Annotated in this window: 58 protein-coding genes and 1 pseudogene (1 of these 59 running past the window's edge); 25 read left to right on the top strand and 34 right to left on the bottom strand. The window is 66.0% G+C overall.

Annotated elements, in window-relative coordinates; genetic code table 11:
* Both GGQ64_RS06350 and GGQ64_RS06345 read right to left on the bottom strand, forming a co-directional pair.
* Positions 1-130, bottom strand: the 5' end (the start) of a protein-coding gene (locus GGQ64_RS06350; RefSeq protein ID WP_183800706.1) for a hypothetical protein. The gene continues 707 nt to the left of window position 1, outside the view; 130 of the gene's 837 nt are visible here — the first part of the coding sequence; it begins with the start codon at positions 128-130; the stop codon falls past the left edge of the window.
* Positions 131-335: 205 nt separating this feature from the next.
* Complete coding sequence (locus GGQ64_RS06345; protein ID WP_183800703.1) at positions 336-845, bottom strand: YcgN family cysteine cluster protein; 510 nt, start codon at positions 843-845, stop codon at positions 336-338.
* Positions 846-1,082: 237 nt separating this feature from the next.
* On the opposite strand from GGQ64_RS06345, the gene GGQ64_RS06340 reads away from it, so the two are divergent.
* From GGQ64_RS06340 to GGQ64_RS06330, 3 genes are all read left to right on the top strand, one after another.
* Positions 1,083-3,245 carry a transglycosylase domain-containing protein gene (locus tag GGQ64_RS06340; RefSeq protein WP_425488489.1) on the top strand — a complete coding sequence of 721 codons (2,163 nt, stop codon included), beginning with the start codon at positions 1,083-1,085 and terminating at the stop codon, positions 3,243-3,245.
* A 604-nt stretch (positions 3,246-3,849) separates the two neighbouring features.
* Complete coding sequence (locus tag GGQ64_RS06335; RefSeq protein WP_183800701.1) at positions 3,850-4,437, top strand: DUF1214 domain-containing protein; 588 nt, start codon at positions 3,850-3,852, stop codon at positions 4,435-4,437.
* Positions 4,430-4,990 (top strand): DUF1254 domain-containing protein, encoded by a 561-nt coding sequence (locus GGQ64_RS06330; protein WP_183800698.1) that lies wholly within the window; start codon positions 4,430-4,432, stop codon positions 4,988-4,990. Before GGQ64_RS06335 ends, GGQ64_RS06330 begins: the two co-directional genes overlap by 8 nt.
* A gap of 170 nt (positions 4,991-5,160) precedes the next feature.
* Here GGQ64_RS06330 and GGQ64_RS06325 read toward each other — a convergent pair whose 3' ends face one another.
* Positions 5,161-5,358, bottom strand: a complete 198-nt coding sequence (locus GGQ64_RS06325) for a hypothetical protein (RefSeq protein ID WP_183800966.1) — start codon at positions 5,356-5,358, stop codon at positions 5,161-5,163.
* Positions 5,359-6,023: 665 nt separating this feature from the next.
* On the opposite strand from GGQ64_RS06325, the gene GGQ64_RS06320 reads away from it, so the two are divergent.
* Positions 6,024-7,001, top strand: coding sequence for a hypothetical protein (locus tag GGQ64_RS06320; RefSeq protein WP_246422374.1), 978 nt, complete (start codon positions 6,024-6,026; stop codon positions 6,999-7,001).
* A 186-nt stretch (positions 7,002-7,187) separates the two neighbouring features.
* On the opposite strand, the gene GGQ64_RS06315 is transcribed toward GGQ64_RS06320, so the two are convergent.
* From GGQ64_RS06315 to GGQ64_RS06300, 4 genes are all read right to left on the bottom strand, one after another.
* On the bottom strand, positions 7,188-7,568 hold the full coding sequence (locus tag GGQ64_RS06315; RefSeq protein ID WP_183800692.1) for a DUF1491 family protein: 381 nt from the start codon (positions 7,566-7,568) through the stop codon (positions 7,188-7,190).
* 247 nt (positions 7,569-7,815) lie between these two features.
* Positions 7,816-8,700, bottom strand: coding sequence for a calcium-binding protein (locus GGQ64_RS06310; RefSeq protein WP_183800688.1), 885 nt, complete (start codon positions 8,698-8,700; stop codon positions 7,816-7,818).
* A gap of 226 nt (positions 8,701-8,926) precedes the next feature.
* Complete coding sequence (locus tag GGQ64_RS06305; RefSeq protein ID WP_183800685.1) at positions 8,927-9,862, bottom strand: peptidoglycan-binding domain-containing protein; 936 nt, start codon at positions 9,860-9,862, stop codon at positions 8,927-8,929.
* Positions 9,834-11,426, bottom strand: a complete 1,593-nt coding sequence (locus GGQ64_RS06300) for a sensor histidine kinase (protein ID WP_425488488.1) — start codon at positions 11,424-11,426, stop codon at positions 9,834-9,836. The genes GGQ64_RS06305 and GGQ64_RS06300 overlap by 29 nt, the downstream gene beginning before the upstream one ends.
* 530 nt (positions 11,427-11,956) lie before the next feature.
* On the opposite strand from GGQ64_RS06300, the gene GGQ64_RS06295 reads away from it, so the two are divergent.
* Both GGQ64_RS06295 and GGQ64_RS06290 read left to right on the top strand, forming a co-directional pair.
* A complete protein-coding gene (locus GGQ64_RS06295) occupies positions 11,957-12,418 on the top strand; it encodes a DUF5330 domain-containing protein (protein WP_183800682.1) in 462 nt (153 codons plus the stop codon).
* Between the two features lie 191 nt (positions 12,419-12,609).
* Positions 12,610-13,029, top strand: a complete 420-nt coding sequence (locus GGQ64_RS06290; protein WP_183800679.1) for a SufE family protein — start codon at positions 12,610-12,612, stop codon at positions 13,027-13,029.
* Between the two features lie 72 nt (positions 13,030-13,101).
* Here GGQ64_RS06290 and GGQ64_RS06285 read toward each other — a convergent pair whose 3' ends face one another.
* From GGQ64_RS06285 to GGQ64_RS06230, 12 genes and pseudogenes are all read right to left on the bottom strand, one after another.
* The gene (locus GGQ64_RS06285; protein WP_183800676.1) at positions 13,102-13,941 is read right to left on the bottom strand and encodes a DUF6456 domain-containing protein; all 840 of its coding nucleotides are present in this window, start codon (positions 13,939-13,941) and stop codon (positions 13,102-13,104) included.
* Complete coding sequence (locus GGQ64_RS27765; protein ID WP_246422373.1) at positions 13,934-14,428, bottom strand: helix-turn-helix domain-containing protein; 495 nt, start codon at positions 14,426-14,428, stop codon at positions 13,934-13,936. The genes GGQ64_RS06285 and GGQ64_RS27765 overlap by 8 nt, the downstream gene beginning before the upstream one ends.
* 379 nt (positions 14,429-14,807) lie before the next feature.
* Entirely contained in the window at positions 14,808-15,245 is a 438-nt protein-coding gene (locus GGQ64_RS06275) for a Ros/MucR family transcriptional regulator (protein WP_183800673.1), read from the bottom strand.
* Positions 15,246-15,672: 427 nt separating this feature from the next.
* Positions 15,673-16,014, bottom strand: a complete 342-nt coding sequence (gene mnhG / locus GGQ64_RS06270) for a monovalent cation/H(+) antiporter subunit G (protein WP_183800670.1) — start codon at positions 16,012-16,014, stop codon at positions 15,673-15,675.
* A complete protein-coding gene (locus GGQ64_RS06265; protein ID WP_183800667.1) occupies positions 16,011-16,400 on the bottom strand; it encodes a cation:proton antiporter in 390 nt (129 codons plus the stop codon). Before GGQ64_RS06265 ends, mnhG begins: the two co-directional genes overlap by 4 nt.
* Positions 16,400-16,873 (bottom strand): Na+/H+ antiporter subunit E, encoded by a 474-nt coding sequence (locus GGQ64_RS06260; RefSeq protein WP_183800664.1) that lies wholly within the window; start codon positions 16,871-16,873, stop codon positions 16,400-16,402. Before GGQ64_RS06260 ends, GGQ64_RS06265 begins: the two co-directional genes overlap by 1 nt.
* Positions 16,873-18,432, bottom strand: a complete 1,560-nt coding sequence (locus tag GGQ64_RS06255; RefSeq protein WP_183800661.1) for a Na+/H+ antiporter subunit D — start codon at positions 18,430-18,432, stop codon at positions 16,873-16,875. The genes GGQ64_RS06260 and GGQ64_RS06255 overlap by 1 nt, the downstream gene beginning before the upstream one ends.
* Before the next feature lie 4 nt (positions 18,433-18,436).
* Positions 18,437-18,814 (bottom strand): Na+/H+ antiporter subunit C, encoded by a 378-nt coding sequence (locus GGQ64_RS06250; protein ID WP_183800658.1) that lies wholly within the window; start codon positions 18,812-18,814, stop codon positions 18,437-18,439.
* Positions 18,814-19,230, bottom strand: a complete 417-nt coding sequence (locus tag GGQ64_RS06245) for a Na(+)/H(+) antiporter subunit B (protein ID WP_183800655.1) — start codon at positions 19,228-19,230, stop codon at positions 18,814-18,816. Before GGQ64_RS06245 ends, GGQ64_RS06250 begins: the two co-directional genes overlap by 1 nt.
* A gap of 239 nt (positions 19,231-19,469) precedes the next feature.
* A pseudogene (locus GGQ64_RS06240) lies at positions 19,470-21,788 on the bottom strand (putative monovalent cation/H+ antiporter subunit A); the annotation flags it as partial.
* A gap of 132 nt (positions 21,789-21,920) precedes the next feature.
* The gene (locus GGQ64_RS06235) at positions 21,921-22,316 is read right to left on the bottom strand and encodes a type II toxin-antitoxin system VapC family toxin (RefSeq protein WP_210300159.1); all 396 of its coding nucleotides are present in this window, start codon (positions 22,314-22,316) and stop codon (positions 21,921-21,923) included.
* Positions 22,313-22,567 (bottom strand): type II toxin-antitoxin system VapB family antitoxin, encoded by a 255-nt coding sequence (locus GGQ64_RS06230; RefSeq protein WP_183800649.1) that lies wholly within the window; start codon positions 22,565-22,567, stop codon positions 22,313-22,315. The genes GGQ64_RS06235 and GGQ64_RS06230 overlap by 4 nt, the downstream gene beginning before the upstream one ends.
* A gap of 123 nt (positions 22,568-22,690) precedes the next feature.
* On the opposite strand from GGQ64_RS06230, the gene msrB reads away from it, so the two are divergent.
* Positions 22,691-23,098, top strand: coding sequence for a peptide-methionine (R)-S-oxide reductase MsrB (gene msrB / locus GGQ64_RS06225; protein ID WP_183800646.1), 408 nt, complete (start codon positions 22,691-22,693; stop codon positions 23,096-23,098).
* A 353-nt stretch (positions 23,099-23,451) separates the two neighbouring features.
* Here msrB and GGQ64_RS06220 read toward each other — a convergent pair whose 3' ends face one another.
* Positions 23,452-23,988 carry a GNAT family N-acetyltransferase gene (locus GGQ64_RS06220; protein WP_246422372.1) on the bottom strand — a complete coding sequence of 179 codons (537 nt, stop codon included), beginning with the start codon at positions 23,986-23,988 and terminating at the stop codon, positions 23,452-23,454.
* A 26-nt stretch (positions 23,989-24,014) separates the two neighbouring features.
* Between GGQ64_RS06220 and GGQ64_RS06215 the strand changes: the two genes are divergently transcribed.
* Positions 24,015-24,599: a helix-turn-helix domain-containing protein gene (locus GGQ64_RS06215; RefSeq protein ID WP_183800643.1), complete on the top strand. Its 585-nt coding sequence runs from the start codon at positions 24,015-24,017 to the stop codon at positions 24,597-24,599.
* Between the two features lie 28 nt (positions 24,600-24,627).
* Here GGQ64_RS06215 and trhA read toward each other — a convergent pair whose 3' ends face one another.
* The 3 genes from trhA to GGQ64_RS06200 all read right to left on the bottom strand — a co-directional run bounded on the left by trhA (position 24,628) and on the right by GGQ64_RS06200 (position 26,321).
* Positions 24,628-25,278 carry a PAQR family membrane homeostasis protein TrhA gene (gene trhA / locus GGQ64_RS06210; protein WP_183800933.1) on the bottom strand — a complete coding sequence of 217 codons (651 nt, stop codon included), beginning with the start codon at positions 25,276-25,278 and terminating at the stop codon, positions 24,628-24,630.
* Between the two features lie 233 nt (positions 25,279-25,511).
* Entirely contained in the window at positions 25,512-25,832 is a 321-nt protein-coding gene (locus tag GGQ64_RS06205; RefSeq protein WP_183800640.1) for a TraR/DksA family transcriptional regulator, read from the bottom strand.
* Positions 25,833-25,910: 78 nt separating this feature from the next.
* Positions 25,911-26,321, bottom strand: coding sequence for a universal stress protein (locus tag GGQ64_RS06200; protein WP_183800637.1), 411 nt, complete (start codon positions 26,319-26,321; stop codon positions 25,911-25,913).
* Positions 26,322-26,610: 289 nt separating this feature from the next.
* Between GGQ64_RS06200 and GGQ64_RS06195 the strand changes: the two genes are divergently transcribed.
* Positions 26,611-27,489 carry a VOC family protein gene (locus tag GGQ64_RS06195; protein ID WP_183800634.1) on the top strand — a complete coding sequence of 293 codons (879 nt, stop codon included), beginning with the start codon at positions 26,611-26,613 and terminating at the stop codon, positions 27,487-27,489.
* A gap of 49 nt (positions 27,490-27,538) precedes the next feature.
* Here GGQ64_RS06195 and GGQ64_RS06190 read toward each other — a convergent pair whose 3' ends face one another.
* Complete coding sequence (locus GGQ64_RS06190) at positions 27,539-27,928, bottom strand: DUF930 domain-containing protein (RefSeq protein ID WP_183800631.1); 390 nt, start codon at positions 27,926-27,928, stop codon at positions 27,539-27,541.
* Positions 27,929-28,114: 186 nt separating this feature from the next.
* Here GGQ64_RS06190 and GGQ64_RS06185 point away from each other — a divergent pair, with 186 nt between their 5' ends.
* From GGQ64_RS06185 to GGQ64_RS06170, 4 genes are all read left to right on the top strand, one after another.
* Positions 28,115-29,305: an AI-2E family transporter gene (locus GGQ64_RS06185; RefSeq protein WP_183800628.1), complete on the top strand. Its 1,191-nt coding sequence runs from the start codon at positions 28,115-28,117 to the stop codon at positions 29,303-29,305.
* 250 nt (positions 29,306-29,555) lie between these two features.
* On the top strand, positions 29,556-30,179 hold the full coding sequence (locus GGQ64_RS06180) for a cytochrome b (RefSeq protein WP_183800624.1): 624 nt from the start codon (positions 29,556-29,558) through the stop codon (positions 30,177-30,179).
* Positions 30,176-30,775 carry a YceI family protein gene (locus GGQ64_RS06175; RefSeq protein ID WP_246422371.1) on the top strand — a complete coding sequence of 200 codons (600 nt, stop codon included), beginning with the start codon at positions 30,176-30,178 and terminating at the stop codon, positions 30,773-30,775. Before GGQ64_RS06180 ends, GGQ64_RS06175 begins: the two co-directional genes overlap by 4 nt.
* A 575-nt stretch (positions 30,776-31,350) precedes the next feature.
* Complete coding sequence (locus tag GGQ64_RS06170) at positions 31,351-33,444, top strand: S9 family peptidase (protein ID WP_183800621.1); 2,094 nt, start codon at positions 31,351-31,353, stop codon at positions 33,442-33,444.
* A gap of 227 nt (positions 33,445-33,671) precedes the next feature.
* Here GGQ64_RS06170 and GGQ64_RS06165 read toward each other — a convergent pair whose 3' ends face one another.
* Genes GGQ64_RS06165 through GGQ64_RS06155 form a run of 3 tightly spaced genes read right to left on the bottom strand, consistent with a single transcriptional unit; the run spans position 33,672 to position 35,113 of the window.
* Entirely contained in the window at positions 33,672-34,250 is a 579-nt protein-coding gene (locus GGQ64_RS06165) for a suppressor of fused domain protein (RefSeq protein WP_183800618.1), read from the bottom strand.
* Positions 34,251-34,252: 2 nt separating this feature from the next.
* Positions 34,253-34,429, bottom strand: a complete 177-nt coding sequence (locus GGQ64_RS06160) for a hypothetical protein (RefSeq protein WP_183800615.1) — start codon at positions 34,427-34,429, stop codon at positions 34,253-34,255.
* A 33-nt stretch (positions 34,430-34,462) separates the two neighbouring features.
* Entirely contained in the window at positions 34,463-35,113 is a 651-nt protein-coding gene (locus GGQ64_RS06155; protein WP_183800612.1) for a TetR/AcrR family transcriptional regulator, read from the bottom strand.
* A gap of 333 nt (positions 35,114-35,446) precedes the next feature.
* Between GGQ64_RS06155 and GGQ64_RS06150 the strand changes: the two genes are divergently transcribed.
* From GGQ64_RS06150 to GGQ64_RS06140, 3 genes are all read left to right on the top strand, one after another.
* Positions 35,447-36,403, top strand: coding sequence for a homocysteine S-methyltransferase family protein (locus tag GGQ64_RS06150; RefSeq protein ID WP_183800609.1), 957 nt, complete (start codon positions 35,447-35,449; stop codon positions 36,401-36,403).
* 27 nt (positions 36,404-36,430) lie between these two features.
* A complete protein-coding gene (locus tag GGQ64_RS06145) occupies positions 36,431-36,661 on the top strand; it encodes a hypothetical protein (protein ID WP_183800606.1) in 231 nt (76 codons plus the stop codon).
* Between the two features lie 538 nt (positions 36,662-37,199).
* Complete coding sequence (locus tag GGQ64_RS06140; RefSeq protein WP_183800603.1) at positions 37,200-38,735, top strand: protein adenylyltransferase SelO; 1,536 nt, start codon at positions 37,200-37,202, stop codon at positions 38,733-38,735.
* A gap of 151 nt (positions 38,736-38,886) precedes the next feature.
* On the opposite strand, the gene GGQ64_RS06135 is transcribed toward GGQ64_RS06140, so the two are convergent.
* Positions 38,887-40,539, bottom strand: a complete 1,653-nt coding sequence (locus GGQ64_RS06135) for an arylsulfatase (protein WP_183800600.1) — start codon at positions 40,537-40,539, stop codon at positions 38,887-38,889.
* A 428-nt stretch (positions 40,540-40,967) separates the two neighbouring features.
* Here GGQ64_RS06135 and GGQ64_RS06130 point away from each other — a divergent pair, with 428 nt between their 5' ends.
* The 7 genes from GGQ64_RS06130 to GGQ64_RS06100 all read left to right on the top strand — a co-directional run bounded on the left by GGQ64_RS06130 (position 40,968) and on the right by GGQ64_RS06100 (position 48,689).
* Positions 40,968-41,228, top strand: a complete 261-nt coding sequence (locus GGQ64_RS06130) for a hypothetical protein (protein ID WP_183800597.1) — start codon at positions 40,968-40,970, stop codon at positions 41,226-41,228.
* A 220-nt stretch (positions 41,229-41,448) separates the two neighbouring features.
* On the top strand, positions 41,449-42,207 hold the full coding sequence (locus GGQ64_RS06125; protein WP_183800594.1) for an SDR family oxidoreductase: 759 nt from the start codon (positions 41,449-41,451) through the stop codon (positions 42,205-42,207).
* An 84-nt stretch (positions 42,208-42,291) separates the two neighbouring features.
* The gene (locus tag GGQ64_RS06120) at positions 42,292-42,942 is read left to right on the top strand and encodes a glutathione S-transferase family protein (RefSeq protein WP_183800591.1); all 651 of its coding nucleotides are present in this window, start codon (positions 42,292-42,294) and stop codon (positions 42,940-42,942) included.
* A gap of 129 nt (positions 42,943-43,071) precedes the next feature.
* Positions 43,072-45,408 carry a glucose/quinate/shikimate family membrane-bound PQQ-dependent dehydrogenase gene (locus GGQ64_RS06115; protein WP_183800588.1) on the top strand — a complete coding sequence of 779 codons (2,337 nt, stop codon included), beginning with the start codon at positions 43,072-43,074 and terminating at the stop codon, positions 45,406-45,408.
* Between the two features lie 116 nt (positions 45,409-45,524).
* Positions 45,525-45,959 (top strand): hypothetical protein, encoded by a 435-nt coding sequence (locus tag GGQ64_RS06110; protein ID WP_183800585.1) that lies wholly within the window; start codon positions 45,525-45,527, stop codon positions 45,957-45,959.
* A gap of 451 nt (positions 45,960-46,410) precedes the next feature.
* A complete protein-coding gene (locus GGQ64_RS06105) occupies positions 46,411-47,724 on the top strand; it encodes an MFS transporter (protein WP_183800582.1) in 1,314 nt (437 codons plus the stop codon).
* Between the two features lie 467 nt (positions 47,725-48,191).
* Positions 48,192-48,689, top strand: a complete 498-nt coding sequence (locus tag GGQ64_RS06100; RefSeq protein WP_343059427.1) for a GNAT family N-acetyltransferase — start codon at positions 48,192-48,194, stop codon at positions 48,687-48,689.
* 79 nt (positions 48,690-48,768) lie between these two features.
* Here the strand turns inward: GGQ64_RS06100 and GGQ64_RS06095 are convergent, their stop codons facing one another.
* From GGQ64_RS06095 to GGQ64_RS06085, 3 genes are all read right to left on the bottom strand, one after another.
* Entirely contained in the window at positions 48,769-49,680 is a 912-nt protein-coding gene (locus GGQ64_RS06095) for a c-type cytochrome (protein WP_183800579.1), read from the bottom strand.
* A gap of 131 nt (positions 49,681-49,811) precedes the next feature.
* Entirely contained in the window at positions 49,812-50,246 is a 435-nt protein-coding gene (locus GGQ64_RS06090; RefSeq protein ID WP_246422438.1) for a c-type cytochrome, read from the bottom strand.
* Positions 50,247-50,440: 194 nt separating this feature from the next.
* Complete coding sequence (locus GGQ64_RS06085) at positions 50,441-51,076, bottom strand: LysE family translocator (protein WP_183800572.1); 636 nt, start codon at positions 51,074-51,076, stop codon at positions 50,441-50,443.
* Positions 51,077-51,197: 121 nt separating this feature from the next.
* Here GGQ64_RS06085 and GGQ64_RS06080 point away from each other — a divergent pair, with 121 nt between their 5' ends.
* Positions 51,198-51,896, top strand: coding sequence for a helix-turn-helix transcriptional regulator (locus GGQ64_RS06080; RefSeq protein ID WP_183800569.1), 699 nt, complete (start codon positions 51,198-51,200; stop codon positions 51,894-51,896).
* Positions 51,897-51,900: 4 nt separating this feature from the next.
* On the opposite strand, the gene GGQ64_RS06075 is transcribed toward GGQ64_RS06080, so the two are convergent.
* From GGQ64_RS06075 to GGQ64_RS06065, 3 genes are all read right to left on the bottom strand, one after another.
* The gene (locus GGQ64_RS06075) at positions 51,901-52,209 is read right to left on the bottom strand and encodes a type II toxin-antitoxin system RelE/ParE family toxin (RefSeq protein ID WP_183800566.1); all 309 of its coding nucleotides are present in this window, start codon (positions 52,207-52,209) and stop codon (positions 51,901-51,903) included.
* Positions 52,206-52,463, bottom strand: coding sequence for a CopG family ribbon-helix-helix protein (locus GGQ64_RS06070; RefSeq protein WP_183800563.1), 258 nt, complete (start codon positions 52,461-52,463; stop codon positions 52,206-52,208). The genes GGQ64_RS06075 and GGQ64_RS06070 overlap by 4 nt, the downstream gene beginning before the upstream one ends.
* Positions 52,464-52,580: 117 nt before the next feature.
* A complete protein-coding gene (locus GGQ64_RS06065; RefSeq protein WP_183800561.1) occupies positions 52,581-53,183 on the bottom strand; it encodes a superoxide dismutase in 603 nt (200 codons plus the stop codon).
* A gap of 211 nt (positions 53,184-53,394) precedes the next feature.
* Between GGQ64_RS06065 and GGQ64_RS06060 the strand changes: the two genes are divergently transcribed.
* Positions 53,395-53,796, top strand: coding sequence for a hypothetical protein (locus tag GGQ64_RS06060; protein WP_183800557.1), 402 nt, complete (start codon positions 53,395-53,397; stop codon positions 53,794-53,796).
* Positions 53,797-53,922: the final 126 nt, after the last annotated feature.

Below are 53,922 nucleotides of genomic sequence, written 5' to 3'. Positions count from 1 at the left end.
GCGGCGAGCCGCCATCCTGCGCCATCGCCGGCAGCGCGCCTGCCATGGGCAGCGCCAGCGGCAGGGCGAGCGCAAGCACCAGCGCCTTGCGCAACGCCCTGGAACGGGTCTGAAGAGTGTCGGTTATCATTTTGTTTCTCCTTGGCATTCGTCCCTACGTGGAGAAACATAGGAGCCGCCCGTGACCGCTCTAGGGCTTGCAGATGACGAAAGGCATGGCCGTGATGACTTTTGCGTGATCGCCGCGGGCAAGGCGGGGAGAACCGCAACTGCGGCTGGCAGGCGCCACGGAACCGGTCAGGGCCGGCACGGGTCGAACGAGGACGCAGCGGATGCTAGCGGTTGCCCGTCTTGCCCACTTCCAGCGGCCAGGTGACGAGATAGTCCTCGAAGTCCTCGACGTCGATGCCCACTTCGTCCACGGTGCGGCCGCGGGCGGAGATCCCGGCCTGGTGCACGGTCTGCGGATCGCCGGAGACGAGCGGATGCCACCAGTAGAGGTCGTGGCCGTCGCGGACCAGGCGGTAGGCGCAGGTGGGCGGCAGCCAGCTGATCTCGGCCACCGACTTCACCGTCAGGCGGATGCAGTCCGGCACGGTCGCCTGGCGGTTTTCGTAGTCCTTGCAGCGACAGCTCTCGTCGTCGAGCAGCTGACAGCGGATCGAAGTCCAGACGATCTCGCCGGTGGCCCAGTCCTCGAGCTTGTTGAGGCAGCACAGCCCGCAGCCGTCGCACAGGCTCTCCCATTCGCCGCCCGACATCTCGGAAAGCGTCTTGGTCCGCCAGAAGGGCAGCTCGTTACCGTCGGCAACGGGGGCCTTCTTCACCTCGTTCTGCGCGCTCATGCCCGTCCACTGGACCTCACGGGCCAAAAGGTCAAGCAAAAGCGCGCTCACAGACATGCAAAGCTGGATTTCCGGGAGATGTCCCGGCCGCCACTGTGTCCTGCGCGCAAGCCTTCGCGACAACGTGAACGCGGCCGCAACGGAACGGAAACCCTGTTGTTTTATCCATGGCGATAGCCTGATATCGTCTTTTAGAGATCGCGCGCCCCGGGCTTGCGCGCATGAGGATGAACCGCCGTGCAGGACAACCGTCTGGACGCCCCGGAGCCTGAGCAGAAGCCGCGCCGCCGCAAGCGCCACATCCTTTTGCGGATCGACAGCTGGATCGACAGCACCATCTGGAACGCCGGCTTCCGGCTGGCGGAGATCTGGGAGGAGATCACCATCTTCTTCCGCCGCTTCCAGATGAAGGGCTGGAAGCGGGCGGTGTTCGAGATCGCCGGCGAAGGCATGAACCTGGGCGCGGCCGGCTTCGTGCTGCTTCTGGCGCTCGCCTTGCCGGCCTTCGAGGAGACGAAGGGCAACTGGCGCAACCAGAGCGACTTCGCCGTCACCTTCCTCGACCGCTACGGCAACGAGATCGGCCATCGCGGCATCATCCACGAGGATTCCGTACCGATCGACGAGCTGCCGGACCACCTGATCAAGGCGGTGCTGGCGACCGAGGACCGGCGCTTCTTCGACCATTTCGGCATCGATTTCCTCGGCCTTGCCCGCGCCATGACGGAGAATGCGCGTGCCGGCGGCGTCGTGCAGGGCGGCTCGACGCTGACGCAGCAGCTCGCCAAGAACCTGTTCCTCAACAACGAGCGCACGATCGAGCGCAAGATCAAGGAGGCTTTCCTGGCGGTGTGGCTGGAGGCGAACCTTTCGAAAAAGGAGATCCTGCGGCTCTATCTCGACCGCGCCTACATGGGCGGCGGCACGTTCGGCGTGGCTGCGGCCTCGCAGTTCTACTTCGGCAAGGGCGTCACCGATGTCGATCTCGCCGAATCCGCCATGCTGGCCGGCCTGTTCAAGGCCCCTGCCCGCTACGCGCCGCACGTCAACCTGCCGGCCGCGCGCGCCCGCGCCAACGAGGTGCTGACCAACCTCGTGCAGGGTGGGCTGATGTCGGAGGGCCAGGTGATCGCCGCGCGGCGGAATCCTGCGAGCGTCATCGACCGGCAGGAGCGGACCGCGCCAGACTTCTTCCTCGACTGGGCCTTCGACGAGGTCCAGCGCATCGCCCGTCCCTTTGCCCAGCATTCGCTGATCGTGCGCACCACGATCGACCCCGGCCTGCAGGCGGCCGCCGAAGAGGCGGTCGAGACCGGCTTGCGGCAATATGGCGAGAGCTTCCACGTCAAGCAGGGCGCGCTGGTGATGATCGAGAACGGCGGACCGGTGCGCGCCATGGTCGGCGGGCGCGACTACGGTGAAAGCCAGTTCAACCGCGCCACCAAGGCACTGCGCCAGCCGGGCTCCTCGTTCAAGGTCTATACCTATGCGGCGGCGATGGAGAAGGGCAAGACGCCGGAGGACACCATCGTCGATGCGCCGATCACCTGGCGCGGCTGGTCGCCGCAGAACTACGGTCGCAGCTATGCCGGCCGGGTGACGCTGATGTCGGCGATCGCCCGGTCGATCAACACCGTCCCGGTCCGCCTCGCCAAGGATTATCTCGGCACCGAGGCGATCGCCCATATGGCGAAGGCCATGGGGGTGGAAACGCCGATCCGCACCGACAAGACGATGCCGCTCGGCACCTCGGAGGTCACCGTGCTCGACCAGGCGACCGCCTATGCCGTCTTTCCGGCGGGCGGGGTGCAGTCGCGCCGGCACGGCATCACCCAGATCCTGAACTATGACGGCGACATCCTCTACGACTTCTCCCGCGACGCGCCGCCGGCCGAACGCGTGCTTTCGGAGCGGGCCAATGCCGACATGAACCGCATGCTCGTCAACATCCCGGTCAACGGCACCGCCCGCAAGGCGGCGCTCAACGCAGGCATCGTCACGGGCGGCAAGACGGGGACGACCCAGGCCTACCGCGACGCCTGGTTCGCCGGCTTCACCGGCAACTACACGACCGCCGTCTGGTTCGGCAACGACGACTACACCTCGACCAACAACATGACCGGCGGCTCGCTGCCGGCGATGACCTTCAAGCGGCTGATGGACTACGCCCACCAGGGCATCGAGCTGCGGGCGATCCCCGGCATCGAGAACCCGCTGCCCGGCCCGCAGGCACTCGCCGAAGCCACCGCTGCCGCCGAACAGCAGCCCGAAAACGCCCTGCCGGCACTGGTCCGGCCGCGCTCGCTCTCGGTGGGCGTGACGAGGCTGCTGCGCACCATTGCGAAGGACCTGAACGAGGCCAAGCCGCTCAAGGCCGACGGGCGCGTGGCGGCGTTGTAGGGGACGCCACGCTTTCCGTAAGGGGCAAGGTAGCACTCCGTCGGCGATCTGCATGTGGATCCGGGGCAGAGAAACCGTCTGCCACCCCCCTCTGCCCTGCCGGGCATCTCCCCCTCAAGGGGGGAGATCGGGTGTGGCACGGCCCCGGCTCAAGCAGGCGCCGGCGATCTGGACCTCCGCATCTCTGCCTCCCCGCCTCTGCGATCTCCGCCCCAGTGATCTCCGCCTGAGTGACCTCAGCCTCAGAAACGCTTGGTGCGGGAGCCGTGCGGACACCTCCCTCATATGAAAGTCCCCTCCCCAACCCCTCCCCACAAGGGGGAGGGCTACGTGCGGCAATGCCTCCCTCCGCTAAGGCGGCAGGCTCTCGCTTCCAGCCGATCTCCCCCTTGAGGGGGAGATGCCCGGCAGGGCAGAGGGGGTGGAGCGCGGCAGGACGAGGATGGGCATATTCGATACACCCACCCACGCCTGCGATTGTCCCGCCTCACGTTGCGTTTGGCATCGATTTTCGCAGCGGAATCATGCAATGCTCCGTGCCGAAGCCCTCGCCGCGACCTCACATTCGTGGCGATCCGCTCGCGTATCCAACCGGTAGGCCGATTTGTTCCGTATTCCGCTTCTCGTCGCCCTTGCTCTCGCCATCACCTTCGGCCTCGGCACGGCATCGGCCGTCTGGGCGCTGAAGGCGACGATCGGGTTCGGGTCGATCGCGCTCGGTCCCTGGCACGCCTTTCCCGACGCCCAGACGGCCGGCGCGGACCCCTATGCCAAGGCCCACCGCGCCCGCGACGGCGCGCTCTTGTTCGGCAGCGCCGAGGGCCTGATCTTCCGCGCCGCCCAGGACAGCGGCGGCAACGCGCTTTCCGGCCGCTGCGCCTACGACATTGTCGGGCTGACGCCCCCTGCCCGGCTGTGGACGCTGCACGCGAGCACGCCAGACGGCCGGCCGGTGGCGCTGGCACCCGGCATGCCGGCCGGGCTGAATTCCTGGACGACGCTGCGCGAGGCGGACGGCAGGATCGTCGTCCACGTCGCCCCAACCGCGCAGCCCGGAAACTGGCTTTCGATCGCACCGGGCCAGCCGTTCCGCCTGGTGATGACGCTGCTCGACACGCCGACCGCCGGCAGTTCCGGCGTCATCGACCTTTCGATGCCGTCGATCAAGCGGACGGGATGCGCCGATGCGTAGCATCCTCTTTACGATCCTCGTCGGGCTGGTGGGGGCTGCCGCCCTCCACATCCTGATCATCCTCGCCGTGCCCTACTTCACCGGCAACGACGCCTACACCCGGATCGCCGACCTCGGCGAACCGCTGCGCTTTTATCCGCTGCCGAACACGGCTGCGAGCCGCGGCGGACTGATCAACGACGATCCGGGCATGCGGGTCGGGGCTTGCGCGTTTTCGGTCGGCGAGGCCCCGGTGCGGCTCTATGCGCCGGCCGGCGTGCCGTTCTGGTCGGTCGGGGTGTTCGACAGCTCGGCCAACGAGGTGTTCAGCATGAACGACCGGACGGCGGTGGCCGGCGCGCTCGACGTCGTCGTCGCCACGCCGATCCAGCTCAACGCCATCCGCAAGGCGCTGCCGGCAGCCCTTGCCCAGTCGATCCTGGTGGAGATGCCGGTCGACGACGGCTATGCAGTGCTACGCACCTTCGTGCCGACCGCGACGATGGACGAGGCGGCCCGCGCCTTCCTCGGCAATGCCGGCTGCGAGGCGATCGACGAGAGTACGATCGAATAGATCGCAGCCTTCGGCCAATCTCTGGAATATTGTGGAATTTCAGTATCCGGCACGCACGACGGCGAAGGATATCGCCGAGCGTACATCGTCCGCCCGCGTGGGCCTGCGCCGTGCCTGCAAGACGGCCATCGACCACCACGGCACGGGGGCCGTGGCCGCCGCGGCCTTGCCTAGCGGCAGGCGTCCTTGCCCGGCTTCGGGTTCGGTCGCCGCCGGCTTGCGCGCGCTTCGGCGGCGACGAGCGCCGGGGTCAGCCGTTCGTAGCGGACGCCGGTGAAGAAGAGCACGGCGGCCGGGGCCTCGTGCCACACCTTCGCGCGCTGCGGCTTGCGCGACAGTCGTTCCTGAATTCGTACCACGTCTGCCATTCTCGCCTCCTAACAAGAACCGAGACGGATGAAGTACTGCACTAATCTCATCCTGCCCGCTTTACGGGCCAGTGCCACCGGATCCGTCCGGGGCTGCGGTTTCATACGCTGGACCTTAACACCACAACCGGACCTTGAACGGCAACAGGGCTGCAAAGGTTTCCCGATTGGGGAAAAGTTCTTCCAGCTGCCGTCCCGCGCGGAGTGCAATCATCTGCACCGCCGTCGCCACTTCCCTTGTCGCCGCATCGGCGCCGGTTCGGCACCATCCCCGAACAGGGGCCTGCGGCGAAGGGATCCGGTGCATCGCACCTTGCCTTCGAAGCGCCGTTGCATCGGATGCGACGCAACGTTCGCGTTTAAAGGGAAGAATAGCACGGAGACGCCTCCGATACTGCCCATCCCTATGTGCGAGAAGTTGCGCCAATACGGTTAACATCTTGCTAATTCTTTTCGTCTAATTGTTGGCGATCAAGGTTTTCACGCGGCTTTGCGGTTCTCTCCGGACCGCTGACCCGCCGCAGGCCTCGCCATCCCAAAGCGGTAGGGATCGGCGCGGAATGCACCGGGAAATGGCTGTCTTTGCGTAAGAGTGGTGCGTCGTGGGGGACAGTTTTCGAGCGCTGGAAAGACCGCAGCCGGGGCGGCAGAAGGACATCGTCCTGATGGCGACCGTTTCCAGCTTCGAGAGCCTGGCCCATCCGTCCCGATCCGACCACCGGCAATTCCACGAACTGTTCGTTCCCACCTATCTCGCCTCCAGCGACGAGGCGCGCCGCCAGGCGGTCGCAGCCCTTTCGCAATGCGCCGCCGTTCCGGAGGCGACGTCGCTGTTCATCGCCCGCGAGCCGATCGAGATCGCCGCCATCTTCCTCACCCGGTCGGCGGCGCTGTCCCCGCGCCTGCTGATGGAGATCCTGCACACCGCCTCGCCCGCGCATGCCCGCGCCATCGAGTGCCGCGACGACCTGTCGCCGCAGATGATCGAGCGCCTTGTCGACCTGCATCGCCAGCATCGCAGCCGCGGGCCGGTGACGGTCGATCCGGCGGCGACGGAGGCCCGGCGCCTCGCCCGCGAAGACGAACTGCGCGAAGAGCTCAAGGCGCTGGTGCGGGCGCAGGCTCCCGCGGAGACCGGACCCATCGGGCTCGTCGCTATCGGCGAGGTGCATCTCGCCCTCATCGTTCGCTTCGCCCGTGCCGGCGAGACCGGCATGTTCTGTGTTGCGCTTGCCGACGCGCTGGGCAGCAGCCAGTGGCTCAGCGAACGCATTCTGCTCGACGTTTCCGGGCTGCAACTGGCAACGACGCTGGTGGCGCTCGGCGCCCCGGCCGAAGACAGCGCCATGATGCTTTCGCGGCTCTATCCCCACCTTGCGGAAGCTGCGGAAGCAGCACGGGGGGAAAGTCGCGCCGCGGCGCTTGTTGCCGATCTCGGGCGGGCGGCCTGCATCGAACGGGTGGAAAGCTGGCGGCGCGCCGACGCCTATACCTATGCCGGCCAGCCGCTGGCGCCGGCCAATTCGGACGCGGGCCAAACCGACGCAGACAGGCGGGACGGCGAGAGCCGGCGCCGGGCTGCGCAGGGAAAGCGACAGGCCGGGCGCGGGCGAGCCTTCGCGCGACAGGGCGGACATCAGTAGAACCGGTGCGGCGCCCGTACCCTCTCGCGCCGCTCGGCGCGGATCGCGGCAATCATGGTGGCCACGTACATCAGGGCGACGAAGGCGACGAAAGCTGGCAGAACTGCAGACATCACGACCTCCTGAACTGCTGCCGGGAGAAATTTCCCACACGCCACTTCTCGCACAGGTCGAGCCGCGGCGCTGTTACCGGCGGAACAGGGGATCGCTGCCGTCGTCCTTGCGGTCGTCCGTACCGATTTCGACGAGGCCGCCGAGATCCTCGGTTTCAAGCGCCACGATCCAGAGGTCGGGATCGAAGCGGATCTCGCGGGCAAGGGCATCGGCGACGGTCTCGCGCGGCTGTCGGTCCAGCCGGCGCTCGAACAGGCGGCTGCCGCTGTCGTCCTCGTCGAAGAAGCTCTGCGGTGCCGGCGCATAGAGCGTCTCGGTGCCATCCCGGTAAGACTGGCGGATGAACAGCGCGCCGCCTTCGGCCGCCCCCTTGCGCTCGATCGCGGCAAAGTCGCCGCGGGCGAAGACGTTGCGGACCAGGGCTGCGGCGAAGATCTCGGTTTTCAGGCGCATCAGCGGTCAATAGCGGCCACTGCCCGCGGTGGCAACCGGGGCCTGCGGGTCGCAGGGGTATCGTATGAGAATGAAGTCCCCTCCCCAACCCTCCCCACGAGGGGGAGGGCTTAACCTGGCCGCGCCGCCGAGGCCTTCAATTGGGCAGACGGGCGCGCCCCAGGTTTTCTCCCCCCTTGTGGGGGAGATGGCCGGCAGGCCGGAGGGGATTTGCCGCATGCGATTGTCCCCGGCGGCGATCGAGGCCTCAGAGGATGAAGTCGGAGGCCTTGAGGCTGATCGAGAGATCGAGGACGAAGGCGAATTCGGCCGTCTTGTCGCTGTCGATGTTGCCGTAGACGATGGTGTCGCCGCCGATCTTCTCGTAGCGGATCTGGCCGGCCGCGGTGAAGGCCTTGGTGCCGATGAAGGTGAAATCCTGGTCTCCGCTCTTCTTCACGTCCGCGTCCATCACGTCGAGCTGGATCTTGTCGCGCTGCGAGCGGCTGAAATCGGTAATGATGTCGCGGCCGGCCTTTCCGACGGTGCTCTCCTCCGGCACCACGAACAGGAACAGGTCGGCGCCCGAGCCGCCGGTGAGGGTATCGCGGCTCATGCCGCCGTTCAGCATGTCGTTGCCGGTGCCGCCCTTCAGCGTGTCGGTGCCGTTGCCGCCGATCAGCCAGTCGTCCCCGGCATCGCCGTTGAGCTTGTCGTTGCCGTCATAGCCGTAGACCCGGTCGTGACCGTTGCCGCCCTTGAGGGTGTCGTGACCGCCGTAGCCGTAGAGCGTGTCGGACTTGGAGGAACCCGTGAGCGTGTCGTCCCCCTTGAGCACGAGGATGCGCATCCCTTCCCAGCCGAAGTTGGCGGTCGACTGATGCATCTCGGACGCCTTGACGTTCAGGCCGGTGAACTCGTTCAGCTTGTCGCCGCTGCGGGTCAGGAAGGTGATCGACTTGATGGTGCCCGAGACCGGCTCGCCGTCGCTGTTCACCTTCAACCCGGTGCCGACGATGCTGAGCTTGACACCGTTCGACGCCACCATCGTCACCTTGGTGGAGCTGTGGCTGTGCGCCCTCAACTCGCCGAACCACTTATCCTCGAAGAGCCCATAATCGCCGAGCGACGAATACCAGGTGCCTTTGGCCATGCGAATTTTCCCCGTGTTACAGATGTCGCCGGGCGACGTGCGCGGGAGATTACCGCTGTGCGGCCCGCAGCACCCCAGTCCTCGGCAGACTGATCCCACGCGCCGCGGTTGCGACGCGCGCCCGAGACCGGCGGATGCCGGCCTTCCCGCACTCTAACGTTTCACGCGCGAATTTCATTTACGAAAAAAGGAGGTATGCCCCCGAAAAAGGGGTACGCTCCAGCGCTCAGAGCGCGCCGATCTCCTTGAGCTTGCTCAGCACCAGATCGTTCGGCTCGCCGGTGGTGGGCAGCCGGTAGTGCTTCTCGAAGGCGCGGATGGCCTCGCGGGTCCGGGAGCCGGCGACGCCGTCGACGGTGATGTCGGCATAGGCGATGTTGCTCAGCCCCTTCTGGATCTTCATCACCAGCGCGCTCGACGGGCCAGGCCCTGCGGGTGTGGATGCGGGAACTGCGGATGCTGTCGCTGCGGGCGCGGACGCCGGGGCGGCCACCGGATCGGCCTCGGCGGCGCGGATCGCGGCTGCGACCGGATCGATCTCCGTGCCTTTCTCGCTTGCTCCGCCTGTTTCGAGCGGCCGCTCGGTCGGCAGCACCGCCACCTGCTGCGGGGCGTCTGCGTGCAGCGCCGCGAGCAATCCTGCATCCGGCGTGCCGGTGGCCGAAAGCCCGCGTTCCTGCTGGAACCTGCGGATCGCCGAGACCGTCTCCTCCTGCAGGCGGCCGTCCGGGTCGCCGGCATAGAAGCCCTGGCGGGCGAGTTCCGTCTGGATGTCGAGGACGAGTTCACTCGGCTGGACTGTGTCCTGTTCGTTGCCCGCGGCCTGTTCCTCGCCCTCGCGACGGATCACGAAGGTGGTGACGTCCGACGGTTCTTCACGCAGCGCGGAGAAGCCCAGCGAATTCTGGCCGGAGCGCGTCTTGAGGATCGGCGAGGGATGACCGCCCGGCTGGTACCAGAGCGCATTGGCGGCGACGAAGGAGAAGACGACGGCAAAGGCGGCACCGCCGCCGACGATCGAGGGATGGCGCGCGGCGAAGGCGCCGAGCGAAAGGAGCGAACGCTGGAGGAAGCCCGGTCCGGACGCCTGCCGCTTGCGCGCAGCCGCGGTCCGGCCCTTGCCGGTGCCGCGGTCAGGCTGTTTTCGCGCGCGTGCCGTCATGGCCCCTGCCCTCGCTAGCGTTGGATACGGATCCCTCCATCATGGACGCCGGTATTGCATCGTTTCTCCCGCGGGGAAACAGTCGCGGCGGAAATTCCCCGGCATTGTCGAAAATGCGCTCGCCGGTCTCGCCCGTGCCGGAGCCGTCCGCGGGCAGGCTGACGATGATGCGCGTGCCCTCGCCCGCATTGCTGCGGATGGTGAAGGTTCCGCCATGCAGGGCGACGAGCCCCTTGACCAGCGACAGGCCGAGGCCGGTGCCCTCGTACTTGCGGGTATATTCGTTCTCCACCTGCACGAAGGGCTGGCCGATCAGGTCGAGCTTTTCGGCGGGGATGCCGATGCCGGTATCGCTGACCGTGATCACGAGGTCGCGCCCGAGGCGCGCCGCGTCGATCATGACCATGCCGCCCTTGTCGGTGAACTTGACCGCGTTGCCGACGAGATTGATCAAGATCTGCTGGAGCGCGCGCTGGTCGGCGATCGCCTCGCCGACGTCGCAGGGCACGCGGCTCGACAGCTTCACGCCCTTCTGGCGCGCCTGCAGCGCCAGCATCTGCTCGCAGGCCCGCACGCTGTCGGCGACCGCGAACGGCTCGAGCACCAGCTCATAGCGGCCGGCCTCGATCTTGCTGACGTCGAGCATGGTGTTGACGACCGACAGGAGATGGCCGCCGGACTGGTGGATGAGGCCGACATATTCGCGCTGGCGGTCGTTTTGCAGCTTGCCGAAATACTCGCCGGCGAGGATGTCGGAAAAGCCGAGGATCGCGTTCAGCGGCGTGCGCAGTTCGTGGCTGACGGCAGCGAGGAAGCGGGTCTTGGCATCGTTGGCCGATTCCGCCTCGGCGGCCTTGCGTGCACTGTCGTGGCGAAGCTCCGCCTCGAACGAGATATCGCGCGACTGGGCGACGATGGAGGCGAGCAGCCCGGCCTGATCGCGCACCGCCGTCATGTCGATGCGGACATGCAGGAGCCGGGGACCGCCGTCGCCGGGCTGGCCCTGCTCCAGGCGGCCCTGCTCCAGGCGAAGATCGACCGTGACATGGGCCTGCCCCTGGCGCAGGCGGTCGATCGCCTGCAGGAAGCCGAGCCGGTCGGACACGTGGATCTGGTCGATGAAGCCGCGGCCGGCCGGATCGCGCATGGAGCGCAGAAACGCCTCGCGGTCGCGGCCGTGCACCGCGGTCACGTGGCCGCGCGGATCGTGCAGCGTGACGAGGCCGGCGAAGAGATCGTAGCAGTCGGCAGGATCGGGGGCGGAGGCCTGCAGGGCTGCTGCGGCCGGGGCCTTGCCGAAGCGGCGGCGCGACAGCACCGACGACGCCGCCGTCGCCAGCAGGCCGCCGGACGCGGCAAGGGCGGCGCCGGCCGGCAGCGCGGCCGAAACCGGCATGACGGTGGAGAGCGCCAGCGGCAACAACGGGAGTGCTGCGGCAGAGGAAAGCAGGATCGCGCGCAGGCCGGCGGGCGCTGCGCCGCCGTTTCCGGAGACGCATGCCTCACCCGTAACGGCTGCCGCGAAGGCCGCCATCCTGTCAGCGATGTCACTCAAGAGACGCACGCAATACCCTGTCGTCAGTTGTTCTTTTATGTGGTCGCAGAATCGCACCGGCGACTTAGAAAAGGATAAACAGGCCGGGTCGGAAAAGGGGGAAATAGGCCCAAAAGGCGCGTTTCAAACCGATACCGACGGCATTTGAATTTCGTGGTTAATGACGGGTAAGCGTCTAGAAATGCGGCATTTTTTCGTTCTTGTTAACCTCTGGGACGAGCGGCGCCCGAAGGGAATCCCCAACTTTCCGGGGCTTGCCCCAGTGCTGCCTGCCTTGATGCTTAACGCCGATCGCTAAATATTGAGGTAAATGTCCGGCGACGAGCATTGATTCAAATTTTATGCAGTTTTGAGGAAAACCCGAGTGATTCCCGCAAAGGGCCATTTTGGTGTATTCCCTATCATCGCATCGACGATCCCGAATGCTTTTGCACCACGGGACGGACAAGGCGGCAGCGGCCGAGAAGAGCAGCGCCGGACAGACAGGGCATGGATCCGATCCGTCGGACCATGCACCGCCAACAAGGATGGGCAAGGCGATGTGGTTTCTGATCAAGGGAGCGTTCTGGTTCTCGCTCGTACTGGTGCTGCTGCCGCTGTTCGACACCGACGCGACGCAGAAGCTGGAGCAGGGTCCCGCAGTCGAGCTCGGCGACACCGTGAGCGCGGCCAGCGAGGCGATCGCCTACCTGTCGGCCATGTGCCTGCAGAAGCCCGACGTCTGCGAGAAGGGCGCCGAGACCTTCGTGGCCCTCGGCCACCGGGCGCGCGAAGGCGCCCATGTCGCCTACAAGATGCTGGACTCGCAGTTCGCCGACCCGGCCGAACAGACGGCCGCCCTCGACCAGCCGCTGCCGGAGGCCACGGTGGCCGATGCGGCAGAAGCTGACGCCGACAGCGTCGTCACCGGCACGGTTGCCGCAAAGCCGGCAGCCTCCGGCAAAGACGCCATGCTCGAGACCATCGCCATCCCGACACCCCGGCCCGATCCGGCCGGCTGACGCCTTTTGAATTTAACGACCTGCGCCGCCTTCGCCTGACCGGCGCGCTTTCAACTGCCTGACTTGTTGCTTCTGCAACCGCCGCGAGGACAGCCCATGCCTCGCGGCGTCTTTTTTTCGTCGTGCGGGCCAATGGTTCAAATTGCCGCCCATCTGCACTATATGTCCGGTAGAAGCCAATTGGACGTGACATGACAGAGCTTGCCCGGATCATCGACGACTTCGCCTACCTCGACGAGTGGGAGGACCGCTACCGCTATGTGATCGAGCTCGGCAAGGCGCTTCCGGAGCTTTCCGAGGACAAGCGCACGGCGCAGAACAAGGTGCAGGGCTGCGCCAGCCAGGTCTGGCTCGTCACCCATTCCGACGGCGGCGCCGACCCCGTGCTGACCTTCGAGGGCGATTCGGACGCGCATATCGTGCGCGGGCTCGTGGCGATCGTGCTGACCGTCTATTCCGGCAAGCCGGCCTCCGAGATCGCCCGCACCGACGCCATCGACGTGTTCGACAAGATCGGGCTGGTGGAACACCTCTCCTCCCAGCGCGCCAACGGCCTGCGCTCGATGGTCCGGCGCATCCGCGAGGAAGCCACGGTCCGCGTCGCGGCCTGAGGCGGCCCGCCTCGCTGCGTGAGGCAGCAGTTCCGCCCCCTTTCCATGTTCGCCGGTTCGCGGCTGCGTCCCTCAGTCCGGCGCAGCCTGCCGGTCGAGGCAGCCCGACATCTCCGGCCGGTATCCCTCCGCGCCCCAGGCGTGGCTTCGCGGCCTGGGCTTTCCTTCGGGAGCATAGTGACGCGAGAGCGCCATCAGGGCGGCGCGCAGCATCAGCTTGGCCGAGCGCACCGGCCACTGGCGTTCCCGCTCCACCGTCTCCAGCCCCTTCATGAAGCAGCAGACATCGAGGGCGACGCCCGACAGTTCCGGCCCCATCGCCGCGATCGCCTGCTGCAGGCGCCCGCGCGCGGCAACCGCGGTGTCGGAAAGGTCGCGCGCCTGGCCGAGCTCGCCGCCGTTGCGGCCGGCGAGGCGCGGCTCCCAGCTCATGGTCAGCCGCGGCTGCAGGCCGGCGCGGGTGAAATCGCGCGCCAGCCGCTCCCCGGCTGCGATCGCAGGCTCGGGGAGAAACGGCGCGCCGGCCTTGTCCTTCAGGCGTGACAGCGCCGCAAGCGGCGATTCCAGCTGGTTGACGCTGACGCGCTCGCGTCCTGCGACTGTCACGAGCGTGCGCTCGGCGACGTCGCGGTGCTGGTCGAGGTAGCCGTCGGCGCCGGCCATCAGGCGCCGCAGGTGGCTGCGGGTCTCAGGCGAGGCCTTGAGCCTGCCGGCGTCGCGGATCGCCAGGCCGAGGCTGAGCGCCTGTGCGACCACGGACACCGCGGCCGTCGCCTGCCGGCCTCCGGCTGCGACTAGAAGCAAGGGATCCTCGCCGGAGACCTCCGCCTCGCCCGCCGTTGCCAGGAAGCGCAGGAGTGCTGCCAGCGGCTTCCTCGCTGGGATCGCGGACGGCTTGCCGGTCTTATTCATGTTCTGCCGGCCCGGAGATGGCGAAGACGGCGAGCGTGATGCGCTCGACCGTTGCCACGAAATCGTCGAAGGCGCGGTCGTCGCGGCGGTCCTCGACCACGTTGCAGGCGTGGCTGACCGTGGTCCTGTCGCGGCCGAAGGCCTGGCCGATGTCGGCGAAGGACAGTTGCAGCGCCACGTGGCAGATGTACATGGCGACCTGGCGGACATGGGCGGCGGGCCGCCTGCCGTCGCGTCGCTGCGGCGGCCGCTCGGCTGCGAGCTGCAGGAGCTCGGCCACGAGCTGGCGCACGGTGCGGCAGACCGAACGGGCGGACGGCTCGGCGTGGTGGAACCTGCCCGCCCCGGTGAAGGCTATGGCATGCAGCCGGTCGCTCCTGGCCCGCAGCCTTGCGCCGGCGCGGCTGGTCCGGCCCGGACGTGCGTTCGGATCATAGGCGGGGTCGTGAGAGGGGGCGGAAACGGAAGAGGAAGCTGTGTCTTGCATGGGCGCTACTCCTTTGTAGGAATTTATTCATACACCCTACGAAGGAAACGGGGACGAATGAAGCGCAGCGGTACAACCGTTCATTGAATAATCAGGGAAAACTCAGATCATTATCCCCAATATAGGTTTATTTTCCTCTCTTCATTTATCTGCAACGGCCTGGATAGGGCCTGCGCGCATCCCGTCGCCGCCGTCGCCAGCGCGAAAACGCCAACGCGACACGGACATCATGCCCGCATCGGCGCAAAGGATCGGCTGGGGGAGAAAGGGCACGGGAGCGGTCCCGGGGTCGGGGAGGCCCCGCAGGAAAGCGCGGCGGGGACGATGCCCCGGCCTGCGCATGTTTGCGCGAAGCCCGGCCGGGCTCCGCAGCGAAGCGTCAGCGCTTGGCCTTGCGGCGCTGGCCGAGGCCCATTTCCTTGGCGAGGCGCGAGCGCGCTTCGGCATAGGCGGGGGCGACCATCGGATAGTCTGCCGGCAGGTCCCACTTCTCGCGGTATTCTTCGGGGGTCATCCCGTAGTGGGTCATCAGGTGGCGCTTGAGCGACTTGAACTTCTGTCCGTCCTCGAGGCAGATGATGTAATCGTTCTGGACCGACTTGCGGATCGGAACGGGGGGCTTGGGCTTCTCTGCCTGGACGGGGGCCTCGGCGACGACAGCGGGTTGCGAGGTGTTGTTCAGTGCGGCATGCACATCGCCAATCAAGGTCGAAAGCTCTGCAACCGGAACAACGTGGTTGCTGACATAGGCGGCAACGATATCGGCTGTCAGCTCAACTAGCAGATTGGCACCGTTACCGTCGGAAATCTCAGTCATCTTCTTCTCCTGTGGGTCGAACCGCCCGACTCGCGTACGCGAGAGCGGAACAAACTACGCTCTTTTGCAAAGCATACCTTGGTTTGGCTGGGTGAAGCTGCCCGCATCCATGAAAGGACGCCCCCACAAGGGCAGACTTCACTAGTCGCTAATATTACTTCCGTAACCGGAGCGCCCCTCGGCTACCCAAATCTTTGTCACAACCGCGCCGGGAAAAGAGCACTTTAGAATGGTCGCAACTTAGACTGGAGCTCTTCGCGCAAGCAAATTCAACACAGCAGCTTTACTTGAAGTGGAATAGCATCGTTTATACCAAAGTCCAATATTATTTTGGCCAAGATCAAATGAATCTTGTACATCCCCCATATGGGTGAAATCCCGAGAAAAAGTCGAGTTTTTCGGGGCCGTTCGAGCCCCCGGCACCCCATCACTTCTTCGTGTGATCGCGCATGTCGTCGCAGGTGGCGCCGCGCGAGAGGCGGTAGCCGGCATGGTGCGCGGCCTTGGCCACGAGATGCGCCGCCACGGGCGCGGTGAGGACGAAAAAGAAGAAGCCGGCGAAGGCGCGGGCGAGGACGGCGAACTCGCCGGCATGCAGGCCGGCGGCGACCAGCATGAGCCCCGATCCGACCGTGCCCGCCTTCGAGGCGGCATGCATGCGGGTGTAGACGTCCGGCAGGCGGACGACGCCGACCGCGGCCAGCAGGGTGAAGATCCCGCCGCCGATCAGCATGACGGCCACGACGAGCGCAAACACGACCGCCATCATCGCGCCCTCCCCCGCCTGGTGGGACGCTGCTTGCGCTGCGTCGGTCCCTTGCCGTGGCGCGCCCCGGTGGTGGCGAGCGGATCGCGGTCGTCCTCCGGCATGCCCTGGGTGAGCACGAAGCGGGCAAGGGCGACGGTGGCCAGGAAGCCGACCAGGCCGAGCGAGATGGCGATGTCGATATAGAGATTGAAGCCGGTCTTGATCGCGATCACCGCGAGGAAGCCGATCGCGATCGCCACCAGCATGTCGAGCGCGACGATCCTGTCCGGCAGCGTCGGGCCGCTGATGACGCGCCAGACGGTGAGGAAGAAGGCGACGCACATCAGGAACAGCGCGACCGAGCAGGCGAACAGGACGATGGCTTGGGCGAAGGTCTCGGCGGTCATCAGCGAAGGGCCTCCAGGATCTTGCGTTCGAAGCCTGTGGCGATGTCGCGCTTGACGGCTGCGGGATCGGAGCAATCGAGCGCGTGGACATAGAGGAAGCGGCGGTCTTCGGAGACGTCCACCGACAGCGTGCCGGGGGTGAGCGTGATCAGGTTGGCAAGAAGCGTGATCTCGATGTCGCGGTCCACCTTCAGGGGATAGGCGAAGATGCCGGGCCGCAGGTCCATCTTCGGGCTGGCGACCAGGACGGCGACGCGCCAGGCCGACAGCGCCAGTTCCTTGACGAACAGGGCCAGGAGCGAAAGCAGCTTGCCCGGCCGGACGACCGTGCGCGTGCCGGCGAAATCGCGGCGGATGATCCAGAGCGCCATCAGGCCGAGCAGGAAGCCGAGGACAACATTCAGCGGCGAGAGGCTGCCGGTGACGGCCGCCCAGACGATGGCGAAGACGATCCCGGTGAAGAGGGTCACCATCATCGCGCTCCTTGTGGAAAGACCGAGTTCACATAGGCGGAAGGCTCCGCCAGCCCGCTCGCCGCCTGCTGGACCTGCTGCAGCAGCGGATCGGGAAAGAGGCCGACCAGCACCGTCACCAGCGCCAGCGCCGACAGCGACAGCATGGCGCTCGTGCGCGGGGCGCCTTCGCCCGGTGCGGCGGGTATATTGGCCGGACGCCAGTAGGCCAGCACCCAGACCCGGCCGACGGCGATCATGGTGAGGAAACCGGTCAGCAGCACCGTCCCCGCCAGCCACCAGGCGCCGATGTCGATCGCGGCCTTGGCGACCATCACCTTCGGCCAGAAGCCCGAAAACGGCGGCATGCCGGAGACGGAAAGGAAGAGGACCAGCGACAGGGCGGAGAAGAAGGCGGTGCGCCCATAGAGCCCGCCGGCCCGGTTCAGGTCGAACGCGCCGGACAGGCGCCCGGCGACGCCGGTCGCCATGTAGAGCGCGGTCATCACCACCATGGAATGCAGCGCATAGAACAGCGCGCCGCCGACGCCGCCGGGGCCGCCGACGGCGATGCCGGCGAGCATCACGCCGATGCCGGAGATCACGAGATAGCCGAGCAGGCGGCGGGTGTCGCTCTGGCCGATGGCACCGAGTGCGCCGAAGATCATCGTCGCAGCCGCCGCTGCCGCGATCACGAAGCTCAGTTCGTCGCCCTCGACCGGAAAGAGCATGACCATGACGCGGATCAGCGCGTAGATGCCGACCTTGGTCAGAAGACCGGCGAACAGCGCAGACACGACGATGCGCGGCGTGTGATAGGAGGCGGGAAGCCAGAAATTGACCGGGAAGGCGGCGGCCTTCATGCCGAAGGCCAGCACGAACAGGACGCCGAGCGTCATCAGTGGCAGGTCACCGCGGCGCTCGCCCGCCTTCGCGGCGATGTCGGCCATGTTGAGGGTGCCGAACAGGCCGTAGAGATAGCCGACCGCGATCAGGAACAGCGTCGTGGCGATCAGGTTGAGGAAGGCGTACTTGACCGCGCCGTCGATCTGCCTGGGCTCCGAGCCGAGCACCAAAAGGCCGAAGGAGGAGATCAGCAGCACCTCGAACCAGACGTAGAGGTTGAAGATGTCGCCGGTCAGGAACGCCCCGGAGACGCCGGCCATCAGCAGCATCAGGAACGGGTAGAAGCCGTAGCGGCGGCCGGAGGCATCTATGCTCTCTGCCGCGTAGATGCCGCCGGCAAGGGCCACCAGCGCCGAGAACAGGGCGAACAGGGCGCCGGCGAGATCCACGGTGAAGGCGATGCCGAAGGGCGGCAGCCACCGCCCCATGACCATGGTCACCGGGCCGCCATCGATCACCCGCCAGAGCAGCAGCGCATCGAGCACAAGAAGGACGACGAGGGCCGCGACCGCCAGCGGCGGCTGCAGCCGCACGTTCTTGCGCAGCATCAAGAGGATGGCACCGCTCGCCAGGCACCAGGCGACCGGGAGGATCACCAGCCAGTCGGCAAGGGCCGGCGGCGCAAGCACCAGCGCCTTGGAAAGATCGATCGCGGAAGCGGCAGGAGCGGCCATCTGTCTAGTATCCCGTCGGCGGCGCGATATCGGCCGCGGGTTCGGCGACGCGCATCTCGTTGGCGTTGTCGGTGCCGAGGTCCTGGAAGGCGCGGTAGGAGAGCACCAGCAGGAAGGCGAAGAACGAGAACGAGATCACGATCGCCGTCAGGATCAGCGCCTGCGGCAGCGGATTCGCTGTCACCGCCACCTGGTGGTCGAATGCGGCGGGGATGATCGGCGGGACCTCACGCACGATCCGGCCGGTGGTGAAGAGCAGCAGGTTTACCGCGTTTCCGAGGATGGCGACGCCGAGCAGGATGCGCACGAGGAACTTCGACAGCATCAGGTAGACGGCGGCGGCGAAGAAGATGCCGATCAGCAGGCTGAAGGGAACTTCCATCAGATGTCCTCCCTTTCCAGCGCCAGCGCGATCGAGGTGACGGCGCCGACGACGACCAGGTAGACGCCGAAATCGAACAGCATCACCGTCGATAGCGGCACGACGATGCCGAACAGGCCCGGATAGATCCACAGGCCGGTCATGAAGGGAACGGCGGCGAAGATCGACACGAGGCCGGCGATGCAGGCGAGCAGCAGGCCGAAGGCGGCGATCGTCATCGGATGGAACCACAGCGCCTCGCGCACCGGGCGGATGCCGCGGGCGATGCCGTAGATCGCCAGTGCCGAGGCTGCGATCAGCCCGCCGATGAAGCCGCCGCCCGGTTCGTTGTGTCCGCGCAGGAGCACGAACACGGAGAAGAGCAGCATCAGCGCGGTGAGGAACGGGGCGAGCGTGCGGAAGATGACGGTGTTCACGGCTGCCGCTCCCTTCCGGTGCGCACATCCGCGCCCGCGTCGCCGCGTATGCGTGAAGACCCCTCCCCACCCTCCCCACGAGGGGGAGGGCTTAACCCGGCCGCTTCGCCGGAGGACACGTTGCGCAGACGGGTGCCTCGGGGGTTCTCCCCCCTTGTGGGGGAGATGGCCGGCAGGCCAGAGGGGGAATTGCCATACGCAATCGCCTTGCCATCTCCGCCGGCCATCGCCGGGCCGGCCGCACCCTTACGGATGCGGATCAGCGACAGGATGGCAAGCCCGGTGGTCATGACGACGGCGATCTCGCCCAGCGTGTCGGTGCCGCGGAAATCGACGATGATGACGTTGACGACATTGGCGCCGTGGGCGATCGACTTGGAATAGAGGTCGAAGAACTCGGTCAGGACCGGATCGAAGCGGCCCTGCGTCACCTTCAGCAGATAGAGCGAGAAGCCGAGGCCGCAGGCGATCGCGATCGCCGCGTCGGGCAGCCTCTGCGCCAGCGGCCGGGCATCGCGTGGCTGCAGGCGCAGCCTTGTCATGACGAGCGCCAGGATGACGACCGAAAGCGTCTCGACCATGAACTGGGTGAAGGACAGGTCCGGCGCGCCGAAGAGCAGGAACAGCAGGGCGACGGCGAAGCCCTGGATGCCGAGTGCCAGGATCGCGTTCAGCCGGTTCTGCGCCGCAAGCACGCCGAACACGCCGGCGAGCGCCAGCGCCATGACGGCGAGTTCGTGGAACTGCGCATCGGCCGGCCAGATCGGCAGCCGCGGCCATTCGCCGTACCAGGCGAGCGGAACGAGGAGCGCCAGCGCCACGATAACGAAGGTCACCGTGAGATAGGCTTCCATCAGCCCCGGCTGCAACAGGCGCGTCAGGCGGTGGGAGAAACGGACGAGCCCGGCCATGAACTGGTCGAAGCCGCGGTCCGGCCCCCAGCCGATATCCTCCAGCAGTCGGGCGGCCGCAGTGCGTGCACGGTCGAGCAGCAGGTATGTGCCGATCCCGAGCGCGATGGTGACCGCCGACAAAAGCAGCGGCAGGCCGGCATGCGGCATGGCGGAGATCGTCACCGTCTCCGGCCGGCCGGCGATGGCGGCGGCAAGCGGCGAGGAGACGAGCGGATGGACGACGTGGGACAGGAGGCCGGCGCCGAGACCGAGGACGGCCAGCACCACCGGGCCGAGCCAGAGCAGCAACGGCGCTTCGTGCGGCGCCTTCGGCGTCTCGACGCGAGGGCCGAGGAAGGGCTTCAGCGCGACCGCGAAGGCAGCGGCGAACACCATCGCGTTGCCGATGACGGCGGCCAAGGTGAAGGCGACCGCCCGGAGATTGCCGCCCGCGAGCGCCGCATAGACCTCCTCCTTGGCCAGGAAGCCGAAGAAGGGCGGCAGGCCGCCCATCGAGAGCGCCGCGAGCAGGGCCGTGACGAAGGTCACCGGCATCAGCCGGGCGAGACCGCCGAGGCGGGTGACGTCGCGCGTTCCCGTCTCGTGGTCGATCGCACCTGCGACCATGAAGAGCGCGCCCTTGAACAGCGAATGGGCCACCAGGTAGAGGGCTGCGGCCGCCGCCGCATGCTCGGAGCCGAACCCGGTCAGCATCACCAGCAGGCCGAGCGAGGCGACGGTGGTATAGGCGAGCATCAGCTTCAGGTCGGTCTGGCGGATCGCCAGCACGCCGCCGACCAGGAGCGTCAGCCCGCCGAAGGCCGGCAGGATCGTCGCCCACGGGGTGGTTCCGCCGAGCACCGGATTGAGCCGCATCAGCAGATAGACGCCGGCCTTCACCATGGTCGCCGAATGCAGGTAGGCGGAAACCGGCGTCGGCGCCTCCATCGCGTTCGGCAGCCAGAAATGGAACGGGAACTGCGCGGACTTGGTGAAGGCGCCGCCGAGCACCAGCACGAGGATCGCGGCATAGAAGGGGCTGGCGCGCACCTCCTCGCCAAAGGAGAGCAGCAGCGACAGCTGCGTGACGCCGGTGACGTTCCACAGCACCAGCAGGCCGGCGAGCAGGAACAGCCCGCCGCCGCCGGTGACGACGAGCGCCTGCAGCGCCGCCCGGCGCGCTGCCTCGCGGGCATGGTCGAAGCCGATCAGCAGGAACGAGGTGATCGAGGTCAGCTCCCAGAACACGAACAGCATCAGGAAGCTGTCGCAGGCGACGAGGCCGAGCATCGCGCCCATGAACATCAGGATGAAGGAGAAGAAGCGCCCCTGGTGGGGATGGCCCTTCAGGTAGCCGCCGGAATAGAGGACGATCAGCGTGCCGATGCCGGAAATGAGCAGCAGGAAGGTGAGCGACAGGCCGTCTATCAGCCAGGAGAAGCTGACATTGTAGGAAGGCACCCAGGCATAGCCGCCGGTGACGACGCCGCCGGCTGCGATTTCGGAAAGGAAGCCGGAAAAATGCAGGAAGATCGCCGCCGGAAAGAGCGCCAACGGCCAGGCGGCGTTGTGGCCGAGGAAACGCGTCAGGACCGGGGCCAGGGCCGCGCCGAGAAACGGCAGGCAGAAGGCGACGAACGTCATGGCCATTGTGTCCGTCTGCATGCCCCCTCCCTCGTCGATGCCCTGCTTCGTGCCCGGCCGGAACCGGAGACTGTGCGCTCTCCCCGACTGACCGGCGCACCCTTTTTGCCGGACAGTTGCCGGCAGGACGGATGCGCCGAGTCGCCGGCCCCGTCAGTGCGCAGGTTCTATGTCGGTATGGCCGAAATCGCCACCTTTGAAAAGCAGAGGCGCCCGTTTTTCCCGGGCGAGCGCATAGGAGAAGCAATCGCCATAGTTCAGCTTCGCCGGATGGCCGCTTCCGCGGCCGAAGCGGCGGAAGGCGTCGAAAGCGATCTCCGCCGTCTCCGCGCTGACGGGCTCGATCCTGATGGCTGCATGCATGATGAAGGCATCGACGGCATTCGACGCCTGCGGGCCGAAGCGGGCGAACAGCACCATCTTCGTCTCGAGCAGGGACGCAGCACTGATGCAGCGGACCGGCGTGCGCTCGATGATCTCGTTGAAGGCGCGCCGTTCGGGTTCATCCGAGAGAATGGCGACGATCGCGGACGTATCGAGCACGATCATTGCGGCAGGCCATCCTCGTCATAGCCGATGATGTCTTCCGGCGAACGCCGGTCGAGCACCGGCAGGGCAGCGCAGTCCAGCGCAATCCGGTCGAGCTGGTCCGCCAGTCGGGGCGCGGGCTTCTCGGCACGAAGCCGCGCCAGTTTCTCCTCCAGCGCATGGCGGACGGCCCGCGTCAGGGATTCACCCGTCCGTTCGGCCAGTTGCCGCGCAAGTTCGTGCGTGGTCTCGTCCTTGATGTTCAGCGGCATTCCACCTTTCCTCTCATTATTCCTCCATACTGGAAGATAGATCGAAGACGCTGTCTACGCAACTCCTCCCTTAATTGCATTCGGCCCTGCCGGGCCCTACATGTGGACGCAAAGGAGGCTCCCATGACCGACAATGCGACGCTGAAGGTTTTCAAGACGGACGAGGAATGGCGGCAGATCCTGACGCCCGAGCAGTACCGGATCACCCGGCAGCACGGGACCGAGCGGGCGTTTTCCAGCCCGGACTTCGACAGTTCCAAGAGCGGCACCTATCGCTGCATCTGCTGCGATCGCCCGCTCTACAGTTCGGAGGCGAAGTTCGATTCCGGGACCGGCTGGCCGAGCTTCACCCAGCCGATCGCGCCTGATGCCGTCACCAACCATCGCGACCAGTCCTACGGCATGAACCGCGTGGAAATCCGCTGCGCCGACTGCGACGCCCATCTCGGCCACGTCTTCCCCGACGGCCCGCCGCCGGCCGGGCTGCGCTACTGCATGAACGGCGTGGCGCTGTCCTTCGAGGAGCAGTAGTTCGGGGCCGTCGCGTGCAGACGAAGGCCCCTCCCCACCCTCCCCACAAGGGGGAGGGCTTAACCTGGATGCACCGCCGAGGCTTGATTTGAGCAGACGGGCGCCCCCGGTTTTCTCCCCCCTTGTGGGGGAGATGCCCGGCAGGGCAGAGGGGGACTTGCCATGGGCGATTGCCCCTGTAATTTGCCCCGCCGCCCGCCCACGCAGACTCAAAAAAGTCCTGGAAAATTAAACACTTGGCGGCGGCGGCTGAAAATCCGATTCCAGTCGGCAGCGCGTCCGCCGCTGCCCAGTCGGGCCAACGCTTCTCCCGGAGATCAGACTAAGATTCGCCCGATCCACTCAAGGCATTGTCATGCAACGTTTTTCTGGCGCTTGAGGCAGAGTTCCATGCAGGTCAGGTCGAGCCAGCGGCCGAACTTGGTGCCGACCTCCTCGAACCGGCCGACGACGCGAAAGCCGAAGCTTTCGTGCAGGCGGATCGAGGCTGCGTTTTCGGCCTCGATGCCGGCGATCATGACGTGGACGCCGGCATCCTTCGCGCGGCCGATCAGGCTTTCGAGCAGCGTGTGGCCGATGCCCCTGCCGCGCACGTCCCGGTGCACGTAGATCGAATGTTCGGCGGTGTGGCGGTAGCCGTCGAAGGCGCGCCAGTCGCCATAGGAGGCATAGCCGGCCACCCTGCCCTCAAATTCGGCGACCAGCACCGGGAAGCCGCGCGCACGACGGGTGCGGAACCAGTCGAGCCGGTTTTCCAGGTCGACCTGTTCGTCGTTCCAGATGGCGGTCGTGTTGGCGACGGCGTCGTTGTAGATCTCCATGACCGCGCCCATGTCGTCTTCGCGCGCATCGCGGATGAGCGCCGCCTGTTCCATCGTCGCTTGCCTCATGATCGTCCGTCCACTATTGTTACGATATGTCCATTTTAGCAGATGCCTTTGACAAGAGTCTAGGGCTGCGCGTCCGCGCCGAGCGCGAGGGCCGCGGCTGGTCGCTGACAGACCTGTCCGAACGCGCCGGCGTCTCGCGCGCCATGATCCACAAGGTCGAGCGCGGCGAGAGCAGCCCGACGGCAGCGCTGCTCGGACGGCTGTGCGGCGCCTTCGGCTTTTCCGTCTCGACGCTGATCGCGCGCGCCGAGGCCGGGCCGGAGCGCCTGGCACGCCGTGCCGACCAGCCGGTCTGGGTCGACCCGGAAACCGGCTATCGCCGCCGCCACGTCTCGCCGGCCGCAGCGCCTGCGGAACTGGTCGAGGTGGAGTTGCCACCCGGTGCCCGGGTCGCCTACCCCGCCGCCGCCTTCACCTTCCAGCGCCAGATGCTGCGCGTCGGCTGCGGCGTGCTGACCTTTTCCGAAGGCGAGACCGTCCACAGGCTGGAAGCCGGCGACTGCCTGACCCTCGGCGCGCCGGCCGACTGCGTCTTTCTCAACGACGGCAAAGACCCCTGCCGCTATCTCGTCATCCTGCTCAAGGGCGAGCGCTATCCGGCAGGCCTGTGATTTTGCGCGACACGCTTTGGCGAGCCGCTTACGCGCTGACGCAGGACAGCACCGCGGAATAGTGGATGCCGGCTGCGGCGACGACGAAGCCGTGCCAGATCGCGCTCTGGAAGCGCAGGCTCTGCCAGACGTAGAAGACGACGCCGAACGAATAGACGAGGCCGCCGGCGAAAATCAGCATGATCGTCGTTTCCGACAGTGTCGCGCTCAGCGGCCCGGAGGCTATGACGCCGCTCCAGCCCATGCCGAGATAGAGCAGGATCGCCAGCCGGTCGTAGCGTCCCGGCAGCAGGAACTTGAGCGCCACACCGGCGGCGGCGATCAGCCAGACGGCGATCAGCATTCCCGCCAGCATGGGATCGTCGAGCCCGCGCTGCAGAAACGGCGTATAGGTCGCCGCGATCAGGATGAAGATCGCCGAATGGTCGAAGCGGCGCAGCACCCACTTCACCTTCGAGGCGGGCCAGAGATTGTAGGCGAACGAAATGCCCAGCGACATCAGCAGTCCGAGGCCGTAGATCCAGGCCGCGGCGAGTTGTCCGCTCGTGGTCCAGACGGTCGCGTAGAAGATGAGGATGGTGACCCCGATGAGGGCAAGCACGACGCCGATCCCGTGAACGATGCCATCGGCGATCAGTTCATGGCGGTCGTAGTGCCATCGGATACCTTCGAGTTCCATGCGACCCCGTTCCACGCTGTACTTTGCCGACGTCAGGTTTCGAAGGCGCGTCCGGCGAGCCAGGACCATCGGCGCCATGCTGCCCCACTCCCCTCCCGGAAAGGGAGCGCCCCATCGAGACGTTGCGGGCATTCCATGGTGCCAATTGCGGGCGCAGCCTTCAAGGGCGACGTGCGCCGCGGAAGCCGCCGGGGCTTCACGTTTGGTAACCTCGGTAACGGTTTGGCGAGATCTTACGGGTGAATGCACTCCTCGCACAGCGCCGCATGCGGAACGGATGCGAGCCGCGCCGGCGAGATCGGATTTCCGCACTTGGGGCAGATGCCGAACGTGCCGGCTTCGATGCGATTGAGGGCAGCGTCGATGGCAGCCAGTTCGCCGAGGCCGGTATTGCCGATCTCCTCCAGCACCTCGTCGTTCTCGCGCTCGGTCGCACGCTCCTCGGCATCGGGATTGGGCGTCGCCTCCAGGTCGCCCTCGATCTTGTGCAGGCGGCGGTAGAGTTCGTGCTTGCGCCCGAGGAGCCTGTCCTTGAATTGTGCGGTATCCAGCATGGGCAGTCCTTTCCAGAAATATCCCGTCCGTCGGGCGTGGCAGGATGCCTGCCTCGACGCGGGCGGGCAGTCGGGGCGTCAGCGATCGACGAGCACCGAAATCGGCGCATGCCGCACGACCCGGTCGGCGGTCGAGCCCAGCAGGTAGTTTGCCAGCCCCCGACGATGCGAGGCAACAACGATGAGATCGGCGCCATGTTCCTGGGCGGCAGCGAGAATTTCGCGGGCGCTGGCGCCGTAGCGGATGTCAATCGTGGCCTTCAGGCCGAGCCTGTCGCGCATGCGGGCGAGGCGCTCCTCGGCCTGCTTGACCTCCATCTCGACCATGCCGGCGGGAAACTCGATCGAGATGTAGCTGGTGGCGATCTCGATGACGTTGACCAGAACGACCTCGCCGCCCTCCGACAGTAGCCCGACAGCCCTGCCCAGGATCTGCTCGCCACGCTCCATCTGGTCCATTGCCACGGGAACGATGATCTTCTTGTACATGCCCGGCTCCCTTTTCTCCGTATCGTGGAGCAAACGTCGCATGCCGAGACTGCACGCGACATTGACGAGGATCAAGCCAAAACTGAAGGACTGCGCCAATCCGGCCGCCGGCATGCGGTCGCCGGAGGGCAGCAGCTCCACCGTCAACCCCATGTTGACAATATTTCGCCAAATCACCAGCTATTCCGAACGATCGTCTGCAGCCATATTTCGGCAGATCGGTTTCACCGAAACCGGAGCCGGAGGCCGGCCCGGGCCGAGACGACGGAATTCAAAGCGGAGAAGGTCCATGACCGAACAGACGGCGCTCGCCTCGCCAAATCATGCCGTCAACATGCCGGCCCACGTCGACCATGCGCACCTCGTCGTGATGGACCTGCCGATGATGTCGGACTGGTACCAGAAGATCATGGGTCTTTCGGTGCTGGAGCGCTCGCCGTCGGGCCTGACGCTGGCTGCCGGCGGCCGGCCGCTGCTGACGCTGTCGACGGACGGCAAGGCGGCCCGCGCCTCGCGTCGCACACCGGGCCTGTTCCACAACGCTTTCCTGGTGCCGAACCGCCGGGAGCTTTCGCGCTGGCTTGCCCATGCCGCCCACGGCGGCGTCCAGTTGACCGGCGCCTCCGACCACCTGGTCAGCGAGGCGATCTACCTGGACGATCCGGAAGGCAACGGCATCGAGGTCTACCGCGACCGCAGCCGCGAGGACTGGAACTACCAGCCGGACGGCATGGTCGAGATGGCGACGCTGCCGCTCGACCTGCAGCGGCTCTACGACGAAGCACCCAGGGACGAAGCCTGGACCGGCCTTCCCGAGGATTCGGCCATGGGCCACATCCACCTGCAGGTGTCGGACATTCCCCAGGCCGACGCCTTCTTCCGCGACGTCCTCGGCCTCGACCTGATGGCGCGCTATCCCGGCGCGAGCTTCTTCGCCTCCGGCAAGTACCACCATCATGTGGCGGCCAATGTCTGGAACTCGCGCGGGGCGGCCAAACGCGAACCGGCCATGAGCGGGCTTGCCGACTACACGATCCGCTTCACCGAGCCCGCCCGGCTGGAGCAGGCGGTCGAAAGGCTCGAGAAGATGGAGATCGCAACGACGCGGCAGGGCGGCGTGGTCTCCCTGGTCGATCCCTGGGGGATCGGCCTCAATCTGTCGGCATGAGGCTTCTCGGACTGAGGCTCCCGGGCCAGTTGCCCGCTACCCCGGCGCATCAATCGTACAGGTAGTGCTCGTCCCAGGCGTCGCGCGGCACGAGGTCGCCGATCTTGAACTTGAAGGCGGTGACGTCGAAATGATCCGGCGAGGTCTCGCACCTGAAGGCGAGCCGGTACCATTCGCCCTTGCTGCGGAAGACTGCGCCCTTGGTCTTGAGCATGTTGCCGGACGTCGTCGGATCGCCGAACGAATAGGCGATCACCTTGTCGGGCTGGTAGCCCTCCTTCGCCTTGCGGATGCGGCTCATCGCTTCCATGTCGCAGCGCTGCTCGAGGCGGGTCTGGGGATCGAGTTCCGACAACTGGCGGCGGATGCTTGCATCCATTGCAAATGCGGCCGGCGCAATTGCGCAGACGCCGACGAGCAGCGGGATGGCAGTCTTCATTCGTAGTTCACTCCGATGCTGGAACAGCCGCTCCTGCGACAGAAATGGGGCGATTACGAGTCCAAAACCGCACCTTGGAGCTTTTGCACAGGCCTCCCTCCCGCAGGATCCCGGCGTTTCATCCCGGTGTTTCAGGGAACCGCGGGCGTTTCCGCGCGTTGTTTTTGCGACCAGGGGACCCGCGCCATGCACAAGATTTCGTCGGCAGCCATCCATGAGATAGCGCAGAAGCGAGAAGGACGCGCGCCGGCGCGACAGGGTAACGGACTGGGTGACGCCGCGCTTCGCCTGGCAGGCGGGGCTTTCGTGGGCGGGGCTGCGCAAGACGAGCCGCCGCCGACGATCAGCGGGCTGGAGCTCTCCTGGCGCTGGGCGATGATCGGCATCTTCCTGATCATGGCGCTCGGCGCCATCTACCTGATGGCGCACATCCTCATTCCGCTGACGCTGGCGGTCGTCGTCGGCCTCATCCTCGGCGTCGCGGCCGAAAAGCTGAACGACCTCGGCATTCCGCCGCTGCCGACGGCGCTCCTGCTTGCGACCGGCTTCGCCACCGGCGCCTTCTTCGCCGTCGCCGCCCTGTCCGGCCCGTTGATGCGGCTTGCCGCCGAGGCGCCGGAAATCGTCAACGCGACGATCGAGCGGTTCACGCCACTCCTGAACAAGCTGGAATGGCTGCACCTCGACCCGCGCAGCTTCACCGCCGGCTCGATGACGCTGGACGGGCTGCTGGAGAAGGCCGGGAGCGTGCTCGGCATGGTCACGGCCGGGGTCACGCCCGCCCTGATCCAGGTGCTGATCTTCTTCGCTGCGCTCGTGCTGTTCCTTTCTGGACGGGTGAAGCTGCGCCGGATGCTGATCCTCGCCTTCCCGCACCGCAGGCAGCGGCTGACGACGATCCGGGTGATGAACGCGATCGATAGCGCGCTCGGCTACTACTTCTCCACCGCATCGCTGGTCTATGGCGCGCTGGGGCTGATCACGACGCTGATCGCCTTTGCCGGCGACCTCGGCCTTCCCTGGATGTGGGGACTGTTTGCGTTCGTCTCTTCCTTCGTCCCCTTCCTCGGCGTGACCGTGATGACGCTGGCGCTCGCAGCCGGCGGGCTTATGGCGCACGACACGGTGCTGCTCGGGCTTGTGCCGGCGCTGGCCTTCCTCTGCATCCACCTGGTGATCGAAAATTTCGTGCTGCCGGCGATCATGGGACGGCGGTTCGAGGTGAACGCCTTCGTCATCTTCACCGCGATCGTGTTCTGGAGCTGGATGTGGGGCGCGGCCGGCGCAATGCTGGCGCTGCCGCTGTCGATCATCGGCATGACGATCGTCGACGAACTTCGCCCCGGCCGCAAGATCCAGCCGACGCTTCCCGGCTGACGACGTAGCTCCTGACATTCCCGTCAATCTGAAGCAGCTCTCCGCACAAGGGTTCCGGCCACAGCGCTCCTGTGCGTCGATAGCGGCGGGAATATTCGGCGGCCACCGGTTGTCTGTCAGGGCATCATCGCAGGGCATGGGCGAGCCGGCACCTGCGCAGGCGGGCGCGGATCGGGTACAATGCGCGAGCCACCATTTCGGCGCGCCCGGGGCGCCGGCCGGTGGGCGGCCAGTTCTGGGAGGTCGCATCATGCAGAGACGACGGCAGGCGGGATACGGCACAGAGTACGGCACACCATACGGCACGGTGGCGATTTGCTTGCACTGGCTGATCGCGGCCCTGGTCCTCGCCCTGATCGGCACCGGCTTTGCCATGCGCCGGACGGAGATCGACCCGGCGCTGCAGTTCTCGCTCTACCAGTGGCACAAGTCGCTGGGGCTGACCGTGCTGGTACTCGCGGCCTTGCGCGAAATCCACTGGCTCGTCGCCCGCCATCCGGAGCCCGTGGCGGATCTCGGGCCGATCGAACGGCAGGCTTCGCGGACGACCCATGTCGTGCTGGCGATTCTGTGCTTCCTCGTGCCACTGTCCGGCTGGGCGGTTGCCTCGACCTCGACGCTCGCCATTCCGACCCTGCTGTTCGACGTCGTGCTCGTTCCTGCCCTGCCGTTGGAGCGCAGTGCGGCGGGCGAGACCTTCTGGTCGCTCGTGCATGCGTGGTCGGCCTATCTGCTGCTGGCGCTCGCGGCACTCCACGCCGCGGCCGCCCTCCATCACCATTTCATCCGCCGCAACGCCGTGCTTCTGCGCATGCTCGGCCGGCCGGCGGCGGGCGGCTCCAGTGGCCGCGCCCGCGGAGGAACCCGACGATGAGATACCGGACCGGACCGATGGTCGCTCTTGCGGCCCTGCTATGCATCATACCGGCCCTTCTATGCCCCGTGCCGGCATTGGCGCGCACGCCGGCGCTCTCGGAAGCGGCCGGAACCTACGACATCAGCGGCGCCTCGCAGATCCGCTTCTCCGTCGACCAGATCGGCGGCGGCGGCATCCGCGGCCGCTTTGCAAAATTCTCCGGCGCCGTGCGGATCGACGGCCGCAAAATCGGCGCCTCGACCGTGTCGTTCACGATCTATCCGCAGAGCGTCTCCGCCGCCGAGGAGCGGATCGAGAACTTCCTTCGCTCCAGCGCCGTCTTCGACGCGGCGGCCTACCCGACCGTGACCTTCCGCTCGACGGCCGTGCGCCAGACCGGCGCGGACGCCGTGATCGTCGACGGCATGCTGACCGCGCGCGGCATCACCCATCGCGAACAGTTCGCCGTGCGGCTGCAGAAGCTCGGCGGCGGCACGATCGCCTTCAACGTCACCGGCAACGTCTACCGCTCGCGCTACCGGATGGACGTCGGCACGCCGATCTACCTCAACGTCGTCAAATTCGACATGGACATCCGCGCCGTTCGGCGGTGACGGGGCGGGAGCACGGCGTCATGCCGTACTGTTCCGCGCATCGCCCCCCTCCTCCGTCATACCGGCCTCCGAGCCGGTATCCAGCCCGCGCAAGTCCTTGCGCGAAAGAGCATACTCCGCGCCGCGGACGCGGCGCCGCTGGATGCCGGATCGGGTCCGGCATGACGGTGGCGTATGTCGCTACCGTGCTGACAACAGCATGCATGTCCCGGCCCATGCCCGGTCGCCGGGAATAGATTCAGGTCGGTTCAGCGACTTGCCTTCTCTCTTCGCACATCGCCCCCTCCTTCGTCATACCGGCCCCCGAGCCGGTATCCAGCCCGCGCAAGTCCTTGCGCGAAAAGTGCATTTCCCGCGCCGCGGACGCGGCGCCGCTGGATGCCGGATCGGGTCCGGCATGACGGTGGAGAAGGACGGCAACGGTCGATACTCCCGGGGCGGCAACGGCGGCCGATTCCGGACGAGCCGTCGCGGCGGCAGCCGGCTCCTGTCGTCTCAGACCAAACATCTTGATGCGCGACGCGCCTGTCTCTATCTCTGTCGTTCCGCCGCACCGGCCTCAATCGGAGTCACGCATGTCCGCCTTCAAGTCCCTGCCCATAGCCCCGATCGCCACGAAGAAGCCGGTGCAGGACACGCGCCACGGCATCACCCGCACCGACGACTACGCCTGGTTCCGCGCCGACAACTGGCAGGCGATGTTCAAGGACACCTCCATCCTCGACCCCGAGATCCGCGCGCACCTGGAGGCGGAGAATGCCTATATGGAAGCGGCGATGGAGGACACGAAGGACCTGCAGAAGCAGCTTTTCAAGGAGATGCGCGGGCGCATCAAGGAGGACGACAGCTCGGTGCCGGTCAAGGACGGTCCCTTTGCCTACGGCACGTCTTACGTCACCGGCGGCGAGCAGCCGCGCTTCTTCCGCACCCCGCGCGACGGCGGCGAGCAGACGCTGCTGCTCGACGGCGACAAGGAGGCCGGGGGCAAGGGCTATTTCCGGCTTTCCGGCATCGACCACAGCACGGACCACGCGCTCGGTATCTGGGGCTATGACGACAAGGGCTCGGAATATTTCACGCTGAGGGTGCGCGATCTGGCGACGCTTGCGGACCGTGCCGACGTCCTCGAAAACACCGGCGGCGGCGGCGTCTGGGCGCCGGACGGCAAGAGCTTCTTCTATACGCTGCAGGACGAGAACCACCGGCCGTCCAAGATCTTCCACCACATTCTCGGCGAACAGCAGGCGCAGGACCGGCTCGTCTACGAGGAGAAGGATCCGGGCTTCTTCCTGTCGGTCGGCGGCTCGCTGCTCGACGACTTCATCTACATCGACATCCACGACCACGAGACCAGCGAATACCGGCTGCTGTCGACGAAGGACCTGCTCGCCGAGCCGGCGATCGTATCGCCGCGGCAGACGGGGCTGGAATATTCGATGACGGAGGGCGGCGACGTCTTCTACATCCTGACCAATGCCGACGGCGCCAAGGACTTCAAGATCATGGAGGCGCCGGTGAACGCGCCGGGCCGCGAGAACTGGAAGGAAGTGGTGCCGCACCGGCCGGGCACGCTGATCCTCAATCATCTTGCGTTTGCCCGCCACCTCGTCTGGCTGGAGCGGAGCGAAGGGCTGCCGCGCATCATCGTGTGCGACCGCAAGAGCGGCGAGCAGCACGAGATCGCCTTTGCCGAGGAGGCCTATTCGCTGGGGCTTTCGGGAGCGGCCGAATACGACACCGACGTCATCCGCTTCACCTATTCCTCGATGACGACGCCGTCGCAACTGTTCGACTACGACATGGCGACGCGCAAGCGCACGCTGCTGAAGACGCAGGAGGTGCCGTCGGGCCACGTGATCGACGACTACGTCACCCGCCGCGTGTTCGCCCCCGCGTGGGACGGCGAGCGCGTGCCCATCACCCTGCTTTACCGCAAGGATACGCCGCTGGACGGCTCGGCACCGTGCCTGCTCTACGGCTACGGCGCCTACGGCATCTCCATCCCCGCCGGCTTCAACACCAACTGCCTGTCGCTCGCCGACCGTGGCTTTATCTATGCCATCGCCCATATCCGCGGCGGCAAGGAGAAGGGATACGCCTGGTACGAAGACGGCAAGATGGACAAGAAGACCAATACCTTCAAGGACTTCATCGCCGCGGCGGACTATTTGAATCAGGAGAGGTTCACCTCCTACGCGAAGATCGTCGCGGAAGGCGGCTCGGCCGGCGGCATGCTGATGGGGGCGATCGCCAACATGGCGCCGGAGAAATTCGGCGGCATCATCGCCGCCGTCCCCTTCGTCGACGTGCTCAACACCATGCTCGACGACACCCTGCCGCTGACGCCGCCGGAATGGGCCGAATGGGGCAACCCGATCGAGAGTGCGGAATTCTACAAGCTGATGGCGTCGTACTCGCCCTACGACAATGTCGAGGCGAAGGCCTATCCGCCGATCCTGGCGCTCTCCGGCCTGACCGACCCGCGCGTGACCTACTGGGAGCCGACCAAGTGGGTGGCCAAGCTGCGCGAGAAGGCGACCGGCAACCAGCCGATCCTGCTGCGCACCAACATGGGCGCCGGCCACGGCGGCGCCTCGGGCCGCTTCCAGCGCCTGGAGGAAATCGCCTTCGAGTATGCGTTCGCGATCAAGGTGGCGGGGAAGATGTGAGGATGGCCCCCACCTGAAAGCAGCTGGCCGGTCAAATTTGTGAGGTCTCGGTCTTGCCTTCTGCTGGACGCAGGGGCAAGGCGACCGAGCGCGGCAACCTCTGGCGAAGGGTGGCGGCGCGGAATCTCGATCGGTTCGGCGTGTGTATCGGGGCCAAGTTGGAACGTCTCGAAGACCTAGCGGACAGGTATGCATTGTCATGACGACGAAAAATAATCATTGAAATACTACCTATATTCTATTTCGTGACTCCGCTTTAAATCCCAAATATCAGGATCCTGAGTCTCAAGCATATCCTCGAACCAATTCCAGCCATACTTATTTATAAGAGAAACTTCGTTATCGGTAATCGGAACCAACAATACAAAAATCACAGGAGGCGTTGTGTTTCTAAATTCAGAAAAGCCATCATCAAAAGGGGTTGGATTGGTTGAATACAGTGCAGTTACCGTTGCCCCCTCAATCAGCGGATAACCCATATTAACGACCTCCCCACGCAAGAGAGCGTGGCCGCGTTTCTTGATTTTCTCTGCACAGTAAAGAAGAAATCTCGCGATGTCTTTTTCTGGAAATGACGTGCAAGCGGAAATAACAAGCTCCTGCCGAATTGTACGGGTCCCCTTCATAGCCAATATCATATCGTTCAATCCAAGGGTAGCGTAAGTCGTAGTACCTTGCTGAGGCTTGCCGTTGAAGCAAACCACCTGGATGGATTGCAGCTCGTCTTCGCCAGACCAACCATGCGCAATTTCCCCGAGGTATTGCTCAAGGTGTTCCGGAACAGAGCTTTTTTCAGAATCTTCCATTGTCAGACGGCGGTATCCACCATGCGGTCGATGCTGAGCTTCGCTTCGGCGAGGTCACGGCCCGGTTTGAAGAGGGCTTCGGTTTCGGCCTGCAGCGCGGCGATAGCCACGTCGTCGGAGGCGGCGGACGACGCGCCCACCCACAACAACACGAACGCGGTGAAAACGATGCGCCTCATCAAGCCCCCTGGATGATGCAACCAGCGGTAAATTCAAAGGCGACGTGAGTCAACGTCCGGATTCGGTGATCGTGAGTCCCCGCGGAACAGCATCCTGACGAAGGCGCGCAGGACAAGCAACTGGTCGGGCAGGCTCTTTGGCTCGCGCAGCGCCTTGGACATGACGATGCCGCCTTCGAGCACGGTGGAGACCATGTCGGCGAGCTGGTCGGGATCGAGGGGTTCGCGCGGCTCGTAGACGTCCATGATCTCCGTAAACATGGCCCTGAACCGGCTGCGCCATGCCAGTGCCGCCTGGCGGTTGATCTCCTGGATGCCGCGATCGAAGGCGCGCTCGTGCACGCACATGACGGCGACGAGGCAGCCGGGATGACCGTTCGGCAGGTCGGCGAGTTGCTCGGACAGGAGCTTCAGCCCGAGCAGAAACGCCTGCAGCGGATCGTCGGCCAGCTCGTGGGCGCGGCCGAAGATCTCGTCGTAGATGCGGTTGTCGTTTTCCAGGTAGCGCTCCAGCAGCGCCTTGGCCAACTCGTTCTTGTCGTGGAAATGATAGAAGAACCCGCTCTTGGTGATGCCGGTCTCGGTGATCAACTCCTCGATCGAGGTCGCACCGAAGCCCTTGGCGAGCACGGCGGCCTCTGCCACCTGCAGTATCCGTGCGCGCGTCTCGTCGCCCTTGCGCATGCGCAGCCTCCTGTACCGCCGGTACAGTTTTCGCCCTTCACGCCCCGCCAACGGCGTTAACATTGACGTGAAAGCGGGCGCCAAGCAATTGATTAATCGCTCATATGACGACTTCCTACTGGAGCTTGACCACGAGACGCCTAGTTTTACGGCCGAAAAACAGGCAAAAATCCACACGCGTTTCGGAAAATGTGGGAAATATCCTCAAGACGAAATCGCATTGAGGGAAAAAACAAAAACACTGCTCATGACATGGCTCTCATTTGGCGCGCCCGCAAGACCGCGCCCGCTCTGCAATTTTCCGGGACGGAAGTGTAACGAGTGGAGAAAGTTATGGCAAAGTACAGACATGGCCTGCCGCTGACGAAGGGGGGACGGTTCCTCACCGACGGCGGCATGGAGACGACGCTGATCTTCCACGAAGGCGTGGATCTGCCGCATTTCGCTTCTTTCGTGCTGATGGCCACCCCCGAGGGGCGGCGCAAGCTGAAGGACTACTACATCCGCTACCTCGAACTGGCCCGCAGCGCCGGCGTCGGCTTCGTGCTCGACACGCCGACCTGGCGGGCGAGCCCCGACTGGGCGGACAAGCTCGGCTACGACGCCGAGGCGCTCAGAGCTGTGAACGAAGAGGCGGTCGGCATGCTCGCCCAGCTTCGCGCACAATTTGAGCGGCCCGGCCAGCCGATCGTGCTGAACGGCGCCATCGGCCCGCGCGGCGACGGCTACAAGGCCGGCACCATGAACGCCGACGAGGCCGAGGCCTATCACCGGCCGCAGGTCGAGACCTTCGCCGCCACCGACGCCGACATGATCAGCGCGGTGACCCTGACCAACATCGACGAGGCGACCGGCATCGCGCGGGCGGCCCGAAAGGCCGCGATCCCCTGCGTGATCGCCTTCACCGTCGAGACGGACGGCAGGATCGTCACCGGCAAGACCCTGCAGGAGGCGATCGAGGCGGTGGACGCAGCCACCGGCGGCTATCCGCTGTTCTACATGATCAACTGCGCGCATCCGAGCCACTTCGAGGATGCGCTCGATCACGACAGCGGCTGGATCCGGCGGATCGGCGGCATCCGCGCCAACGCCTCGGCGCTGAGCCACCAGGAGCTCGACGAGAGCGAGACGCTGGACGCCGGCGACCCCGAAGACCTCGGCCGGCGCTACCGCGCGTTCGTCCATCGGATGCCGCAGTTGCGCGTTCTCGGCGGCTGCTGCGGCACCGACCATCGCCATGTCGGCGCCATCTGCCAGGCCTGCATGCCGCAGCCGGCCATGAGCGCCTGAGGAGGAAATCCTTGAGGAGATATCGTCATGTCGACGAAGGAGTATCAGTGCAGGGGCCCTAGCGACGCCGCGTGCAAGCGGCACGGCACCGGCCTGTTCGGGCGGCTGTTTTCCGGCTGGCTCGGACGATCCAACTACGACTGGGGCTGCGGCCCGATCGACCTTGCCGGATCGGAGGGCCTGGACGGCCACATCGCCCGGCGCGCCGACTTCCGCAACCCGAGCGGTTTCGGCCGCAACCGCCGCCACGGGCGGTGACCCGACACAGGCCAGCGGCCCGCCGAGAGGCGGGCCGCTCTTCTGCGCGTCATTCCACTTCGCTCGTCACCCCGGACTAGATCTAGGGACCAACGGCGTCGCGTCCACGGCGAGGGAAACGCTCTTTTCGCGCAAAGACTTGCGCGGACTGGATACCGGCTCGGAGGCCGGTATGACGGCGGGATTTGGAGGCCTGTTCGAGGACAGGGGCGCCCGGAGCGAGGCTTGGCCGGCAGTCTGGCAACCCGCGGAAAGGCAGGCCGGCATTCTGCGCGTCATTCCCTTCTCTCGTCACCCCGGACTAGATCCGGGGTCCAGCGGCGTCGCGTCCGCGGCGCAGGAAATGCTCTTTTCGCGCAAAGACTTGCGCGGGCTGGATACCGGCTCAAGGCCGGCATGACGGTCCCCTTTGGTGGCGTGTTCGAAGACAGGGGCGCCTGCTGACTGCACGGCCCTCACTCCGGCCAGGACTTTCGCTCGCCTCCCGCGTTCCTATCTAATAGTCTGAAGACGAGACGATGAGGAAAGCGAGCGAGCCATGACCGAGACGGCGACCCGACGAGACCGGATCGATGCGGCGCCGATCGCATTCGACAACAGCTATGCGCGGCTGCCGCAAAACTTCTTCGCCCGCGTCGAGCCGACGCCAGTGGCAGCGCCCAGGCTGGTGAAATTCAACCGGGCGCTGGCTGTGGAGATGGGCCTCGATGCCGACGCGCTGGAGGCGGACGGGGCGGCGATCTTCTCCGGCAACCGCATCCTGCCCGGCTCCGAGCCGATCGCCATGGCCTATGCCGGCCACCAGTTCGGCCAGTTCGTACCGCAACTCGGCGACGGGCGGGCGATCCTGCTCGGCGAAGTCGTGCGACCGGACGGGGCGCGGCGCGACATCCAGCTGAAGGGCTCGGGCCCTACCCCGTTCTCGCGGCGCGGCGACGGGCGGGCGGCGATCGGCCCGGTGTTGCGCGAATATATCGTCAGCGAAGCGATGGCGGCCCTCGGTATCCCAACCACCCGGGCGCTGGCGGCAGTGACCACGGGGCAGCCGGTCTACCGCGAGCGGGTCCTGCCCGGCGCGATCGTCACCCGCGTCGCCGCAAGCCATATCCGCGTCGGCACCTTCCAGTTCTTCGCCGCGCGCGGCGACACCGACAGCATCCGCACGCTCGCCGACCACGTGATCGACCGGCACTATCCGGAGCTGAAGGATGCGGACGGCCGATACCTGAAGCTTCTCGACGCGGTGGCGGCGCGGCAGGCGGCGCTGATCGCCCGCTGGCTCGGCGTCGGCTTCATCCACGGGGTGATGAACACCGACAATATGGCCGTGTCCGGCGAGACGATCGACTTCGGCCCCTGCGCCTTCATGGACACCTACGATCCGCGCACGGTGTTTTCTTCCATCGACCAGACCGGGCGCTATGCCTATGGCAACCAGCCGATGATCGGCCAGTGGAACATCGCCCGCTTCGCCGAGACCCTGCTTGCCCTCCTGCACGAGACGCCCGGCGAGGCGGTGGACCTCGCCAACGACGCGGTCGGCCGCTACATGGAGCGCTTCCAGGCGGAATGGAACGGCGTCGTCCGCGCCAAGCTGGGCCTTGAAGGGAACCCGGGCGGGGGCGAAAGCGATGCCGGGGACGGCGAGGACACCGAGATCGTCCGCGCCTTCCTGGCGTTGATGGCCGAACAAAAGGCCGACTTCACGCTGTCCTTCCGCAGGCTCTCGGACGCAGCCGCGGACGGGGATGCCGACCTCGCCTTCGCCGCGCTTATGGCCGATCCGCAGGCGGCAGCGCCCTTCCTCGCCCGCTGGCGCGCCCGGCTTTCGCGCGAGGCGCTTCCCGCAACCGAACAGGCCGCCGCCATGCGCGCCGTCAATCCCGCCTTCATCCCCCGCAACCACCGCATCGAGGAAGCGATCGCAGCCGCAGTCGAGGAACAGGACTTCTCGCTGTTCGAGGCGATGAACGACGCTCTCGCCCGCCCCTACGACGACCAGCCCACGCTCGCCGCCTTCGCCGAGCCGCCCAGGCCCGGCGAGGAAGTGCTGCAGACGTTCTGCGGGACGTGAGGGGGGTGGGGTTGGAGGGTGTCTCATACGGCGTGCAGGAATATGCAGGTCCGGCACGCCGTTGCCCCGTTTAACGGAGGCTTTGGCCACAGGGGGCATCCGGGGCCGCAGGCGGCGCTGCGGTGGTGAAACAGCGCCGCCTCTCGTCCGTTCAGTTGCCGGTCGGCACCGGTATGCTGAACCCATCCTTGTTCAGTTCATCCCGCAGCCACTGGAACTGCTGATAGCGGGAAATTTCTATCGGGCCGGAATAGCTCGCACTCTGGAGCTTGCGCGGCGGGTACTTGATGTAGGTCGCCATCAGTTGCTTGATGGCGTCGCCGATCGTCACCATCGTCCAGGTACGCTCGGTGTAGTTGTTCATGAAGATGTCGTAGCGTTCCTGGGGGTCCTGCCAGAGGTCGAAGACCTGCGGCACGGTCGCGACATACTTTGACGGGCCCTTCCATCCCAGATTGCTGTCGACGGCCAGGCCGCCGGTCGGCTGGCCGTCGTCGCCGCGCAGGTTGAACACGGCCTTGTAGTTGCCGACGCGGGCCGCGCCGGGAGACAGTTCGTTCTCGGTGAAATAGAACCATGAGGTTCGCTCCGACTTGCCGGTTCCGAGCAGGACCGGCGACATGTCGAAGCTGTCGAAGATGATCGGCTGGCCCTCGCGGTCCTTGTCGGGAAGGGCAACGCCGGCGATCGAAGCAAATGTCGCCATCAGATCGAGGCCGCCGACGATGTCGTGGTTCTTCGAGCCGGCCTTGATCTTGCCGGGCCAGACGGCGATGGCGGGGACGCGGTTGCCGCCCTCGCGAACCGTTCCCTTGGTGCCGCGAAACGGCGTATAGCCGGCGTCGGGATAAACGTCCTGCCAGGCGCCGTTGTCGGTCGTGTAGAAGACGAGCGTATTCCGGTCGAGGCCGGTCTCGCGAAGCTTGTCCATGATCCGGCCGATGCGGGTGTCCAGTTCGACGACGCTGTCGGCGTATTTCGACTTGGACATCGACTTGTGCACGAACTCCGGTGCCGGCATGTTCGGCTGGTGCACCTTCATGAAGTTGACGTCGATGAAGAAGGGCTTGTCGGATTTTGCAGCGGCGTCGAGAAAGTCGAGGGCCGCCTTCTCGACGTAACCGTCGAAGAAGGGGATGCCGACGACCCCCGGTGCCCCGTTGACCGTGGGCGTATCGACATACTGGCCGTTGATCTTGAATTCCTCCACCGCCTTCTCGCCGGCCTTGCCCGACAGCGCGCCCTTGGTCACCCTCTGGAACATCGCCCGCAGCTTCGGATCCATGTCGGGAAACCAGGTCGGGTCGCCGTAGGTGTATGCGTTGAGGTGATAGAGGCCGCAATACCGCATCACGTCGAAGCCCTGGGCGTTCGGCAACGCATAGTCCGCTTCGCCGAGATGCCATTTGCCGGTGAAATAGGTGTCGTATCCGCCGAGCTTCAGGACGGAAGCGAGCGTCCATTCGGCCGCGGGAAGGCCGCCGCCCTCCCCCTGAAAGGCCACCGTCGTCATGCCGCTCCGGTTCGGAATCCGCCCCGTGATCATGGCGGCACGACCCGGCGTGCAGCTCGGCTGAGCATAGAAATCGTAGAAGAGCATCCCGTCAGCCGCCAGCCTGTCGATGTTCGGCGTCGGCATCCCCCGCCCTTCGCCGCCGCCATAGGGGCCGAGATCGCCATAGCCGGTATCATCGGAGACGATCAGCAGGATGTTGGGTTTCGCCGGGGCCTGTTGCGCCTGCGCCGGGGCTGCCAGGGCCATGGCGAAGCCGAGCGCGGCAACGCACGACCCTAGCAGTTTCATTCGCACCGTCGCACGGTGCGCCGTATTCGATCGATCAGCTTTCTCCAGCATTGTCAGTGTCCTCCCTGCGATGAGCCATCGCGAAAATTGACTTGAGAAGAGACGCGCCGGCATCGGCTGGAAGCCGACGCGCAAAGCTATGCCTGACTGTTCGAGGCGGATTTCGATGCCCAAATGGTTGCAACGGCAGATGGCACATACCACTGGCGACTGCAGTGGCAAACGTGCGCCTTCCGGCGTGAATTCGCAAGCAGGCACGGCGCGCGTGATTTCTGCTGCGGGTGTGCTACGCTCTCCGACCAGGGAGACCGCAACCATGAAACCGGCGCGTGCGAAGATGCAACGACAAGCGCGCGTGGCGAATGGACAAGGTGTGAGCCCTCGGCGTGCCGCCGGCGGACACGGTCATTCTTCGAGGAGAACCCCACATGAACAGCTTCCTCTCCAGGTTAACCCCAAGCGTCGCAGCCTGCGCGCTTCTCGCCGCGGTCTACGCGGCGGCTCCGGTCCAGGCCGAAGACGTGATGAAGTCCGACATCCTGGATACATACACCATGAGTTCCGAGGCGGTGCAGCCGGACGCAACGACCACCGCAGCGACCAAGGCCGACTGCCTGCAGAAGGCGGAGATGGAAACGGACAGTGTGAAGAAGGCGGAGATGACGACGGCCTGCGACGCGATGCAGTGAAACGAGGCCTTCGCTATTCGCAGGTCACCGACCAGCATTGTTCGGGGGAACGTTGAGCGCATAGGTCCTGCTGCCTTCGAGGTGAGCTGGATGTGCGCGCACGTCCGCCTGCAATCGAGACGTTTGTGCAGCTCCGCGCCCCGGCATGTGTAAATCGGGTGGCTCCACCTTCCACTTCGTCGCTAGACACGACCATGACGCAATTCACAGGAGCGACGTCATGGAACTGGAAAGCAAGACGATCATCATCACCGGGGCGAGCAGCGGCATCGGTGCGGCGGCAGCGCTACTGTTTGCTGCCGAAGGCGCAAATGTGGTTCTCGGGGCTCGCCGGCCGGCGGAACTCGAAACGCTCGTGGAAAAGATCAATCGCGGCAACGGCCGGGCCGTATTCGTCGCCGGCGACGTCAAGGACGAGGGCTACGCCGAAGCCCTAGTCGCGCTTGCCACGAAGGAGTTCGGTGCGCTGGATGGCGCGTTCAACAACGCCGGCATCGTCGGAGCGATGCAGCCGACCCCCGACATGAGCGTCGGCAACTGGAACGACGTCATCTCGGTAAACCTGACGGCTGCGTTCCTGGCTGCGAAAGCCCAGATACCCGCGATGAGGAAGCAGGGAGGCGGCTCGATCGTCTTCACCTCCTCCTTCGTCGGCTTCAGCAATGGCGGCATGCCGGGGATGGGCGCCTATGCGGCCTCCAAGGCCGGATTGATCGGATTGGCGCAGTCGCTGGCTTCCGACCATGCCGCCGAGGGTATTCGCGTCAACGCGCTTTTGCCTGGTGGCACGATCACGCCGGCCGGAGGCGAGGGCAATCCGGATGCGTTAGCGTTCATCTCCAGCCTTCATCCGATGAAGCGAATGGCGAAAGCCGAGGAGATTGCGCAGGCCGCGGTCTTCCTGCTTTCCGATCGTTCGAGCTTCATGACAGGCAGCCCGATGATAGCGGACGGCGGAATGTCCGTTCGGCTGACATAGCTGCGGGGACATCGTATCGGATCCGCCGTGTCGGGATGGCGTCTCCCCGTTCGTCTTCAGGGAGAATAGTCACGGAGGACAGCGATGACGATCACCATTACCGCCTTTGAAAGCTCGCCCGATCGCGGTCGGGGGCTGGCGCGGGACATGCGCGTGCGCTGGGCGCTCGAGGAGGTGGGCCAGCCCTACGAGGTCCGCCTTCTCTCGTTCAAGGCGATGAAGGAACCGCCGCATCTGGCGCTTCAGCCTTTCGGGCAGATCCCGACCTATGAGGAGGGCGATCTTTCGCTGTTCGAGTCGGGCGCGATCGTGCTCCATATCGCGGAGCGCCATGCCGGCCTGCTCCCGGACGATGCCCATGCCCGGGCGCGCGCGATCATGTGGATCTTCGCCGCGCTCACCACGATGGAGCCGACGATCGTCGAGCGCGAGAGCGCGCGATACCTGGAGGGCGACCGGAGCTGGTACGAGGAGCGCCTGGCCCTCGTCGACGAACGCATCCGCAAGCGGCTCGGCGACCTTTCCAACCGGCTCGGCGACCGCGAATGGCTGGACGGTGCGTTCAGCGCCGGCGACCTCGAGATGGTGTCGGTACTGCTCCGGGCGAAGGGATCCGGCCTGCTGGAGGCCTATACGAACCTCGCAGCCTATGTCGCCCGCGGGCAAGCGCGGCCGGCCTACAAACGCGCCTTCGACGCCCAGCGCGCGGTCTTCCTCGCGGCGTCGTCCCGCTGAGAAGGGTCCGTCGGGCGCACCCGTTGATTGAACGGAAGCGAGCACTAGTTCTTCGTGGAAGGGGTTGACCGGCCTGATGTCCAGACCGGCGTATCCCGTGTCGCCACCTGCTCTTTTTGGAGAATGTCCATGCTCCTCATCCTCACCGCCATCCTGTTCGACATCATCGGCATCGTCCTGCTTGCGGGCGGTGGGTGGCTGGTGGCGCTGGGCGGCAGCCCCTATTACCTGGTGGCCGGGCTGTTCTTCCTGGCGACCGGGATCTTCCTGTTCCTGAAGCGGCCAGTGGCGATCTGGATCTATGCGGCCCTCATCCTCGGCTCGCTCGCCTGGGCGGTGTGGGAGGTCGGGTTCGACTGGTGGCAGCTCGGCCCGCGCGGGGGCATCATCGTGCTGCTCGGGCTGTGGCTGATGCTGCCGGCGATCCGCCGGCCGCTCGGCTTTTCAAGCCCGACCGGGCAGATCTACCCCGCCACATGGCTGCCGCTCGCGGTCGCCTGCGGCGTCGCCGTCGTGGTCGCGGCCTATGCGATGACCCGGGACGTGCGCGACATCCGCGGCAGCCTGCCGGTAGCGGCGATGAACGCCACGCCGGCGCTCGGCGGCGACGTGCCGCCCGGCGAGTGGCACCAGTACGGCCGCACGCCCTACGGCCAGCGCTATTCGCCGCTCGACCAGATCAACACCGGCAATGTCGGCACGCTGCAGGTCGCCTGGCAATACCAGACGGGCGACGTGAAGCTGCCGGACGACGTCGGCGAGACCACCTACCAGGTGACCCCGCTCAAGATCGGCGGCACGCTCTATCTCTGCACGCCGCACAACTGGGCGATCGCGCTCGACGCGGCGACGGGGCAGGAGAAGTGGAAGTTCGACAGCAATTCCGGCATGAACCCCGACCGCCAGCACCAGACCTGCCGCGGCGTCACCTACTGGAAGGACCCGGCGGCAGCGGCGGGTGCGCCTTGCGCCGAGCGCGTCTACCTGCCGACTTCCGACGCACGCCTGATCGCGCTCGATGCGGCGACGGGGACGGTCTGCACCGGCTTTGCCGACAACGGCGTGCTGCACCTGGAAACCGGCATGCAGTACAATCCGGCCGGCTACTATTACTCGACCTCGCCGCCGGTCGCCGTCGGCGGCAAGATCATCGTGGGCGGCGCGGTCAACGACAACTACTCGATCCACGAGCAATCGGGCGTGATCCGCGCCTTCGACATCGATACCGGCGCGCTATTGTGGAACTGGGACAGCGGCAATCCGGACATCACCACGCCGCTGCAGCCGGGGCAGACCTACACCACCAACTCGCCGAACAGCTGGTCGGTCTCCAGCTATGACGAGGCGCTCGGGCTGATCTACGTGCCGCTCGGCAACCAGGTGCCGGACCAGCTCGGCATGAACCGCAGCGACAACGTCGAGAAATACTCCTCCTCGATCGTCGCACTCGACATTCAGACCGGGCAGGTGCGCTGGGTGCGCCAGACCGTGCACCACGATCTGTGGGACATGGACGTTCCCGCCCAGCCCGCCCTGCTCGACATCACCAAGGAGGACGGCACGGTGGTGCCGGCGCTGGTCGGCCCGACCAAGCAGGGCGACATCTACGTGCTCGACCGGCGCACCGGCGAGCCGATCCTGCCGGTGACCGAGTTCCCTGCCCCCGCGGGCGCCATCCCGGAGGATTTCACCGCGCCGACGCAGCCCGTCTCGGACCTGACCTTCATGCCGGATCCCTTGACGGAAAAGGACATGTGGGGGGTGACGATGTTCGACCAGCTCGCCTGCCGCATCGACTTCCGCCGGCTGAAATACGAGGGGCGCTACACGCCGCCCTCGCTCGAGGGCACCCTCGTCTATCCCGGCAATTTCGGCGTGTTCAACTGGGGCTCCGTCGCGGTCGATCCCGAGCGGCAGGTCATGTTCGGCATGCCGACCTATCTCGCCTTCACCTCCCGGCTCGTGCCGCGCGACCAGATCCCACCGAAGGAGCAGGACGAGAAGGGCTCCGAGCAGGGGCTGAACCGCAACGAGGGCGCGCCCTACGGCGTCTTCATGGGTCCCTTCCTCGGGCCGCTGGCGATCCCCTGCCAGGCGCCGCCGTGGGGCTATGTCGCCGGCGCCGACCTGCGCACGGGCAAGATCGCCTACAAGCTGAAGAACGGCACGGTGCGCGACATGGCGCCGGTGCCGCTGCCGCTGAAGGTGGGCGTGCCCGGCATCGGCGGGCCGATCATCACCAAGGGCGGCGTCGCCTTCCTGGGGGCCGCCGTCGACGACTACCTGCGCGCCTATGACGTGACCACCGGCGACGAGCTCTGGCAGGCGCGTCTTCCCGCCGGCGGCCAGTCGACGCCGATGACCTATACGGTGGGCGACAAGCAGTACGTGCTGATCGTCGCCGGCGGGCACGGCTCGGTCGGCACCAAGCCGGGCGACTATGTGATCGCCTATACGCTGCCGTAGCCACAGCAAGGCTCGCATAAGCTGTGCAACCTAGCGTGCCCCCCGTTCCCGCGAAAATGCGCGGGAATCGCAACCAGACGATTGCGCGGGGCTCCCGCGCCACGGGGAGACATCCGATGAAGATCGACAGCGGCCGCCTGACGGCCTACGCCTATTCCTTCCAGCAACCGCGCAACTTCGCCAATGACGGCGACAGTTCCGGTTCCGGCCGCAATGCCTCTGTCGCCAGCGTAAGCGCGCCGACCGTCGGGCCTTCGCTCGGGACCTCGATCCTGGCCAGTTCGCTCTGGACGCTGGCGGCATCGCAGGACAGCAGCCTCGGCCCCAGCCCGCGCGAAGAATTCCTCGAATGGGCGGACATGGACCCGGCCGAGCGCCTGCGCGCGCAGATCCTGCAGTCGATGGGAATTTCCGAGGAGGACCTGGCGGCAATGTCGCCGGAAGAACGCGCGGCGGCCGAAGCCGACATCCGCGAGGCGATCAAGGAAAAGCTCGGCGTGACGGAAGCAGCCGCCGAGGCCGCGGACGACATCGCGGGCACCGATCTCTGACCGCGAAGGATGCGGTCCGAGGGCAAACGCATTGGAATGAAAACCCCTCCCCAACCCTCCCCCCAAGGGGGAGGGCTTAACCCGGCCGCACTGCCACGGTTCATAGGGGCGCCATAGTCGCTTGAGCCTCCCCGATTGAGGCAGGCAGGTGCCGCGAATTTTCTCCCCCCTTGTGGGGGAGATGCCCGGCAGGGCAGAGGGGGTAGCGCAACAGGCGATTGCGATCGGCCGCCTCCATGTCCGGAGCGATCCAGCGGAAATCGCCGACTTAAGAGAAAATTAACATGTAAACATTGCCTGTCGTCGCACATGGGGATAGTAGGGTGTCATCCGCTGAACCGGCGCTTTCCTGCCGGTTCCTGGCAGTTTGCGGACAACATCAACGACCGGGCCGGCCGGCAGCGCAGCCAAGCGCACGAAGGCCACCCCGCAGTTCCATGTGGATCCATCAATGACAGTTACAATTCGAGACGTCGGGGCACCGGCCGCACCGGACCAGCGTACGCGTCTGAAATCCATCATCGGCGGCTCCGCCGGCAACCTCGTGGAATGGTACGACTGGTACGTCTATTCCGCCTTCACGCTCTACTTCGCACCGGTGTTCTTTCCCTCCGGCGACCAGACGGCCGAACTCCTGAGCGCCGCTGCCGTCTTCGCGGTCGGCTTCCTGATGCGGCCGATCGGGGCCTGGTTCATGGGGATCTATGCCGACCGGCGCGGACGCAAGGCGGGCCTCACCCTGTCCGTCACGCTGATGTGCTTCGGTTCGCTGCTGATCGCAGTCACCCCCGGGCATGCGACGATCGGCGTGCTGGCGCCGGCCATCCTCGTCTTCGCGCGTCTCCTGCAGGGCATCAGCGTCGGCGGCGAATACGGCGCCAGCGCCACCTACCTTTCCGAAATGGCCGGCAAGAGCCGCCGCGGCTTCTTCTCGTCGTTCCAGTATGTCACGCTGATTTCCGGGCAGCTGCTGGCGCTTGCCGTGCTGCTGGTGCTGCAGCGGGTGCTGACGCCCGAGCAGCTGACGAGCTGGGGCTGGCGCATTCCGTTCGCCATCGGCGGGGTGCTGGCGATCGTGGTGTTCTACATCCGCCGCGGCCTGGCCGAGACCCAGTCGTTCGAGAACGCCAAGGCGGGCGGCACGCCGAAATCCTCGGGCTGGACGCTGTTTGCCAAATACCCGAAGCAGGCCTTCATGGTGCTGGCGCTGACCGCCGGCGGCACGCTGGCCTTCTATGCCTACACGACCTACCTGCAGAAATTCCTGGTCAACACCTCGGGCTTCAGCAAGGAGGTGGCGACGGAGATCACCACGGCGGCGCTGTTCATCTTCATGCTCTGCCAGCCCGTCGTCGGCGCGCTCTCCGACCGCATCGGCCGCAAGCCGATCATGATCGCCTTCGGCGTCGGGGGCGTCCTGTTCACCCACCTGATCTTCTCGACGCTCGCCGGTACCAGCGACCCCTATGTCGCCTTCGGCCTCGTGCTCGCCGGCCTTTTGATCGTCACCGGCTATACCTCGATCAACGCGGTGGTGAAGGCCGAGCTGTTTCCCGCCCATATCCGCGCGCTCGGCGTGGCGCTACCCTATGCGCTCGCCAACACCATCTTCGGCGGCACGGCGGAATGGGTGGCGCTGAAGTTCAAGCAGATCGGCCACGAAAGCTGGTTCTTCTGGTACGTGACGATCATGATCGGCCTGTCCCTGATCGTCTACATCCGCATGCGCGACACCCGCGACCACAGCCTGATCCACGAGGATTGAGGCGCCTGCGTCGGCGGTGCGGTTCGTACCGCCGGCGCTCACACACGGCTTCGCGCAAACGTTATGCGCCGGCGGCACCTACCCCCTCCGTCACGCCGGACTTGATCCGGCGTCCAGCCGCGCAAGTCCTTGCGCGAATGAATCACCTCCCGCGCCGCAGACGCGGCGCTGCTGGACGCCGGATCGGGTCCGGCGTGACGGCGGTGTATGTGGTGGCCGTCCACCGGGTGCCGCGGCAACGCTCGCGACTCGTATAAATCCCCGGCCTCCTCGCGATTTTCCCGATTGACATCCGCAGAGAAACGGAGAATATCGCCGCCATGATCACGAACGCACCCATCGCGCATACGTATTTTTGGCTGTTCCGATAGGAGCGGCCGTTTGATCATCATGTCAACAAGCCGCCATCAGGCGGCTTTGTTGTTTTAAGGCACCTGGTGGCACAAGAGACCCGAAGGAGCCTTGCAGTGAACGCCGTCATCAAGCTTGAAACACCGCCCGTCGAACGCCCTGCCGTGCTGACGATCCGCGCAGCCCGGCCCGGCGACCTGCGCCCGCTGCTCGACATGATCGCGCTGCATGCCGAATGCCATGGCGACGCCGCCCGGGTGACGGCGAACGACCTCGACCGCGACCTGTTCGGCACCTCGCCCTGGGTCACGGCCCTCGTCGCCGAAGCCGGCGGCCAGTTGATCGGCTATGCCATCCTCGTGCCGCTCTACCGGGCCATGGAAGGCCGCCGCGGCATGGAGCTGCACCAGATCTTCGTGCGCGAAGGGCACCGCGGCACCGGCATCGGCCGCCATCTCGTCGCCCGCGCCCGCGAACAGGCCCGCATCGCCGGCTGCTCCTACCTCTCGGTCAGCGCCGCCACCGGCAATTTCGGCGCGCACCGCTTCTACGAGGAGATGAACTTCCAGGCCGGCCCCGTCACCGGCATGCGCTACGTCCAGTCGCTGGCCTGATGCGTCGGTGCCGCGCCACGGCTCCGGCGCGGCACGCCCCAACTGCGCCTTCGGCTGCGGTCTTCCCAGATTCAGCGCGTCAATGCGCCGGGACCGCCTTCAGATAGGCGGCGATCGCCTCGCGGTCGGCGGCCGGCAGGCGGGCCATGTTCTTCTGCACCGCCACCATCGTGCCGCCCACCGAATCATAGTCCGGCGTGAAGCCCGTCTCTAGGTAGGAGGCGATGTCGCCGGCGCTCCAGTCCCCGATGCCGCCCTCGCCGGAGGTGATGTTCGGCACCCGCCCCTGTCCGCCCTCCGGGTTCGGCGCGCCGCCAAGCCATTGCGCCGTCTCGAGACCGCCCAGGGCCGTGCGCGGCGTGTGGCACTCGCCGCAGTGGCCGGGCCCCTCGACCAGATACTGGCCGCGCTCGATCTTGGCATCGGTATTGGCCAGCACCACGCGCGGTGCATCGTTCAGGTACAGGAACTTCCAGGCGCCCAGCAGCGGCCGCAGGCTGAACGGAAACGGCAGTTCGTGCGGTGGGGCGACGTTGTCGCTTGAAGGAAGCGTGCGCAGGTAGCCGTAGAGATCGTTGATGTCGCGCGGCGTCATCCGTGCGTAGGATGCATAGGGAAAGGCGGGATAGAGATGTTCGCCGCTCCGGCCGACGCCGCGCAGCATGGCGTCGCCGAATTCCTGCAGGGACCACGCGCCGATGCCGGCCTTGGGATCGGAGGAGATGTTGGGCGGATGGAACGTGCCGAACGGGCTTTTGAGCGGCGCTCCGCCGGCCAGGATAAGCCGGTTCGCGTCTGTCGCACCGGGGGCGGCATGACAGCTGGCACAGCCGCCTTCGGAGAAGACGCGCTCGCCGTTTCCGATATCCGGCTCGCCCAGCCCCTGCCAGCTGTCCGACGCGCTGCGCGCCGGTGCGGTGATCCAGGTGAAGGCGCCGAGGCCGGCAGCGCCGGCAACGAGCACGGCGGCCGCAAGTCTGCGAAGTTTCATAGTCTCGTCCCAGGTCTCATGATGCCGGCCCGCATGCTTGGCTAGCCGCGCATCCTAATCGTCGCACGGACGCGATAAAAGGCAACCTTTCCGGGGCTGCCCCGGAAAGGTCTCGGGCCTCTGGACCCGCGCTACTTCTTGATGCGGTAGGTCTCGTGACAGGCGCCGCAGTTCTTGCCGATCGGGCCGATCGCGGCTGCGACCGCGGCCTGGTCGCCCGGCAGGGCGGCGAGCGTCGCATCGACGTCCTTGCCGAGCTGTGCCGCCTTGGCGTGGAAGTCATCCGGGTTCTCCCAGATCTTCGGGCTCGCCTCGGTTTCGGCGCCGGTCTCGGAGCCGGCCGGGAACTGGTCTGGGAAGGTCTTGGAAACCTCGCTGATCGTCGCAAGCGAAACGCGCACCACCTCGGCGTCGTAGGGCTTCTCGCCCTTGGCGATGCCGGCGAGCGCGCCCATCGAGCGGCCGACGTCCTTCATCATCTGCTGGCGGGCGGCCTGCGGCTCCTGCGCCACCGCGACGCCTGTGGCAGCGGCGGCGCCAAGACAGAGAAAGGTGGCAGCAGTCATTGTCTTCAGGTTCATGGATCACTCCCGGTAAGATCTCGGGCCCGGCGGTTCCCCGCCCGGCCTAGGCGGCGGCATGATTGCATGCGGACGGCACAGTCCAAGTAACATTATTTTGAGCTGCGCCGATGCCGATGGGGGTGCCTCCCGCTTCCATCCGGGCATTCGGGACCACGCCCGGAATGCGGACCCGGCCGTCACACCGTGCCCCAGCCCCGCCACACCGTCACCACTGCGATCGCGACGAGCAGCACGCCCGCGGCGCGGCCGATGAAGCGCGTGGCGGCGGGGCTGCCTGTCAGCGCATCGCGGCTGCGGGCGGCGGCGAGCGCGAGGCCGCCATAGACGGCAAGCTGCGTGGCCCAGATCATCGCCAGCATGACGAGCGTCTGGCGCCAGAGCGAGCCGAATTCCGGGCGCAGGAACTGCGGGAAGACGGCCAGCATGAAGAGATAGGCCTTCGGGTTCATCAGGCTCGTCAGCGCGCCCTGGCGGAAGCGGGTCGCAAGGCCGCGCCGGTCGAGGCTGCCGACGGCATCGACGACGATCGAGGAGCGGAAGAGCTGCCAGCCGATGTAGGCGACATAGGCGGCGCCGGCGAGCAGCAGGCCATTGAAGAGGCCGGGCGCGAAATGCAGCAACATGCCGACGCCGAGTGCTGCATAGAGCGTGTGCACCAGCCCGCCGGCCATGATGCCGAAGGTCGCCGAGAGCCCCGCCCTGCGCCCGCCGGAGAGGGAACTGGCCAGAACGAAGACCATGTCCATGCCCGGCACGATGATGATGCCGGAGAGGAGCAGGAAGAAGAGCCAGAGGTTTTCGCTGTAGGTCATGTCAGTTGTCCATCGCCGATGCGCGCCCGGAAGCCCGATGCTTCCTTGTGTTTCAAGCGCTTGAAGCATGCTATAGCGAAGGCCAACTGACAGGGATGTGTCAGTTGTGACGGAGGAACTCATGCGCAAGGCTTCGCGGCTGTTCGAGATCATCCAGATCCTGCGCCTCGCCCGCCACCCGATAACGGCGGCCGAGATTGCCGGGCGGCTGGAGGTGACGGTGCGCTCGATCTACCGCGACATCGCCGCCCTGCAGGCGATGCGCGTGCCGGTGGAGGGCGAGCGGGGCATCGGCTATATCCTGCGCCCCGGCTTCGACCTGCCGCCGCTAATGTTCTCCATCGAGGAGACCGAGGCGATCGTGCTGGCGCTCGCGCTTCTGGAGCGCACGGGCGACGCGGACCTGAAGGCCGCCGCCCGCCGGGTCGGCGACAAGATCGCCGGCGCCGTGCCGCCGCCGCTGCGCCAGACGCTTTCCGCCCGCGCCCTGCACGCCTGGGGCACCACGCCGCGCCAGCCGGAAGGCATCGACCTTGCCACCGTGCGGCGCGCGATCCGCGACGAGGAAAAGCTCCTCATCGACTACCGGGACGAATATGGCCGCGCGAGCGAGCGCACCATCCGCCCCATCGCCCTCATCTACTATTCCGAAACGGCCAACATCGTCGCCTGGTGCGAACTGCGCGAAGCCATCCGCAACTTCCGCGCCGACCGGGTGGAGGCCTGCGCGGCGACGGGCGCGCATTTCCGTGGCGGGGGCGACACATTGCGGCAAGTGTGGATTTCCGGCTGGGCGGAGAACCAGCGGGAAGTGGGGTGACCACCTATTCCGGCCATTCCTCCGCCGGCCAGTTTCGCGCCGTATGAATGACACGAAGGATGAACACGGTCTCCCGACCATCCCTCGTCTCGATACTATAGGCGATCACATAGGGGAGCCCGTTCACAGATTTCTCATAGGTTCCACCGACCCGCCCCGGCCGACCGACAGGCCGTTCGCCGAGCATCGTGGCAGCCGCATCGATCCGTCCGACGACAGAGCGTGCGGCCGCCGGATCATCGCGCGCGATAGGACGTATCTGTTGCTTGAGGTCTTCGAGGGCGTGAAGCGACCAGCGAACGGGCCGCTTCACGACCGGGCGCGCTCAGCCATATCGACAATGGACGCCAGTTCGGACATGGCCTCGTCGTGAGCAACCGTCCGTCCGTGGCGCACGTCTTCCAGGCCCTGGTTGATGCCCTCGACGATCGCCAGCTCGCGGGCGACATAGGCCGAGACCGCCTCGGCGGCGAGAAAGGACCGGCTGCGCCGCGTATCCGCCGCCAGCCTGTCGAGTTTTTCCTTGAGATCCGCACTGACACGGATCGTCATCGTCGTGCTGGTCATGTCCGCCACCTGTGCTTGTTTGTGTACATCCTAGCACAGGCGCCGTTCACCACCAAGGCATAGAAAAACCCCGGCCGTCTCCAGCCAGGGTTTCATGAACTCGAAAGACCAGACGAACTACTTCGTGGCGGCTTCGTAGCGTTCCAGGACGTAGTCCCAGTTGATCAGGCTGTCGACGAAGGCTTCGAGGTACTTCGGGCGGGCGTTGCGGTAGTCGATGTAGTAGGAGTGTTCCCACACGTCGACGCCGAGGATCGGGGTGGCGCCGTGGACGAGCGGGTTTTCGCCGTTCGGAGTCTTGGAGATGGCGAGCTTGCCGTCCTTGACCGAGAGCCAGGCCCAGCCGGAGCCGAACTGGGTGGTGCCGGCGGCGATGAAATCGGTCTTGAACTTGTCATAGCCGCCGAGATCGCTGTCGATCGCCTTCTGCAACGCGCCCGGCAGGCTCTTGCCGCCGCCGCCCTTCTTCAGCCACTTCCAGAAATGGAGGTGGTTGTAGTGCTGGCCGGCATTGTTGAAGAGGCCCTGGTTGGTGCCGTAGGACTTCTTGACGATCTCTTCCACGGTCAGGTTGGAGAGACCGGCTTCCTCGGCAAGCTTGTTGCCGTTGTCGACATAGGCCTTGTGGTGCTTGTCGTGGTGGTACTCGAGCGTCTCGCGCGACATGTAGGGGGCAAGTGCATCGTAGTCGTAGGGAAGCGGCGGAAGTTCGAAGGCCATGGGTCGTCTCCTCTTAATCGCGGAATTTTAAAAAGAAATCCGTGGAGCGGAACATAGGGGGATGACCTGCCCCCGGCAACCGGCTGCATGCCAAAATTTGCGCTTGGTCAGGAAATTCCTTCCCCGCGCAAGTTGCGCACCCGCCTTGGAACCGCCGCGGGCTTCGGCCATTCCTGACCTTGCGTGATTCGCATCATGAAAGGCCTTGACCATGCACATTTCCCCCCTCCGCCCCTTTCTTCTCGCACTGCCGGTGGCTACTGCCCTCGCCTCGCCCGCGCTCGCCTCGTCCTCCGACGCGTGGGCGGAGTTCAAGGCCGACGTCGAGGCGAAATGCGTGGCGGCGCTGCCGGAGACGCTGAAGAACCAGACCGTGTTCGTCGACGAGACCGGCACGGAGGCCTACGGCGTGGCGCTGATCGCCGGCCGCTCTGAAAGCGAAAAGGCGCGCGTGACCTTCGCCTGCGTCTACGACAAGCAGGCCAAGACCGCGCAACTGACCGGGCCGATCGGCCGCGAGTTCGTGCGCGTGATCACCGACAAGCAGCGCGCGGCGATGGAGGAGCGGCGGAAGAAGAACGGGGCGGCGGACGACGACAACGGCGCTGAATGACGCTGACCACGGCTGTCCGCTCGGGATAACCCGTCATCCCGGCCCCCGAGCCGGGATCCAGCAGCGCCGCGTCTGCGGTGCGGAAAAAGCTTTATCGCGCAAGGACTTGCGCGGCTGGATGCCGGG

The organism is Mycoplana azooxidifex, from assembly GCF_014196765.1.
Taxonomy (GTDB): domain Bacteria; phylum Pseudomonadota; class Alphaproteobacteria; order Rhizobiales; family Rhizobiaceae; genus Mycoplana; species Mycoplana azooxidifex.
The sequence above is the reverse complement of the archived record's forward strand: the minus strand, read 5'-3'. Positions and strand labels throughout refer to the sequence as shown.

What these genes read in the sequence shown, in the direction of transcription:
- GGQ64_RS06260 (WP_183800664.1), bottom strand. Translation starts at nt 16,873, where the DNA reads ATGGTGACCCTCTTCACCGGGATCGTCTTCGCCATCGTCTGGGCGGCC.
- GGQ64_RS06345 (WP_183800703.1), bottom strand. Translation starts at nt 845, where the DNA reads ATGAGCGCGCAGAACGAGGTGAAGAAGGCCCCCGTTGCCGACGGTAAC.
- GGQ64_RS06095 (WP_183800579.1), bottom strand. Translation starts at nt 49,680, where the DNA reads ATGAAACTTCGCAGACTTGCGGCCGCCGTGCTCGTTGCCGGCGCTGCC.
- GGQ64_RS06285 (WP_183800676.1), bottom strand. Translation starts at nt 13,941, where the DNA reads ATGAATAAGACCGGCAAGCCGTCCGCGATCCCAGCGAGGAAGCCGCTG.
- GGQ64_RS06220 (WP_246422372.1), bottom strand. Translation starts at nt 23,988, where the DNA reads ATGAGGCAAGCGACGATGGAACAGGCGGCGCTCATCCGCGATGCGCGC.
- mnhG (WP_183800670.1), bottom strand. Translation starts at nt 16,014, where the DNA reads ATGATGGCGGTCGTGTTTGCGCTCGTCGTGGCCGTCATGCTGATCGGC.
- GGQ64_RS06165 (WP_183800618.1), bottom strand. Translation starts at nt 34,250, where the DNA reads ATGGAAGATTCTGAAAAAAGCTCTGTTCCGGAACACCTTGAGCAATAC.
- GGQ64_RS06120 (WP_183800591.1), top strand. Translation starts at nt 42,292, where the DNA reads ATGACGATCACCATTACCGCCTTTGAAAGCTCGCCCGATCGCGGTCGG.
- msrB (WP_183800646.1), top strand. Translation starts at nt 22,691, where the DNA reads ATGACCGACAATGCGACGCTGAAGGTTTTCAAGACGGACGAGGAATGG.
- GGQ64_RS06180 (WP_183800624.1), top strand. Translation starts at nt 29,556, where the DNA reads ATGCAGAGACGACGGCAGGCGGGATACGGCACAGAGTACGGCACACCA.
- GGQ64_RS06200 (WP_183800637.1), bottom strand. Translation starts at nt 26,321, where the DNA reads ATGTACAAGAAGATCATCGTTCCCGTGGCAATGGACCAGATGGAGCGT.
- GGQ64_RS06325 (WP_183800966.1), bottom strand. Translation starts at nt 5,358, where the DNA reads ATGGCAGACGTGGTACGAATTCAGGAACGACTGTCGCGCAAGCCGCAG.
- GGQ64_RS06170 (WP_183800621.1), top strand. Translation starts at nt 31,351, where the DNA reads ATGTCCGCCTTCAAGTCCCTGCCCATAGCCCCGATCGCCACGAAGAAG.
- GGQ64_RS06315 (WP_183800692.1), bottom strand. Translation starts at nt 7,568, where the DNA reads ATGCGCCTGAAAACCGAGATCTTCGCCGCAGCCCTGGTCCGCAACGTC.
- GGQ64_RS06230 (WP_183800649.1), bottom strand. Translation starts at nt 22,567, where the DNA reads ATGCCGCTGAACATCAAGGACGAGACCACGCACGAACTTGCGCGGCAA.
- GGQ64_RS06080 (WP_183800569.1), top strand. Translation starts at nt 51,198, where the DNA reads ATGCGCAAGGCTTCGCGGCTGTTCGAGATCATCCAGATCCTGCGCCTC.
- GGQ64_RS06155 (WP_183800612.1), bottom strand. Translation starts at nt 35,113, where the DNA reads ATGCGCAAGGGCGACGAGACGCGCGCACGGATACTGCAGGTGGCAGAG.
- GGQ64_RS06310 (WP_183800688.1), bottom strand. Translation starts at nt 8,700, where the DNA reads ATGGCCAAAGGCACCTGGTATTCGTCGCTCGGCGATTATGGGCTCTTC.
- GGQ64_RS06085 (WP_183800572.1), bottom strand. Translation starts at nt 51,076, where the DNA reads ATGACCTACAGCGAAAACCTCTGGCTCTTCTTCCTGCTCCTCTCCGGC.
- GGQ64_RS06290 (WP_183800679.1), top strand. Translation starts at nt 12,610, where the DNA reads ATGACAGAGCTTGCCCGGATCATCGACGACTTCGCCTACCTCGACGAG.
- GGQ64_RS06145 (WP_183800606.1), top strand. Translation starts at nt 36,431, where the DNA reads ATGTCGACGAAGGAGTATCAGTGCAGGGGCCCTAGCGACGCCGCGTGC.
- GGQ64_RS06255 (WP_183800661.1), bottom strand. Translation starts at nt 18,432, where the DNA reads ATGGCCGCTCCTGCCGCTTCCGCGATCGATCTTTCCAAGGCGCTGGTG.
- GGQ64_RS06065 (WP_183800561.1), bottom strand. Translation starts at nt 53,183, where the DNA reads ATGGCCTTCGAACTTCCGCCGCTTCCCTACGACTACGATGCACTTGCC.
- GGQ64_RS06235 (WP_210300159.1), bottom strand. Translation starts at nt 22,316, where the DNA reads ATGATCGTGCTCGATACGTCCGCGATCGTCGCCATTCTCTCGGATGAA.
- GGQ64_RS06105 (WP_183800582.1), top strand. Translation starts at nt 46,411, where the DNA reads ATGACAGTTACAATTCGAGACGTCGGGGCACCGGCCGCACCGGACCAG.
- GGQ64_RS06215 (WP_183800643.1), top strand. Translation starts at nt 24,015, where the DNA reads ATGTCCATTTTAGCAGATGCCTTTGACAAGAGTCTAGGGCTGCGCGTC.
- GGQ64_RS06140 (WP_183800603.1), top strand. Translation starts at nt 37,200, where the DNA reads ATGACCGAGACGGCGACCCGACGAGACCGGATCGATGCGGCGCCGATC.
- GGQ64_RS06125 (WP_183800594.1), top strand. Translation starts at nt 41,449, where the DNA reads ATGGAACTGGAAAGCAAGACGATCATCATCACCGGGGCGAGCAGCGGC.
- GGQ64_RS06320 (WP_246422374.1), top strand. Translation starts at nt 6,024, where the DNA reads ATGGCGACCGTTTCCAGCTTCGAGAGCCTGGCCCATCCGTCCCGATCC.
- trhA (WP_183800933.1), bottom strand. Translation starts at nt 25,278, where the DNA reads ATGGAACTCGAAGGTATCCGATGGCACTACGACCGCCATGAACTGATC.
- GGQ64_RS06060 (WP_183800557.1), top strand. Translation starts at nt 53,395, where the DNA reads ATGCACATTTCCCCCCTCCGCCCCTTTCTTCTCGCACTGCCGGTGGCT.
- GGQ64_RS06295 (WP_183800682.1), top strand. Translation starts at nt 11,957, where the DNA reads ATGTGGTTTCTGATCAAGGGAGCGTTCTGGTTCTCGCTCGTACTGGTG.
- GGQ64_RS06115 (WP_183800588.1), top strand. Translation starts at nt 43,072, where the DNA reads ATGCTCCTCATCCTCACCGCCATCCTGTTCGACATCATCGGCATCGTC.
- GGQ64_RS06330 (WP_183800698.1), top strand. Translation starts at nt 4,430, where the DNA reads ATGCGTAGCATCCTCTTTACGATCCTCGTCGGGCTGGTGGGGGCTGCC.
- GGQ64_RS06160 (WP_183800615.1), bottom strand. Translation starts at nt 34,429, where the DNA reads ATGAGGCGCATCGTTTTCACCGCGTTCGTGTTGTTGTGGGTGGGCGCG.
- GGQ64_RS06265 (WP_183800667.1), bottom strand. Translation starts at nt 16,400, where the DNA reads ATGACCGCCGAGACCTTCGCCCAAGCCATCGTCCTGTTCGCCTGCTCG.
- GGQ64_RS06250 (WP_183800658.1), bottom strand. Translation starts at nt 18,814, where the DNA reads ATGGAAGTTCCCTTCAGCCTGCTGATCGGCATCTTCTTCGCCGCCGCC.
- GGQ64_RS06070 (WP_183800563.1), bottom strand. Translation starts at nt 52,463, where the DNA reads ATGACCAGCACGACGATGACGATCCGTGTCAGTGCGGATCTCAAGGAA.
- GGQ64_RS06190 (WP_183800631.1), bottom strand. Translation starts at nt 27,928, where the DNA reads ATGAAGACTGCCATCCCGCTGCTCGTCGGCGTCTGCGCAATTGCGCCG.
- GGQ64_RS06110 (WP_183800585.1), top strand. Translation starts at nt 45,525, where the DNA reads ATGAAGATCGACAGCGGCCGCCTGACGGCCTACGCCTATTCCTTCCAG.
- GGQ64_RS06305 (WP_183800685.1), bottom strand. Translation starts at nt 9,862, where the DNA reads ATGACGGCACGCGCGCGAAAACAGCCTGACCGCGGCACCGGCAAGGGC.
- GGQ64_RS06275 (WP_183800673.1), bottom strand. Translation starts at nt 15,245, where the DNA reads ATGACTGAGATTTCCGACGGTAACGGTGCCAATCTGCTAGTTGAGCTG.
- GGQ64_RS06150 (WP_183800609.1), top strand. Translation starts at nt 35,447, where the DNA reads ATGGCAAAGTACAGACATGGCCTGCCGCTGACGAAGGGGGGACGGTTC.
- GGQ64_RS06130 (WP_183800597.1), top strand. Translation starts at nt 40,968, where the DNA reads ATGAACAGCTTCCTCTCCAGGTTAACCCCAAGCGTCGCAGCCTGCGCG.
- GGQ64_RS06205 (WP_183800640.1), bottom strand. Translation starts at nt 25,832, where the DNA reads ATGCTGGATACCGCACAATTCAAGGACAGGCTCCTCGGGCGCAAGCAC.
- GGQ64_RS06175 (WP_246422371.1), top strand. Translation starts at nt 30,176, where the DNA reads ATGAGATACCGGACCGGACCGATGGTCGCTCTTGCGGCCCTGCTATGC.
- GGQ64_RS06195 (WP_183800634.1), top strand. Translation starts at nt 26,611, where the DNA reads ATGACCGAACAGACGGCGCTCGCCTCGCCAAATCATGCCGTCAACATG.
- GGQ64_RS06135 (WP_183800600.1), bottom strand. Translation starts at nt 40,539, where the DNA reads ATGAAACTGCTAGGGTCGTGCGTTGCCGCGCTCGGCTTCGCCATGGCC.
- GGQ64_RS27765 (WP_246422373.1), bottom strand. Translation starts at nt 14,428, where the DNA reads ATGCAAGACACAGCTTCCTCTTCCGTTTCCGCCCCCTCTCACGACCCC.
- GGQ64_RS06185 (WP_183800628.1), top strand. Translation starts at nt 28,115, where the DNA reads ATGCACAAGATTTCGTCGGCAGCCATCCATGAGATAGCGCAGAAGCGA.
- GGQ64_RS06090 (WP_246422438.1), bottom strand. Translation starts at nt 50,246, where the DNA reads ATGACTGCTGCCACCTTTCTCTGTCTTGGCGCCGCCGCTGCCACAGGC.